A 57,671-nucleotide genomic window follows, 5' to 3' on the forward strand; every position below is an offset into this window, starting at 1 on the left:
GTTTCGGATTCAGTGCTTGTTTCGGCTTCGCTTCCAGATCCAGTGCCTGATCCAGTGCCGGATCCCGCGTCTGGATCGGTACCCGTGTCTGTGCCCGACCCGCTGCCCGTTCCAGAGTCGGTACCGCTTCCGTTGTCAGTGCCCGTGTTTGGGTTCGTGGGTGCCGCCGCGATCACTTCGACAGTGATTCGCGAGGTTGCAGATCCGACCATTCCGTCGTTAACGGAAAAATCGAAACTGACCGATCCGATGAACCCTGCGGCAGGGTTGTAGGTCCAGCTGCCGTCCGGGTTTAAAACGACGCTTCCCGAAGATGGTCCGGTCACCATCACCGCAGTCAGCGAATCGCCATCCACATCGGATGCACCTACCAACACGCCATTGGCGGCATCTCGTTGAATGCTGTTTCCAGCTAGCGTCGAAACGGTCACGCTGGAACTGTTGATGGGCGTGTCGTTGACCGCTTGGATGCTGATGTCGACCGTTCCAAAGGTTTGCACGGGACTGCCCTGGTTGTCGTCCACGGTCAGCGTGATCGTGTCAGCATTGGATCCCCAAGTGTTGGCGGTCGAATGCACGTAACGCAGATTCGCAGGATCGTCCAAATAGGCGTTCAAGTCGTTTGCGGTCCCGGTCAGTGTGACGCTGGAACTGCTGTTTCCGCTGATCGTAACGCCAGCGACTGTTCCGGCGAACAGCTGACCACCGTCGGATGTTGACAAGGTCATGCTTGGTGCCCCGTCGCCCGCCGGATGGTCAGGATCGAAAAGTTCGACGTCGGATAGGTCGATGGGCGTCCAAACATCCTCGACCACTTGAAGGTCGCTCGGCAGAGTTCCTTGATTGATCGTTACATCGCCGTGTGCCACCACATTGATGAATGTGTCACGTGCGGCACTGGAGCCTCCATCGCCGTCGGTCAGTTCAAACCGAGCGGTTCGGGTGCCGGGTGTCGGGTCGCCCACGTCGGAATTTTCAAACGAAATCGCACGGACCAAAGCTGACACCGCATCGCTATTTGCGTTGGCGTTGAAGGTGACGGACAAATCGACGCCGTTGGATCCGCCGGTCGATGTGCCGATGACAGTACCTTGGTAGGTGACGATGCCGCCTGTGATGCCAATCTGTCCCGCCGCGGTCCCCTGATTGATGACGCTCAAGATGTCCTCGGTGAAATCGCCACCGATCAGCGATACGTTCAGCACGCCTCCGTCAAAGTTGGTTTGATCCGTGTCGGTGACCATCGCTGCAGTGCCCTGGTCAATGGCAACCGCGCCATCGCCTTCGCCATATGCCAGCGTGTCGTTGTCCAGTTCGTGAATCACCGGAGCATCGTTGCTGCCGGTGACAGTGATCGTGACGGTTTCTTGGCTGGTCAGTCCGTGGTTGTCTTGCACTTCGTAGACAAAGGTGACATCGCGAGTTTCACCCACCGCCAGGTCTTGGAAGTCGGCGTTCGGGTCGAACGTGTAGCTGCCGTCACCGTTGACGACCGCGGTTCCTTCGCTGGGGCCGGTCACTAGCGAATACGTGTGCGTGTCATTCGTGTCGACATCGGTCTGCGATAGCGTGCCGCTGATGATCGATCCGTCTTCGATCGCCGCGTCGCTTGCCGACTGCGCGACCGGTGCGTCGTTGGTCCCGGTGACCGTGATCGTGACGGTTTCTTGGCTGGTCAGCCCGTTGTTGTCTTCGACTTCGTAGACAAAGGTGACGTCGCGAGTCTCGCCGTCGGCCAGGTCTTGGAAGTCGGCGTTCGGATCGAAGGTGTAGCTGCCGTCACCGTTGACGACCGCGGTTCCTTCGCTGGGGCCGGTCACTAGCGAATACGTGTGCGTATCGTTGGTGTCGACATCGGTCTGCGATAGCGTACCGCTGATGATCGAACCGTCTTCGGATGCCGAATCTGTTGCCAACTGCGCGACCGGCGCGTCGTTGGTGCCGGTGACCGTGATCGTGACGGTTTCTTGGCTGGTCAGCCCGTTGTTGTCTTCGACTTCGTAGACAAAGGTGACGTTGCGAGTCTCGCCGTCGGCCAGGTCTTGGAAGTCGGTGTTCGGATCGAAGGTGTAGCTGCCGTCACCGTTGACGACCGCGGTGCCTTCGCTGGTGCCGGTCACCAGCGAATACGTGTGCGTGTCATTCGTGTCGACATCGGTCTGCGATAGCGTGCCGCTGATGATCGACCCGTCTTCAACTGCCGAATCGGTTGCCGACTGCGCGACCGGTGCGTCGTTGGTGCCGGTGACCGTGATCGTGACGGTTTCTTGGCTGGTCAGCCCGTTGTTGTCTTCGACTTCGTAGACAAAGGTGACGTCGCGAGTCTCGCCGTCTGCCAGGTCTTGGAAGTCGGCGTTCGGATCGAAGGTGTAGCTGCCGTCACCGTTGACGACCGCGGTTCCTTCGCTGGGGCTGGTCACTAGCGAATACGTGTGCGTGTCATTCGTGTCGACATCGGTCAGCGATAGCGTACCGCTGATGATCGAACCGTCTTCGGATGCCGAATCGGTTGCCGACTGCGCGACCGGTGCGTCATTGGTTCCCGTGACGGTGATGGTGACTGTCGCATCGTCAGCAAGGTTTCCTGTGCCGTCGTCGGTGGCTCGATAGACAAAGGTGACATCACGAGTTTCGCCATCGGCCAGATCTTGGAAATCGGTGCCGGGATGGAACGTGTAGGTGCCATCGGGATTCACGACGGCCGAGCCTTCGCTGGGAGCAGTGACCAGCGTGAACGTGTGCGAGTCGACGGCGTCGCTGTCGGAGACCGTTAGAGTGCCACCGACGGCGGCACCGTCTTCGATTGCTGCTTGGCTGTCATCATTGGCGATGGGCGTATCGTTGACGGGGTTGACGGTGACGTCAAAGGTGACATCCGTGAACTCGCCACGCGCATCTGTGGCCCGCACTGTGATTTGCTGGGTCCCGTGTTCGTTGGCCGCATAGTCCAGCGTCAGGCTTCCCGCTGCGTTATCAATCGACGCCGAATCCAGAATCGCTGGGTTCGTGTAACCGATCAGGCTATAGGTCAATTCACTGTCGGAGTGTTCCAGATCGCTGAACGCGCCATCCAGATCGATCACGGTGTCGGGCGCATCTTCGGCCACAATGACATCGGCGATCGTGCCGGTGGGGTTGGAATTCAAGAATACATCGACCGACCCACCCGGGCTGTTGTACTGGTCGTAGACGGTAAATCCGACGTTGTCGTTGACCAGTCGTACGGATGCCCAGGTTCCAGATAGGCTGGCGGAAGTGAATAGGTCATCTAGCAAGCCGCCCGCGGTCATGCCAGCGACGTCCAAGTGCAGCTCGCTGCCTGTTCCTATTTTCAAGTTCCCGCCCACCACGATCGTTTCGTAAGTGCTGGTGGAACTGGCTGTCAGTTCGACGACGCCATCGTTCAGAACGGACAGATCATTGGTGATCTTTCCCGTGCCCCGTAGAGTGGCATCATCGAAGATCACGCCGCCGGTTGCGTTGATCGTTTGGCCGTTCAGATCCAGTGTGCCGGCGATCACGTTGACGTCTTGGTTGGTCCCATCCAGGACAAGATCGTCGGCTAAGATGACCGTACCGGAAGACTTGTTGATGATCAGATTACCATTGGTAAGGTCGTCGCCGGAAATCGTTTGGTCGCCTGTTCCGATCAACGTGATCGTGGCGTCACCACCGACGCTGGCGTCATTTGAAATCACGTCGCCGGCTACGCGGATGTCGCCGACGTTGATGTTGGCGACGCGGTTGATGGTCAAGTCGCCACCCACGTTCAAGACACCGGCGATGTTTTTGTTGTTGCTGGAGTCAATGATGACGTCCGCAAAGTTGATTGCACTGGCACTGATCGTGCCTGAGTTGTCGCCGAACGTGATCGTGTTTGTCACATTGGTCACGGTTCCCGCGGTATGCACCAGGCTTGCACCGATGGTCAGATCGGTAGCGAAGGTGAATGTTCCGGACGCTTTGTTGATCGTCAGTTGTTCGACTTTCGATCCGGCAACACCTGCAGAGATCGTTTGGTCGCCGGTGCCGTCGGCAACGATAACCGTCGTTCCGGTATAGGTTGCATCATTGAAGACCATGTCGCCTGCGACAAGGATTTGTCCGCCATTGAGCGTGCCGGCGTTTTGGAAGGTGAGGTCGCCATCGACGTTTAGGTCGCCGACAATTCCGCGAGTTCCAGAAACCGTGCTATTCAGAATGACATCGCCAAATGTCGCTGATCCCGCGTCGATCGTCGTGTTGTGCCCTTGGAACTCAACGGTGTGACCGTTGGTGTCAAAATCGCCAGACGTATGGGTAAAGCTTCCGCCTAGTTCAAGGTCATCGATTAACTGAACGGTACCGCTAGCCTTGTTGATGACTAGGTTGCCAAGTTCGCCGGTGCCACCACCGGTGGAAATCTCTTGGTTGCCGTTTCCGTCCAGGACAAGTTGGCTGGTGCCGGACCACGTGTCATCGGCGGTCAAGACGTTGCCCGCCAAATGGATGTCCGCACCGTTGATCGTTCCGACGTTGGTCACGGCCAATTTGCCATCGATGTCCAACCCACCGACGATCGTAATCGTGCTTCCGTTGCTGATCGCAAAATCGATAAAGTTCAGCGCCGCGGCGTCGATGGTTTGCGCGCCGCTGCCGATCAAACTGACTTCGTACCCGGCAAAGTCAACCGCGCCTTGGGTGTGAGTGAAATCGCCGGCCACCGCGAGATCGCTTTGCGCGGTCAGCGTTCCGGTCGAACTGAGTTCGATGGAATTCAACGCATCGGAAATCGAAATCAATCGGTCGCTGGATCCGTCTACGATCAAAGTCGATCCGCTGGTGCTGAATGATCCGCCTGTTTGTTCGAAATCGCCGCTCGATCGAACTGTGCTGCCGTCGATCGTCAGCGTTCCACCGGAGAGGTTCATCGCGGAATCGAATTCAATGTCGAATCCGGCGGTGTCGAAAGACCCGTCGGCAATGAATACGTCGCCGGTGCTCTGCAATGCTCTCGCTTGCGTGATTGTGCCGGTGTATCCCGCATCGACATGGATTTCGCTGATCGAACCTGCAAACGCGGCGTCGAAGGTCGAATCCTTGATGCTGGTTGCGTTGAAGACAACGATATCATCGGCACCGGGGACCAAGTCGTGATCCCAGTTGTCTGCGTCCGTCCAAGCGTTGGTCACGCCTCCGCCATCCCACACAAAGGTGGTTTGCCCCGGTGTGACGGTGATCGCGACGGTGGTGGAATCGGTCAGGCTTCCGTCATCGACCAGGACAGCCAGACTTGCGTCCCCGCTATAGCCGATTTGGGAGTGGTAGCTTAGACCGTCGATCGCTGCATTGATGTCGGCGACGGATCCACTGAACTGCAATGTTCCATCACTGCCATCGCCGTCGATCAGCAATAGTCCGGAGTCTTGCGTCAGCACGATCGTAGCGTGATTGGCCGTCAGGGTGACGGTCAATTCATCGCCATCGACATCACTGGTGTCGATCAGTCCGGAACCGCCTTGGTTGAACAGGATCGTGCCGTTCTCGGCCACGGTTGCTGTATCAGGGGCGGTCACCTCCGGCGCGTCGTTGACGTCCGTCGTGGTGATCGAAACGATTTCAATGTCGGTGCTGAATGCGCTCGATCCACCGTGAACGCTGGTATCGACTTTCATGCCAGCGGTTCCGCTGGTTTGGTCCCAGGCGCGGAATTCGAACGTGCGGTCGGTCGTGTTACCGTTCTGACCATCGGGGGCGAATCGAACCAAGTCGGTTGACCGCAATAGCAGGGCTTCGGTTTCGGAAACGGTTCCCACGCTTGACCAATTCGTGCCGCCATCGGTTGAATATTGCCACATTCCCCGCCCGTCGTTTCGCGTGGTGATCGCGATGCCTTCGGCCGATCCGTTGTCAATGTCGGAGATCGGGGATCCGCCATCGCTGGCAAGAATTTGAGCGACTGTCTGGCCGGCGTTGTCGACATCGTCCTCGCTGATCGTTGGCATTCGCAGATCGCCAGAGTCGTCCAATTCCGGAGCATCGTTGACTTGCGTGATCGCAACCTGCGTGCTTCCGGAGGCAAGTTGCACTCCGCCGTCACCCTGCGCGTCCACATTGCCGTCGCTTAGCGTCCAGTCGATTTTGACGGATTCGGGTGGTGCATCGCTGTTGTTCGCGTAGGTGATCTGTTTGACGATGTTGTTGACGTCCGCGGTCGTTGGGATTTCGACATTGGCGTCTGTGAAAGTCAGCGTCAGTTCGCCCTCGGTCCCCGTCGTATCGAAGGTCGCGATGATCTGGCCGTTTTTGATCAGGTCGCTTCCCGACAATGAAATGCCGTTCCCGTCGGCAAAGGAGAAGACGTCCTCGTTGCTGAGCGTGATTTCCCGGCCCAGGGTTAGGATCGCTCCGGAATAGTTTCCCGAACCACCGCCTGCAGCATCCAGTTCAGCGTCGGCGACCGTGATCCGCTCACCGAGTTGGACGGCAGGTCCGTCTTCGACAAATGTCGTTAAATTCTTGACCAGTTGAATGTTGTCGAAATACACGTCGTGCGTGTAATGGGAAGCTGGGTCGTGCAGCAAGCGGATCGCAATTCGATCGCCAAGCATGGCGGTGTGCGACCCGTCGGATGTGAAGGTGATGGACCCCGATTCGGAAAAGTCGGTCTCGGTCGCTGTTCCCGACACGCTGGACAAGATCGTTTCGGAGTTGTCACCGGCGATGGCCAGCAACTGAACGATATATTCGCCGACCACCGCACCGCCGCGAGCGACGTTGAAGGACAAGCTGTAAAGCGTGTCGGGTTCCAAAGGAGCGTTCAGTCCGGTGGCGTCCGTCGTCGCTCCGATCGCAGAACCTTGGTAGACGCGAATGGCCTGGTCGCCATACGGGGTCGTGAATTCTCCCGAATCTTCGTCGACGTGCTCGACATAGGAGCCGTGGTTGCTGCTGATCCACCCTGCTGGATCAGCTGTGTTCGATCCAGAAATATCGACCGTCTCAAAACTGTCCGTGAACAGGATGGTGGATGTGTTCGATAAAACTGGCGCGTCGTTGACGGCACTGACTGTGACAAGTTGAGTTTCGACCGTGCTGGTACCGCCGTCACCGTCGGTGATGGTGAATTCGATCGTTCGGGCTGCTTCCGAAGGGGCTTGCGAAACGCTCGAGAAAGCGACGCGTCGTCCGACGCTTTGGACATCGGCCGCGTCGGCGTTTGCATTGAAAGTGATGACCAGGTCGTCACCAAGGCCCGTACCGCCGCTGAACGAACCGATCGTGATCCCGTCGATGATCAGATTGCTTCCGGAAACCGTCAGTTGCCCGGATCCGGTGCCTTCGTGTCGTACGGTCAAACGGTCCGTACTTTCACCACCGGACGCATTTCGGACGTTGATCGTTCCACTAGCAAAGTCGACGCTGTCCGCATCGGACACGGTCAACCCGCCATCGATGATCTCTGCAGACGTCGCATCTTCGGTGTAGGAAGTGGTTCCATCGGTGGTCGCCAACACGGGCGCGTCGTTGGCGGATGTAACGGATATCGTGCTGACTGCCACCGGCGAAGCGTTTCCGAAATCGCTGTCCGACGGAATCACGTCGATCGTGCGATTCCCGGCGGTGGGATTCTGGCTGTTGTTCTCGTAGGTGATCGTGCGCAGGAGTGCCTGCAGGTCCGATTGGGGAATCGGCGCGGTGGTGACTTCCACAATGGTGAATCCAGAACCATCGAAATCGATTTCAAACGTGGTGGATCCAACGGCGGTGGTGACGTTGTCCGCGACTCCGTATTGGAATGTGACACCGTTGATGCGAATCAGTTCAGCCGAACCGTCCGAAAAATTGTTCAGGTTGACGCCCAACATCTCGTAGGTGGCGTTGTCAACATCGCTGATCGTTGCATCGGCGTCGACGATCGACACCTGTCCGTCGCCCTCGGCGAATGACGTCGTATAGTCGATGCCCGCATCGTTCGATCCGTTCAGGTCAGCGATCGGTAGGTCGTTGACCGCCGTGATGTTGATCTCACGCGTGTAGGTGGTCGAATCGCTATCGCCGTCGTTGACGATGAAACTTACTGTTCGGGTGTCCGTTGACGGATCGTCGCTGATGTTGGCATACCGAACACTTCGCAGTGCTGATTGGTAATTCGCGACGCTATCGCTTCCGCTTAGCGTCAAGGTTCCCGTGCTCTGGTCCCAACTGCCCGTAATGTTTCCGTAGCTCGAAAAAGTAAGCACCTCTTCACCGATTGCGTAGTTGCCGGTGATGGCGACGACGGCTGAATCGAGGAGATGGTCGTCGACATCGGCAAGAACCAGGCTGTTGTCGATGTACAGCGATGGACCGTTTTCGGTGTATTCCACCGCAGCCAAATCTGCGCGGTCGGATCGGACTGCGACGTTGTCGATATATCCACGGACTCCGGAATGGTCCGCTGATGTATCGGTAAAACGGAGCGTCGTCGAAGTCGAATCAGCGACGAAGCTAAACGTATAGGATTCAAGGTCAGTTCCGGCCACACCGCTCTGGATGGCTTCGGTCAATAGCGTCGCATTCCCATCGACATCCACTTGCAACGATTGGCTCTCCGATCCGCTTCGGTCGCCATAGTGGAAGACTAGGAAGTATTCCTTTCCGATCTCGGTGGCAAATGTTTGCGACAACACACCGGGGTCACCGCCGATTTGTCCGAAACGAACTTCGTTGTCCGCCCAATCGACATCGCCCGTTGCTGTCCAACCGGCAAGGTCCGAGTTGAAATACGCGTTGGTAAGCTCGTTTTGCCCAAGAATATGCGGCGCGTCGTTGGTGCCGGTGATGATCAATTCAACGGTGGCCGTGTCCGAATTTCCGTTGACGTCCGTGACGGTGTAAGAGAACGAGTCGATGGCGGATTCGCCCTCGGCTAGATTCTCGAAAGCTCGGCCGGGGTCATACGAGAACGAACCGTCGGCCTGCAGGGTGACGGTGGCTCCCGAGGCCAGCGTGTGGGTGCTGCCGATCGAACTGAAATTTCCGTCAATTTCGGTAACCGATATCGAGCCACCGTCCATGTCGATGTCGTTTGCAAGCACACCGCCGCTTGCTGGTACGGTGTAAATTGCGTCTTCGGTCAATGTGATGCCGTTCCATGTCGGCGTCTGATCATCAGACCCCAATTCGCCATGGTTCCCGGCGGTCGAATAGTCGGTGACGGATGGATCGGCGCTGTCGAATTTGTAGTATCCGACCAAGCCGGTTTCGTCACCAGATAAATTCGCGGTCAGGTTGGCTTGGATCTCGGCCTGCGTGCGAGCAACGTTCCATACGCGTACGTCGTCCATTCCGCCCAGAAAGTACTGATCGTCTGGGCTGTTGAGACGTCCGCCGATCAGCAGATCGTTCATGGTGTCGTGGGCGTCGCCAATCGTACCGCTGCCAGCGTACGTTTCGACTAGTTCACCATTGATGTAACTGTTGACGGTGCCGTTGTCGTACGAAACGGCGACGTGAGACCACTGGGTCGTCGATACGGTGACGCCTGTGTCGTGCCATGCCCAGCCTGGGTCGGTATTCGTAAACGCCCACCACAGGTTGCCATTATCGCCAATGCCAATTTCGTACTCGCCCTCTTTGTTCAAGATCATGCGAGTAAGAATCGAGTCGTCCGGGTTGATCCAGGCTTCCATGGTCATCGTCGTGGACATGGTCAGGCTGCCCGCATTTTCGATGGTGATGACGTCATTCCCATCAAAGACAAAGTGACCGTTGTTGTCGGCGGCGTAGACGGGACCGTCGATCGCGAAGTGAGCGGAGAACTCAGACGTCTCGTCGGTGTTTTGGTTGGTCGCCGTGGCTGTGACGAAGTCGTTTGCTGAAACAAATGCCGTCAGAGTTGTGCTGAAGGTTGCGTTTCCCGAACTGTCGGTGGTGACCTCGATGGACCCCAGGAAGGTGCGGCCCTGGCCATATCCGTTGGCATATTCCGCTGAATCGAAGAACTCCAACGTGAACGTTGTATTGGCGGTGCTGTTAAACGTTCCATCGATTGCAATTTGCGACCCATCACTGACCGCCGACGAAATCACCGGGAAGTTTTGCAGCGCATTGCCGCCAGTATCCGCATCACCGGCGTCGTTGACGCTGTAGTAGGGGGCTGTTCCAACATTGACATCTTCGCCCGAACCCTGCAAATCGATGCCGACGATTCCGCTGGCCGCAGCACCCTGCCGAGACAGGATGGTGCCGTTGCCGTAGATGGAGTTCTCGGTGATCTCAATGGCGTAGGCGCCATCGTTGACCAAAATTCCAGCACCGTAGTTGTCGGCGATGATGTTGTGGATCAGCGAGATATTGTGGGTGCCGCTTCGCAGTGCGATGGCATCGTACTGCACGTGAGACCCGGTGATGGGGCCGACGGCGTTGCCGATGACTGTGTTGTCACTGATCGTGATCCCGCTGGAGGATCCCGACAGGATGATTGCTTGGGTAGAGGTGCCGGTGAAGTAGTTGCCATCGATGGTGCCGCCTGTCGACGCGTTCATCGCGATCGCGTCACCGTTGCTGTAGTTGTATCCGCTGTTGATGAACTGGTTGCCGGAGACCGTCCAATTGTCGGACGCATTGCTGGCGTGGAATCCCGTCGCTTTGGAATACGCAAAGATATTGTTGGACAGCGTACCATTGTCCGCGCCCACTGATTCGACATGGTTGAAGTTGTTCAGTGCGGCACCGGGATCTAGAATTCCGGTGGGAGCCACCCCGAAGACGTTCGAGTTGATCACGGTGTCCAGGACAGCATCTTCGATGCGGATGGCGGCATCGGAAGTGAATCCGTACATCGAGAATCCTTGCACCGTCACCGTATCGGCACCCACGACAATCCCACTGAAACCGGCTGCGCCCACGATCGCGATCTCAGGGCGCTGGACGTCGCTGATGGCTTGGCCGTTCGTGCCTGTCTCGGTCATCTGACCAAGTGTGCCCGGGTTGACGTTCGCGCCAAAGACGGTCTGCGATGTTCCATCAAGGATGACGGATTCGGTGATCGTCGGCAGCGCAGCGGTCAGCGAAATCTGCCAGTACGCGTCGGTTCCTGCCGTTCCGGTGTACCCCGAATCGGTGTCCAGAATCGCAAAGTTGATGGTGTCCTGGCCGAGCGTGTTGTTGGCCGCCGTGATCGCTTCACGAAGCGAGATCTCGCCATCGGTACCGCCGCCAACGGCGTACAATTGTTCGATCGTGTAGCTTGCACCCAGTCCGGTGTCGTCGACATCGGAGGTGGTGGTGACGTTCAATACGGTGCTTTGCACGTCTAGCACGGTGACCGTGATTGTCTGGTCGTCGGTGTAGTCTCCATCGCTGACCTGAACTGTGACCTCATACACGTTGTCCAGATCGCTGTCGTCTGCATTTTCGTAGTCAGGTGGGCTGACGAACGTTAAATTGCCTGAGGCGTCGATCACGAAATCGTTTTGGTCGGTGCCACCGACGATTGAATAGGTCATCGTGTCGCCAGGCAAGTCGCCATCGCTGACGGTGACCTGAGTCACGAAGGACTCGGTTTCATTCACGCTGAGGCTAGCGGTTGTTCCAGCACCATCGCTGGTGATTGCCACCGCTTGGTCGTTGACGGGCGTGATTGTGATGCTGAATGAGCCAGTTGTTGCGCTGCCGGCCCCGTCATCGACGCTGAATGAGAAACTTTCCGAAAAGTCTTCACTGCCGTAGTGCTCGTAATAGACCCGGCCGGCGTTGATGTCAGCTTGTGTGAACGAGGCGGCAACCATGCCGTCCATCATGAGTTGCCCGTAACGAGGGTTTCCCGTTACCGTGTAAAGCAATTCAGCGGGGTTGTTGTCGACATCCGTGGTTTCCAGCATTGTGGAGGTGATGACGTTGAATGATGATCCTTCAAGAAACGTATCGCCGGTATTGGTCGAAACGACCTGCTCGTCGTTGATGTCGGTCACGTTGATCGTGACGGTGTCATCTGTAGTGCTATAGGCGGTCGATCCACCCCTCGAAGTCACGTCGGCGCCGGAGCCTGCGGTGCCCGTGGTCTGGTCCCAGGCGTAGTAATCCAACGTCATGGTGCCGCCGGAGATTCCATCGGGAGTGAACCGGAACAAATCCGTCGCTCGCAGCAACGTCGCGTTGGTCTCAGACAGTGAATCGAATGTCTGCCATGAACTGCCGCCGTTGACGCTGTATTGGAGCGTTCCTGAGCTTCCGGTTTGCCCATACACCGCGATTCCTTCGACAGCTCCGGCATCCACATCGCTGACGCTGGAATTCAGCATGGCGGAGACGTTTGCCGTGAATGCGTTGGAATTTTCGGTCGTGTTGTACGTCGGTGACCAGGGTGTCATCACCGGCGCGTCGTTGACCTGGACCGGTTGGATGCCGCCGGAAATGGTGTTGCTCGTGCCACCATCGCCATCGGTGACGTATTCCTCGATCGTGCGAATCGACGTCGATGGACTCTCCGAAGTGTTTTCGTAGGTCAGGTTGTCCTGGACCGCGTTGACGACTGCCAGTGTGGCGTTGCTGTTGAACGTCACTACCAGTTCCGTACCAGCCGACACAGGGCCGGTGTACGTTCCCACAACGACTCCGCCATAGGTGACATCTGTTCCGCTGATGCCGACTTGGCCCGCGGCGGTTCCCTGGTTGCGGATGTCGAGAACATCTTCGGCCAAACCATTGGACGTCAGTTGCAGGTGCAGTTGTCCGCCGTCGAAGTCCGTGCCATCGGCGTCGGCGATGGCGGCCGCGGCGCCAATCAGGTAGGGGCCGCTGTTTTCGGTGTACGGCAACGTCCCGCCAGGTGAATTGATCACAGGGGCGGCGTTAACATTGTCGACTGCAATCGTCATCACTTCGCTGTACGAATTGCCAGCCGCGTCGGTGACTTCGACATCTACATTGTGCGAGGTTGCTGTTTCGTAGTCCAACAGCGATCCATCCGTGACGGTGATTTCGCCAGTTGTCGCGTCAATTTCAAATCTTCCGCCGGCGTCATCGGTCAGCGTGAACGTGAAGTTGGACAGCACTTCGCTGGCGTCCCACTCGATCACGGAATATCTTGATTTCCCTTCGCCAATATTGCTCCAACTGCCATCGGTGCTCTCGAGGTAAGCGAAGTCTTCCGCATCGCCAGAATTTCTGGGGGAATCTGGGACCCAATTCTCATAGGCTAATGCCGAGCCAGTGCTGCCGCCGGTCCAGAGCAATTCCTCGTCACCGGTCGAAGACTGCCAATAGAATTCGCCTTCGGTGGTTTGATCCGTCGCGCCTACCCAGACATCGTCGCCTTCCTCGACAGCCATTTGCTGGACAAGGTCATTTTCGTATTGGGAACCGATGCTGACTAGGTTGCCGGCAATGCCATTGAGCAGACTGCCCTGAGCGTTTGAATTGGCAGTTGCCCAGGTGCTGGTGCCTGCGCTGGTGCGATAAAACTTGTCCGTCGCTGCATCGTAGGTCAACGTCGAGTCGTTGTTTAGGATCGTCGATATCGCTGCTGGGATTTCGATGACTTGCACATCGCCGATCACTGGACCCGAATTGTTGGTGGCAAAATCGGTGCTGACGGCATCCATTGACATCATTTGCAGGGTCGTTGAAGTCGATTCAGCAACAAATGTAAATGTCCGATGACCCCATAGCATGTTGGTTTCCGACCAACCGTCCGGTTCGGTCACCGAAAAGTCTGTCGATATGCCGCCTGCACTGACGCGTAAATCCTTCGTGTTATCATCGCTGCCCCAGTTTCCGGAGAATGCGAATGTGACTTGATATTCACGACCGATCTCTGTCGTTAACGTCTGCTCGATCGCTCCGGGACCGACACCGTTCAGGTCAACCCCCAGCCCTCCCAGCGGCGTCCGTTCGTAGCTGTCACCGAGCAAGTCGACGCTGTTCTGCACCACCTGCCAAGGACCTATCGATGCCGGCGATTCGTAGACCTGGAAAGTCGCTGGAATGCCAGCCTCCAGGAACTGTCCATCGTTGACCACATCGTTGATGACATCAGGATCGGTTGGCACGACGTAACCAACGGTGGTTCCGTCCGCCGCGTTCTCGATGATGTGTAAGTCTTCGACGGGCGTGCTGGCGATGAAGCCTGCCCCCGGAGCATGCCCGACGCTAAGGTTGTTGCCGCTAACGACATCAACGACTTCGCTGGAACCATTGAAGCCATCCATTTGCCAGTTGGCGACCAAGTTGCTAGGCAAGTTGCCGCTGTCGAATTTCGCTTGATAGTTCAATTCGATTTCGGATGCGCTGCGGACATCGTTCCAAACTCGAACATCGTGCAACGTGCCGCTGAATACGTTCGCAGAGTATACGTCTCCGCCGTCATCTGCATCTTGCCCAAGCAGCAGCTGCGTCGTCGATGCGTTGTGAAGCTGATGACTGGTCTCAACTCCGGTGAGCGATTCCGCAAACTGACCGTCAATGTAGAAATGGACATCGCCGTTGGTGTTGTCCCACGAAACCGCAATGTGATGCTGCTGGCCGTCAAGCAGTTCGGTGTAAGTTCCTGCGGTTAGGTTGGGCGCTCCATTATTAATCGCGATATGCAGCGAGCCATCGGGATTGATGGCTACTCCGAATTCGGTCTCGATTCCTCCCTCTTGATAGTCAATGATGGGGATGTAGCCGCTGGGAACAGAATCAATTTGGAAAGTCGCTTCCAAGGTTAGCTGCGTCAAACCGCCCAGGACGGGGCGTCCGTCGGTGAGGAACAGGTAACCGTCGTTTCCGCCGTCGGTATTCAGTTCGATGCCGCTGGACAGATCGGTCGGCGCGTTGTTGGATTCGACCAGATCGTTCAATGAAACGGTAAAGACTTTGTCGTATGTCTTCAGTTCCTTGTCGGTGACGCGAACGGTCAGTGAGTGGGATGCCGCGCTCTCGTAATCCAGCAACGATCCATCGGCGACGGTGATCTGGCCGGTATCCGCGTCGGTCACAAAGGCACCGTCGACGGTTTGCGATTGGATCGTGTAGGTCAATGCCTGATTTGCGTCCAGCACAGCATCCGCGTCCCATTCGACGATCGAAGCAAAGCTATTTCCCGTATTTCCGTCGAGCCAAGCTCCCGTGGAATCTTGAGCAAGGTAATCCTCATCCGAAACAGCGGCGTTGGGCTCGCCGGTATCCCAATTCTGATAGTTGCCATCAATGGCATATCCAGCCCCTGTTCCCCTCCAAAACTGATCCGCATCGTCACCGGCAGTCTGCCATCGCCATTCGCCTTCCACGGTAGCGTCGCTTCCGCCCATCCAAATGATCCCGGCACCTGCTGCGTCGGCGGCATCACGGATCGCAATGTTTTCCGTTGCTGATCGCACCACTGTCAGTTGCCCCGCAACTCCACTGAGAGTATTCGCAATCGCATTGGACTCGGCAGTCGTCCAATTGGTGGTTGAAGTTTGAACCTGATAGAACTTGCCGGACTCTGCGTTGTACGAGAGAGTCGGATCAGCGGCCAACAGGGACGCAATCTGAGCCTCGCGTTCGGCATCGGCGCCCGCAACTTGGCCCACGACCGTTCCGTCGACTGCGTTCTCATCGAGTGCGAAAGTTAGTGACGCCTCGCTGCTGATGTATCCGGTACCCGTCAAATGGGCGGCCGTCAAGTTGTTGCCGCTGACCGATTCGGTAACGACACCGTCCGCAGACAAGTTGTCAAATCGCCAGTTGGCTACCATTCCCTGTTCGTCGAACGGCAAATCGCTTGCATAGCTGCTGGAGATTTCCGATGCTGTTCGCAGATCGTCAAAGACTCGGAAGCTCTGTAGCGTTCCTGAGAAATTCTGATCCGGGTCATAGCCACCACCTTGCGTATCTTGGTCTTGGCCAAATACTAGCGTTCCACCGGATTGGATGGTTACGTCCGTAGCAACGTTGGTTCCACTATCGCGTTGGACGCCGTCGACAAAGACCTGCCAGGCACCGCCGCTGCTGTTCCACGTCATGGATAGCGTATGGAATTGCCCGTCAGCAAGAGTTCGATAGTCGAATGTGTTGGCAAGACCTAACTCGTCATTGACAATGAAGCTCAATGAGCCATCGCCATTGAAGGCCAGATTCACGTCGTTTCCATAGTTCGATGAACCCGCCGCGTAGGAGACTAGGTTCAATTCCGATGCTGTGTCGGTGTAGGCAAAACGAGTTTCGATCGTTAATTCTGTCAGTCCACCGAAAACCGCCCCACCATCATCAGCAATTAGGTAAGCATCATTCCCGCCATCGTTATTGAGGTTCAATCCGCCATCGTTGGTTGCCGTGGCGGATAGATCGTTGGGAGCATTGGATCCATTGGCGTGAAGCTCTGTCATGTCCGAGTCGTTGACCGCGTAGTTATACACTCGCACGTCGTCGATCAATCCAGTGAACTCGCCACCAACCGATCCAATGTCGTACGCACCAAGCTTGACGGATGTCACGCCAGTCAAGTCATCGAAGAATACGTTGGACGACGCGTCGCCATTGCTGTAGCTGATGTCGCCGCCGGTTTGTGCGACGCCGTCGATATAAAGCGTATTGCCACTCGCGTCGGTGGTCACCGCGACGTGATGCCATTGATCGTCATTGATCGTGGCGGTGGAGGTCATCCGCAACTGCGGGGAACCGCCGGTGCTGATCGCCCAAAACACGTTGCCGTTTTCAACCCACAGCGTCGCGAACTCGCTGGGGTCGCCGCTGCTGATGTCGAAGATGGTTGCGAGGCCAGTTGTCGAAAGCTTGACCCAGGTAGCGACCGTTCCTTGGGAAAGTGCCGCGAAGGTACCTGCGTTTGCCGACAAGTCCACGTAGTCACCGGATCCGTCCAGCGTTAGCTTGCCGTCCCCCACTTGGTTCGTGCCAGACGTCGTGTCGATAACGGCATGGCCTTGCAACGTGCCGTCGAGACCATTGGCGCTGCTGTCCGTCGCGTCCGTTCCAGAATCAAACTTGTAGTGCGCAAGTGGTTCGGTCGACGCGACGTACTCGTAAGCACCGATATCTGCGGATGCATCGCGCGTGGCACCGCGTTGGTCTACAGTCGGTGACGTGCCGCCGGCGGCATTGTACGCGATGCTTGTTTCGCCAATGGCGTGGACGGAATGGCCGGAGGCGGCGTCAACGCTCAGCGCGGCCAATGACGGATCACTGCCGAGGATGTCCGTGCCAACGGTTCCGGTGACACCCGTGTTGTCCTCGATAATGTTGTAGCCGCCGCTGACAATGGTTCCTTGAACGTCACTGCCACCCAGGTCGGATGTGTTGTCGGCGAAGATCGAATTCTCCGCGTTGACCGTCGCTTGGTAAATGTAGACACCGCCACCATAGCCACTTGCACTGACCGTTGAATTGTCAGCGATGGTTGAATGCACGATGTTCAGGGTGCTGTATGTATGTTCGACGAAGATACCACCGCCATTGGATTCCGCTTGGTTGCCGCTGATGGTCGAGTTGATGATCGTTGTCGTGCCAGCATAAACATAGATCGCACCACCGGACGCACCGCTGGTGTTTCCAATCAAGGTTGTGTGATTCAGCGTGGTCGTACCACTAGAATAGATGGCGCCTCCGCCATTGTTGCCGACCGAGTTGTTGCTGAAGACGACATCGGTCGCGGAGAAGTCGCCTTCGTTGTACACGGCGGCACCTCCTGTGTTGCCAGACGATGCGCCCGTCAACGTGATGTCTCCGAGCGACAGATTTCCTGCATTGGCGACATGGAACATTCGATCGCCGAGCGATGATGCATCAAGGATGGTCGTGCCAAGGCTATCACCGATGATCGTGATTTGACCTGTGATGTCCAGGTCACCCGTGGCAGATGCATTTTCAGACTTGCCCGCAATGTCCAGACCGTAGGTTCCCGCGCCCAAGAAGATCGTGTCAGCGCCGATCGTATTGTTGGCCGCAATGATGGCTTCGCGAAGCGATATCCCAGTTCCACCTGGTGATCCGGTCAGGGAGGCGATGTCGGAGGTGTTGCCATCGTTCTCGTCTTCCGTGGTGGTGACGAAGATGGTCGCCAGCGTGTCGTGCCACGATGCTTGGGCCGCATATCCAAACGCCACATCCGTCGACACATCACCGACGGTGTATTCCAGAATCCAGTCACCGCCCAGATCCGCATGCCCGGTCAAGTCGTCACTAGCCGCGACGTCTGCATCCGTCAAAATGGCGATCGATTCAACCAGTTGCTCGCCGGATTCGTTGCTTGCCAAATCGCATCCATAAAATAGGATGTCGGCATCGATATCCAACGAGCCGCCCCAAGACGCAATTTGCCCAGCATGTGCGCTGAGGGTGTCCGACGACAGTCGTGTGTTGCCTAGTTGCACCGATCCATCATCACCATGGGTGACGATGTGCAGCGCATCAATGTCGGTCCGGCCCGCTAATTCGTCAGTGATCTGTTGGACGCCATCGCGGGTCGGATCCAGGAAAATGATCTCGATGTTTCTCGTGTCGTCGCTCAACGAGGCGATGTTTTCCAATAGTTGATCGATGTTCTCGACGCCGCTGTCAATGAAGATCAGTTCGTGACTGGTGGCCAGGGAAAATCCATCCGCACCGTCCCAAAGCTGGCCATCAGCATCATCCAGGCTTGCCCGATCGTTTGCGTCGGAAGCATCGGAACCGGTTTCGTTGGATCCCGAGTCCGTACCACCGGACGCATCTGGGTCCGAATCGAAATCCCCGTCGGTCCATGCGTTCAGGTCGACATCCGGGGCGGCACCATCTGCGGGGGCTTCGCTGCTTTCCACCATCGGGACGGCGCTGTACAGCAGACGAGCCTCGAGGGCAAGCACGTCCAGCTCTTTCAGGTCTTCGGACGATTCGGCGCGCAAAGGTTGATCGATAGCCGAGTTGGCAGCGGCCGAGGGTTGTCCTGAACGAAGACACGACTCAGCACGCACAATCATCTTCCTAAGCATTTCCGCGCGTTTCGACGACATCCGCTTCGATTCCAGAGGGGAAATAGAGTAGCCCACGTAACTATCGGAGATTGCGGATCATGCGGCCACGGATACAGGCAGGGAAATCTAGTGAACGTAAATCTATTAGAGGAAAGAGGTGGTTTAGGCGGGTTGTGGATAGTTGCGCCGACACTGCCAATTCATCCGGTTGTTCCTGTTCCACGAATGAAATCGCTTTTCGTGCCTCGAACGGTCGATTTTGGAACACATGTACCCTCATCACACCGCCCACGATCGAACCAACGGAAGGGGGAACCCGACTGTTCGGCTGGTGCTTTCCTTTCTGCTGTTGGGCAGTTTGATTGTGGGGGTCGCGCACGCGCAGACAGCCCCGGTGAGGGACTTTCAGGCAAATCAACGCCCGGCGCCATCTGCAGCCTCGTTGTGGATCGACAAGATGGTTCCGCCGGTTCCCGATGTGGTGCGGGATGGTCGCCCGGCGACACGTTCCGGGCAAGCTCAGCGGCCTGTTCGATCGGTTGAATCTGACGTAGATGCGAATCGTTCTGCGGTGCCAGACAGCTCCCATTTGCAACGCCTTGGCCAAGTCGACATGACGAACTTGCTAAAGCTATGGGATGCATCGGTGGGTGCGAAACATGTGCCGGGGACACTACCGGGCGCTGTTCTGTCAGCTGAGGCTGAACCGGCTGCTCACGATCCCGTCGTCGGTGCGACCAAAGTCCATTCGTCCCCCCTCAATGCGCCTCAAATCGACGCCCCCGCATCCAGCAACATCACCGAAGCAACCGATGCGCAGACGGTGGAGCCATTTCCCGCGGACCTTGTGGCGACCCCGGAAACCGATTCGCTGCCGCCGCTGAGCAGCCTGGATCAGGCTGCGCAGCTAAAAACACAATGGTGGACGCCATTGGTCAGTGATCCACTTCGCGACCCAAACACCGCACTGGCGATCGATTTGGATCAGCTGTTCGTGTTAACGGTCATGTATTCCGGACGCGTGCTAGCTGTTGAACAAACAAAATGGATCAATCAAGCGCGGACCGCGCAAGCCGTTTCCGAGTTTGACCCGACCGTTTTCGGAAGTTCGCGGTACGATAGCACAAGCGATCCGGCCGAAAGCACGTTGACGACCGGTGGACCCGCTAGGTTGGAAGACGACATCGTCGCTGGCGATGCAGGGGTGCGTGGGCAAAACAGCCGCGGTGTGAAATACAACGTTGGTCAGAGTCTGGGGCATAAAAACAGCAACTCAAACTTCTTCATTCCTAACAATCAGGGTTACACGCGGCTATTCGCCAACATGACCCATCCGTTGCTGCGTGGTCGCAAGATTGACGTCAATCGCAGCCTTGTGCTGACCGCCCAGTTCCAGACCAAGGGCGCTCAGGCATCGTATCATGAATCCATTCAACAGCAATTGATTCAGGTTTCCGACGCATATTGGCAACTGTATACCGAACGAGCCACGTTCTTGCAGCGCAGTCGCCATCTGCAACGCGCCACAGAAATTGCGAACCTGTTGCACGCCCGCGCAGATCACGATTCGTCTCGTACCCAAGTTTTGCGAACACGTGCGGCGGTCGCGGATCGAACGGCGGATATTTCGCAATCGGATGCCAGAATTCGCAACTTGGAATCCAACCTTCGATCACTGGTCAACGCACCCGAGCTGACTTCGAATCGCGATAGCGAATTTTTGCCGGTTCAGCCCGCTGTCGTGTTGCCTGTCCATTTTGATGCCCAGATCGAAGTTGCCGCGGCTCTTGGTCAACGGCCGGAGTTGCAGCGACTGAACAGCGAAATGGATGTTGCCAGGACCCGGTTGCGACTTGCCAACGATCAAAAGAAGGCCACACTGAACTTTGTCAGCGAAGCCTATTTGGCGGGACGGCAAGGCGATTCGGACGTTCTAGGTGCATTGACAGATCAGTTCACCGTGGGCCGACCGGGGTACGGTGCCGGGCTGGTCTATGAACGTCCGATGGGAAACCGAAACGCAAACGCATCCGCGCGCCAGGCGTATTTCCAAATCAGCCAGCTCCAGCACCTGACGACGGAAACGACCGAGAAGATCTACACGGAGGTCGAATCTGCGGTGCGTGACGTGGCGGCTTCGTCAAAAGCGATTGATCTTCGACGAATCGCTCGTGAAGCTGCGGCCGCCGAGGCTGATTATCTGCTGGACCGTTGGCGCTCGCTGGGGAATGATCCGAATCTGGGGCAGATCCAGCTGAACGATCTGCTGCAGGCGCAAGATCGTCTTCTGCAGGAAGAACAGAACCTGCTACAAGCGCTGGTCCAATACAACCGCGCGGTGTTGGAAGTCCAACGTGCTACCGGGGCACTGGTTTCGTTCGCTTCTTTGAAGTAATCCAGCTGGCTTGATCGGTTGAGGCCCGCCGATCTTGTCGCGGGCCAATGCTTCAGCGCCCATCGAAGGTGTTCGCTTCGTTGGTCTGCGTGGACGCACCCCTCCAGCACGCAATCAGCCGTTTGGGGCATTGCAGCTACAGCCGCAGCGGTCGTTCGGATTCTGCGGGCTGGGCAGTCTCTGAAAGATCTGCGGGGGATTTCTTTTCGCCGCACGTTGTACTTTTGCATCCTATGTTTGATCAGTGAATATTGGCAAAGTTCCGACAGGGATTCGATGATGACCTCCAGCACCCTCCAGCAACGACTGATCGTGATCATGATCGCGTTTGCGCTGGCAGGGAATGCGTCAGTGGTTGCTCAAAGCGTGACGTATAACGAGAGCTATACGATTCAAGGGTTCAGCCAACCGGTTCGACTGTCTTCGGTCGCAGGCGCGACTTCTGGAATCATACGCCAACGATTGGTTCGTGAAGGGGATGTTGTTCTTCAGGGCGAAGCCTTGATTCAACTGGACCCCACCATCCATCAGGCTCGGCTAGAACTCGCTCGCATCGCCAAGGACGCCAAGGGCGAGTGGCAGATCGCGAAGGCTGAATTGGCATCGAAAACGAGTCGATTTGAGCGAATTGAATCGCTTGTCGCTCGCAACCATGCGACCAGCGTGGAACTGCTGCAAGCGAACGAAGATCTGACGATCGCGCGTGCTAGCCTGCGACGGGCCGAAGACCGCTTGGCACAACAATTGGCTGACTACAACCGCTTGTTGGCCGAATCCGAACAACTGTGTATCAAAGCACCTTTCGACGGCGTTGTGGTTGAATTCACCAAACAGGTTGGCGAGTTTGTGGGGCCGGGTGAGTCCACGGTGTGCACGATTGCAGACCTGTCCGAACTGTCGGTCGAATTTTTGGTTCCCCGCCTGTATCGTTCGAATTTGAAGATCGGGAGCGAGATCGAGGTCGTTTTCACCATCATTAACCGTGTGGTGGTTGGAAAAATTGACTATATCTCTCCGTTCCCGAACGGCGAAACGAATACCTACAAAGTGAAGGCCCGGGTCGACAATTCGGACGGATCCTTGAGCGCCGGCGAGCGCTGTCTACTGCGAGAAATCGAAACCAAAAGTTCCAAGATGGAACCATCCCAGGCGGCTCACGACGCCGTGCGGAGAACCTAGTGGACAACCAATCAAACGTTGGATTCGGCGACGCACATCCGTCCTCGTCAGCCACGGCTCCGATCGGTTCCAAGGACGCGTCCGGGCATTCCGATCCAGCGAATTCGCCGAGTGCGATCCCGCCGCAGTTCAAGACCTTGTTCGCTCGCCAAGGCGCCGGCAATCTGGTCCATTGGCGAGTCGCCGCTGCAGGGAATCTGGTGCGTGTCGGTGGTGCCGGGGCAATCGCCAACGATGTCCGCGATCGTTCGCATGACCTGGCGCTGCGTGCGTTGCAAGCCCAGACACAAAAGTGCACCGTGCTTTCATCGCCTGAAAGCTGGTTGATCGTTGCACAACCGCTGTCGAATCACACCACGGATTGTCTGACGGTCGGATTCCCCTGCGAGCTTTCCGAACTGTCGGGGGCAGCAACCGAGTCGCGGCTGGCAGCTGTTCAAAAGTTGGGCAATTCGCTGCTGTTCGACACATTGGTTGCGGATCGCAGAGAAGAAGCAGAGTCGGGCGATTCGATGCCTGCGGATTTGTTGTCGGCAGGGATGGATCTGCCAAGCGGTGCATCCACCAACCAGCCAAGCGAAGACGGTGGGCCAACGTGGACAACGCTTCGCAAACAGGTGACCGGAAAAGTACTCGCCGATCTGTCGCGGCGCAGATCCGATGCAAAGTTCTACGCTTTGGCGGTTGCTGGGCTTGCTGGGATCGGCATGATTCCATGGCCTTACACCGTGACCTGCAAAACCGTTTGTGAACCGTCGGTACGTCGCTACGTGGCGGCTCCCTTCGATGCTCGCCTGCAGCGGGCGCATGCCGTCGCGGGACAGACGGTTGCTGCGGGGGATCTATTGGTCACGTTGGATGGCGGTGACCTGCGAAGCGAATTGGCGGGGCTGCGGTCCAAGTCGTCTCAGGCCGAACAGCGATTGCTGGCGGCTCTTTCGGCTGGCGACCATTCGAAGGCAGAATTCGAGCGGTTGGAAACGGAGCAAATCAAACAGCAGATCGAACTGCTGCAGCGCCGGCAACGGCAGCTTGAAATTCGGTCTCCGATCGACGGGGTGATCATCACCGGCGACTTGGAACGAGGCGAAGGGATGCCGCTGTCCATCGGTGATCAACTTTTCGAAGTCGCCAGTTTGGAACGGTTGGTTGCTGAAATTGCGATTCCGGAATCCGAAATCAACCATATTGCCGAGGGTATGCAGGTCCGCATTGCGGTCGATGCAGCGCCCGATCACGACGGTCAATCTGAGATCGCGATGATTCACTTGCGAAACGAGCTGCGTGGCAACGAAAGCGTGTTCATTGCCGAGGCGGAACTTCGCAATCAAGACGGCAAGTTGCGTCCGGGCATGAACGGCACCACTCAAATCGCCGCTGGCCGCCGCGCGGCCGCTTGGATCTTGTTCCATCGACCGGTCGACGCCGTTCGAAATTGGATCGGTTGGTAATCGCGATGTCGTTTTCCAAACCCGGTGAATTCCATACACAATCAGCACCGCAGGACGCGACGTCCGGCGATGATGATGCGCCGCAGGAACTGCCAGCCCATTTTCCACTTCGCGATGATCTGCAATTTCACCATCGCAACGACGGTTCGGGACGAGTCGTATTAGAAGATCCAGCGGCGGGAAAGTTTTTCCGTATCGGCCCCAATGAATATGCCTTCATCCGGTTTTTGTTGGAAACGCAGTCCGCGGCGAAGGCTCTTCATCGATGCCAGGATGCGGCGCCTGATAATTGCTTGACGACGGATCATGCAACTCAACTATGCAAATGGTTAGCCGGTAACGGACTGACCCAATCGGCCCCCCAACCACAAGCTCCGTCGGGGATCGCAGGTTCGCCAGTGTTGCGCGCTGTGTCGGCGGTCTTTTTCTGGAAGTTGCCACTGGTTGACCCCGACCGATACCTGGCGAAACTGGTCGGCACGGCCGGATGGCTGTTTAGCGCCCGAGCGATGGTCGTTGGTCTGCTTGTCTTTGCTGCCGCGTTGGTCGCGATGACGGGACACTGGGACCCGTTTTTTGACAGCTATACGAATCTATTTTCGGCGTCACGTTGGATCTGGTTGGGCATCGCTTGGTGCGTTTTGAAAGCGGTCCACGAAACGGCTCACGGCGCCACCTGCAAACGGTACGGCGGCGATGTGCACGAAGCTGGGTTGGCAATGATCCTGCTGATGCCGATCGCTTATGTGGACGTCACATCCAGTTGGCGTTTCGATTCCCGCTGGAAACGGTTTCATGTGACGATGGCCGGAATCGCTGCAGAGTTGTTCTTGGCCGGTGTCGCGTTGTTTGTTTGGTACTGGTCGACGTCACTGCCGGTCCAGCAAATTGCTGCCGAAGTTGTGTTGCTGGCGTCAGTCAGCTCGCTGCTGTTCAACCTGAATCCGCTGCTGAAGTTTGACGGCTACTTTGCCTTGGCGGATGCCACCGGCGTCGACAACCTGTACACGTATGGCCAAAAGTATGCACGCTACTTCGGTGGCCGCTATCTGCTTGGTCTGAACGCCACAGCACCGCAGCTTCCGTCTCGTCACGCCGTTTGGATCAAATGGTACGGATGTTCGGCGGCTGCCTACCGCGTCGTCACCGTCAGCGGTCTGTTGGCGGGGGCGGCAATGCTGTTCGAAGGTGCCGGAATTGTCGTGGCGATTGGGGGGCTTGGTTCCTTTGTCGTGATGCCGTTGATCGGTCTGTGGAAACACCTGGCAAATTTGTACCAGAACGGCACGCTCAATCCGGTACGACTGATCACGCGGGTCACCTTGCTGGTATCCGCATGCTCGATCGGCCTGTGGGTGACGCCTGCGGATTGGTCGTGGACAGCGCCCGCCATTGTCCAATACGACCCGCCTGCGGTGGTTCGAACGCGATCGGCTGGTTTTGTCGACCATGTCCATATTCAAAACGGCGACTCTGTCCAACGCGGGGATGCGTTGGTGACCCTTCGCAATGACGAACTGACATTGCGGCTGATGGACCTGCAAAAACAGGTCGCCCAGGTGGAGAACGAAATTTTGGCGGCTCAATGGCGAGGAAATTCTTCGGAAATGGGCGACGCCGTGACGCGGCGTGACGGACTGGCAAAACAGGTGATTGAACAACAAGAACAAGTTTCCAGTCTGACGCTGCGGGCGACGACCGACGGCAAAGTCGTTTCACGCATTCTGGCCGTGATCGAAGGAACTTACGTCGAAGAGGGCGAAGAGATCGCCGTGATCGGACGCGAAGATTCGAAGCGGTTGAAGGTGTCGATCAGCCAACAGGACGCACGACAGGCCAACCTTTGGCGCGATCAACCGCTCCGCATCGTGGTCGCCGGGCATCCGTCTTGGAACGCCCGCATTGAACGTTTGGAAACGCGAGCCGCATTGACTCCGCCGGACCCTTCCCTGCTGGCGATGAACGGCGGATCGCTGACGTCGGTGCATGCCGCCGATGGCGAATTTGAACTCTGCGAACCCCGTGTGAATGCTTACCTGCCGTTGGATCCGCAGCGCAGCCGAGCTCTGCGAACCGGTCAGCGAGCCTCTGTGGTTATCCATTCCAACCACCAGACTTTGGGGCAGCGTTTGACGGCGGCGATCGGCAACGCGATGTTCCAACTGAAATTCTGATTTCGCACGCCGCGGCGCCGAAGCGTGCCGCGGAATCAGAACGAATCGGCATCCGACCGGATCCTGTCGGTGATCGGTCGGACTTGATCGGTGGCAGTTGCCAAAATTGGCAAGATGCATGATGGATGGTGGACCGGCTTTCGCCGCCATCGACATGACGGCGACCACTAGGCCACTGTCGATGCTAGTTTTGCCGCGGCAAGTTCATCGGTGGTGGTGCCTGTTCGACGCCTTGAACGGGCGGCGGTGCCTGTTCGACGCCCTGCCCATCCAGCGAAACCCCGACGTCGTGCATCAGGTGATGCAAGGTGGCTTCGATCATTTCTGTCTTAGCGACGATCCCTAGAGTGCCGATTTGACGATGATGGTGCCGTGACCAACCGCGAACGTCATCTTCGATGTGGTGAAACAGTTGGTCCATTCCCGACAACTGAGACCTCATGGCCTGCATGTCACGGTTGTGTTCCGCTTCGTGGATGAACTTTGCCACGCCCAACAGTTGGTAACCCTCGGCGTAGGTTTCTTGAAAACCGTGGTTGTGAGAATAGTTGTAGTGCAGATCCAGCAGCAGTTCGTTCACCAACGTTTCCAGCCGTCCGGATAGATCTTCGTACTGGCTGAATCCGCCAAATGGCAGCAACGCAGGCCTGGCAACGACATGCGTGGCGGATTGTTGTGGCTGGTAATAGTACTGGTTGTTTTCCACGTAGTACTGGCCGGCGTTGTAACCGCGGATCGTGGATGGCACCACGTGCGACCATCCGTTGTGCACGACGTCATGATGTTCGCGGCGGACGACATGCCCGTGGCTGTCACGGATGACATGATCGTGATGATCGATGTGCGGGGCAACGATGGTCGGCCGGCTGATTCTGCGAGCATTATCGCGGATCACGTCGTGGTGTTGGATGCCCTGAACATGGCCATGGGAATCGCGAATGACGTGGTCGTGGTGTTCAACCTGCGGCTGTGTTCGGACCGAACGGCCGGTCGTGATGCGACCATTTCCGATTCGAATCTGAAATTGCGCCAAGGCTGTATCTGCAACGGGCCCAAAGCACAGCGACAGCAGACCGATGGTCGCCGGAAGATGGAATTTCATGGAAAAGCTCGCTTGAAAAGGGTGGATAGCTACCGGCGATGCCAAAACACCGGCCTCGGATGTCGTGACGGAGTCTCACTGTAAACCAAGGCATCCATACGGACCCCATCGATCTGCAGCAGACTCCGTGAAATCCCGATTCACGACACCAAGTTCACCGGATGAAGGCTTTCGACAGATTGTAAGGCAAGCTGTTTCAACTTGCGCTGACTATCTGGAAATCCGGTGGTCGACCTATCAACCTCTTTTGCTGTCACTTCGCAGCAGGCACTTTACAGTGCTTTCAGAACTTCGGCTGCGTTGGCACGGCCGCCGTGGGTGGCGCTGATCTTGGCGTAGGTGATCTTTCCCGATGCATCCAGGACGATCGTCGATGGATAGGCGGTCTCACGTGGTGCATCCCAACGCAGCCCGTATGCATTGGTGAACTGAAATCCAGGGTCCAACAGGAAGGTCAACGGCTTGGGCAATTTCGTGCCCTTCAAAAAATCGTCCGCATGCGATCCCAGTTGTGAAGCTGGCCCCGGGTAGACCATGAGGACTCGTGCATTTTTCGCAGCGAATTTGTCAGCCAACTTGATGAAGTCACCTACCTGGGCAGAGCATGCGGGACACTGGTAGCCCGGGAAACCTCGCAGCACGACCAAGACCACGGGCCCATCGGCGTTCACTTCGCTAAGTTTCACGTTGCCCGAAAGTTCTCCACCGACCGATGGCAACTGAAAATCTTTGGCGGTTTGCCCTACTGCAAGCTGCTTCTTTGCGGCGTCGACAGGCGTGCCGGTGGTCGTTTGTGCAGAAACAGAGTGAGACACGGTCAGCGAGAGTGCGACGGCAGCAAGCGCAAGGTGCGGAATCATTTTCATCAATGGGCCTCGAAAGATGGGTGCAGAAGGGAGCAGTCTAAAAGTTCATGAAAACTGGGAATGGCCAGCATACGCTACCGAAGATCGCGGGCGGGTCGCTGGTTCCCTGAACGAAAGAAATTGCCAGCGGTCGTCGACATCCGCCACGAAATCTGTGTGCTGGACGCGGGAGAATGACGTTGCCAGCGGGGGCGGCGACTGAACTGGACGATCGGGCTGGCTGCCGGATGTGGTCGACCAGTCGCATCGGGCTTTGGCATAGTTGACTCTTGATCGCCCGCGTAGAATCCTTTCTGAACTTGGTTCGCATGGGCCGCGTGGGATTGGCAATCGATCTTGATTGCCGCGATTCACGGTGTTGCTATGCGGGCGATCGCCGTACGAACTATCCAAAACTGTCTACCGACCAGTCCATGTTAAGCATCGAAACACTGATTCTGATCACCGGTATTCTGTTGTTATTGGGGATTGCGTCGAACAAGTTTTCGGCTCGCATGGGCGTGCCCGTTCTGTTCGTCTTTTTGGTCGTCGGGATGCTAGCCGGATCCGAGGGGTTGGGCGGCATCGAGTTCGAAAACTACTCGATGGCCCATGGGATCGGGACAGTCGCCCTCTGTTTGATTCTGTTCGATGGCGGAATCCGGACGCCGTTCCAGTCGATCCGGTCCGCTTGGAAGCCGGCGGGAGTGCTTGCGACCGTCGGGGTTTTCATCACCGCATTGATTACGGGGTTAGCGGCGGCGTGGATTCTTGGGTTGACGGTGCTGCAGGGGTTATTGCTGGGCAGCATTGTCGGTTCGACCGATGCATCGGTGGTGTTTTCGGTGCTGCGCGGCGGTGGCGTCAATATCCGACCCAAGTTGGCCAATACGCTAGAGGTGGAAAGCGGATCGAACGACCCGATGGCGATCTTTTTGACGATCGGCTTGATCCAGGTCCTCACCGGCGAGGTGCCACTGGGCATTGGGTTGGTGACGTTGTTTTTGAATCAGATCATTTTGGGCACCATCGTCGGTCTGTTCGTGGGCTGGGCCGGATCGTTGATCCTGCGATACATCCGCTTGGATGCGGCCGGTTTGTACCCTGTGATGGCAACCGCGTTGGGTCTGTTTTCGTTCGGATTTGCGGCCCAGTTGGGCGGCAGCGGATTTTTGGCGGTGTACCTCACTGGCATCGTGATCGGCAACCAACGTCCGGTTTTTCACCGCGGCATCCTGTTGTTTCATGACGTGATCGCTTGGATCTGCCAAATCTTGATGTTCACCGCGTTGGGGATTTTGTCATTCCCAAGTCGGTTGGTCGAAGTCGCTGTGCCGGCGATCCTGATTTCGATCGTGTTGATCTTTGTCGCGCGACCGATCGCGGTTTTTCTATGTGCGGCGCCATTCAAGTTTGCATTTCGCGAATTGACGTTCCTGTCCTGGGTGGGGCTCAAGGGCGCCGTCCCCATTACGCTGGCCACCTTTCCGATGTTGGCCGATTTGGAGGGGGCGTCGGTGATGTTCGATACGGTCTTCTTTGTGGTCTTGGTGTCGGCGTTGGTACAGGGGTGGACTCTGCCGGCTGTTGCTCGATACCTGAAATTGGAAGTTCCAACCAGGTTGCCGCCGCCGGTGACGCTGGAAATTAGTTCGCTAAGAAACGTAGACGGCGACATCGTCGATTATTTTGTGGACGAAGAATGCCAGGCCGCTGGCTGCATGCTGAAACAACTGGCATTGCCCGACGGTGTCGTGATCGCACTGATCGTCCGCGACGAGCAGATCATTCCGCCGCAAGGCGGGTCGATGCTGCTAAGCGGTGACCATGCGATCGTGGTGCTGCGTCCCCAGGTACGCGCTTTGGTGGATCGGGTGTTTGCGCATCGCAAGAGTCCGCCGAAAGAACTGCCCGCGGAGTTCGAGTTCCCGCTGCGGGGGTCTATCAAGGTCCATGACTTGGAACAGTTCTATGGAGTCAAGCTGGATGCGGAAATGGGCGCGACGCTTGATCAGACTTTGCGAGATCGGATTGCCAAAGAAGACCTGAAGGTTGGTTCGGCAGTCCGCTACGAACAGATCATGTTGACCGTCCGCGGTTTGTCGTCCGACGGAACGATCGAATACGTGGGCATGACAATCTTGCCCGTTGCCGCGGCCAAAGTCACCACGGATGCGAACGACAAGTCGGACGAAGGGCCGGGCAAGTCCGAATCACCCGATTCGTGATCACTGGGGTCCCCGACGGAATCAGTCGCTTGCTGCTACGCCAACAGTTCTGGGATGACTTGACCACCGAACTGCGATAGCTGTTTGTGGCGTCCGGCGTGGTAGTACGTCAGTTTGTTGTCGTCCAAACCCAACAGGTGCAATAGAGTCACGTGCACATCACGGATGTGGTGAACGCATTGGACTGCTTCGGCGCCCACTTCGTCGGTGGCACCGATCGTGTGTCCAGCACGGGTTCCACCGCCAGCGAACCACATCGTCATCGCCTTGGCATTGTGGTCGCGACCGTATGATTGACCGCCGCCGCGGATTCCGTTGTCGGGAGTCCGTCCGAATTCGCCACACCACACGACAAGCGTATCCTTCAGCATGTCGCGCTGTTTCAAGTCTTTTAGCAACGCAGCGATCGGTTGATCCACACTTCGAATCAACGATCCATGGGCTCTCTGGATATAGTCGTGGCTGTCCCAGTTGCCTGCGTAGGCCTGAACAAAGCGGACGCCTTTTTCCGCTAGTCGCCGGGCGAGTAAACACTTGCGACCGAACGAATCGGTGGGGCCGTCGCCGATCCCGTACGCGTCGAGCGTGGTCTGTGTTTCGCCTTCGATGTCGATCACCCCCGGCACCTCGGACTGCATCGCATACGCCAGTTCGTAGCTTTCCATTCGGGCGATCAGATCACTGCGTCCGGGGCGAGTGGAAAGGTGTTGGCGGTTCAGTTCCGCCATCAGATCTAGATTTTCACGCTGCCGTTTGCGAGAGATGCCCGCCGGTGGATTCAAGTCTAGGATCGGGCTCCCCTCGGGACGAAGCGGTGTGCCCTGGTACTTTGCCGGCAGGAATCCGTTGGCCCAATTGGCCGCGCCGCCTTGCGGGTAGCTGTTACGCGGCAGAACGACAAACCCGGGCAGATTCTGGTTCGACGATCCGAGGCCGTAGGTCACCCAGGATCCCACCGCCGGGTCGCCACCGAACTGGTTGCCGGTGTTCAATTGGTAACAAGCGGTTGGATGGTTCACCGATTCGACTTGGGCTCCGCGATAGAAGCAGATCTCGTCCACCATTTCTTTCAGGTGCACCCAAGGTGTCGAGATGTCTGCACCGCAGTCGCCCGCCTTGATGAAATCGAACGGGCTTTTGACGAAGTAGCGTTTGCCCGACGACATCGCGCTTTCCATTTCGCCGTTTCGCGTGAACGCCGTCAAGTGTTGCCGAGTCAGTTCGGGTTTCGGATCGAACGTATCGATGTGGGACGGCCCGCCTTCCATCATCAGAAAGATGCAACGTTTCGCCCGCGCGGCGTGATGCTGGATCTGTTGTTCACCCTGCACCATCGACGTCAACGCAACGGATCCCAATCCAGCGCCGATCCCGAACAATGCGTCGCGGCGAGTGGGACGGACAAGTCGGTTTTGATTTCTGGTCATAGCGTTGGGTGATCGGTAAGAATGATCGGTGTATCAGGCGAGGGCGTCGTCAGGCTTCGGCGGCAGAGCAATCCGGACAATATGCCGGGCGGATGCAATGGCGTGTTCGATGGGCTGCGTCCGCTAGATGCGGTTTCAATCCAAATAGCAATACTCGTTCGTGTTCAGCAGGACTCGCAGCACATGCGCCAGCCCTCGAGTTCGTGCGTCCACATCGGTAGGCCCCAGGTCCGGCTGGTACTGTTCATAGGCGGGAAGGAATTCGATAAAGCTGTAAGGCTGTCCGGTTTTTTCGGCCATCACGGTTCGTTCGATTTGGCTCGGCGGTGTTGTCATGGGATAGGTGATCGATTGTTCGTCGCTGGTCGCTTGCTGCCAGTGCTGTGCACAGAGATCCGTTTCTTTGTCGCTTGGATCGCGAGACAGGGCTGATTGGAACGCCCTGCGAATGATCGCGTGGTCGTCGGTCGATTCTTCGTCCAACAGGCGTGTCGCAAACGCGATTGCCCGATCCAGCACCTCTTGGGAATTGATCAACGTCAAAGCTTGCGGGGCGATGATGGACGTTTCTCGCATCTCGCAAGATTTGTCAGGTCCGGGCTGATTGAAGGCTTCTAAAAAGGGATCGCGGATCCCCCGTATTCGTTCCGCGTAAAGTGTTCGTCGGTTGCGCTGCGATGGCAGGGGATCGGGTTCATAAACCGACGCGGTGCCGCCCATGATCTGTCGGGGTTGGAAGGCGACTTCCAAGTTGATGTCGGGACGGCATGGGATTCCACCCACTATCGGGTTCAATTCACCGCTAATTGCGAGCATCGAATCACGCAGTTCTTCGGCTGAAAGACGGCGCGGTCGAAACGTCGCATAAAGTTGGCCACTCGGGTCGATCGTTTGAAGCGAATCAGGATCTGGGTGGCGACTGTCGCGGCGGAAGGCTTCGGAAGTCATGATCAGACGATTCAGCTTCTTGACCGACCAATCGTTGTCGATGAACCATTGTGCCAAATAGTCCAGCAGTTCGGGGTGAGTGGGCAAGGCACCGGTGCCGCCAAAATTGTTGGGGTTCCCCGCGATCCCCTTCCCAAAGTGCCAAGCCCAAACGCGGTTCACCATCACGCGAGCCGTCAACGGATTCGTAGGGTCGGCGATCCAATCGGCCAAAGCGAGTCGTCGATTGCCGCGACCTGCGGTGCGTTCGGTGTCGGGGAATTCGATTGGGCGCATCTGCCCCAGCGATTCGGCTGCGCTCAATGCCCCCGGTGATACCGCGTCGCCGACCGCATAGACATCGCCACCGCTATGGATGACGTCCTGCTCGACATCCCCTTTTCGCCATCGATCCGCGGGGACCTCGATACGCGAGCTGACGTTCTTTCGCTGGATGGTCGCGCCTGTATAGACAGCGAACGCGATCGGCTTTGTGCGGTCCAATTCGATCCGATGACGATTGATGTTTTTGGACATCCGTGCCGCTGATGCCTCGTCACCGGGATCCAACCCATTGTCGCCAACCTTTGCATCGCTGGTTTCCGTTTTCTTGTCACGTTTGATCTTGGCGTCCAGCGATTTCGACTGACGCTGATAGGCCGCGATCTTGGCGTTGACCCATTGATCGCTGTGGTCAAACCCCGACGTGTTCTCGTCGGGCAAAAAGGGGGCATCACGTTCGGAGAACTGAGTGGTCGAAAAAACCGACATCATGCGGTAATAGTCCCGCGTCGGCAGCGGATCAAACTTGTGGTCGTGGCATTTGCAACACAGCATCGAATGCGCCAAAAACGCTTGCCCGACCGTGTCGGTGACGTCGTCGAGCCACTGACCACGGGTTTCCTTGAAGACACTCATACCGGTCTGTTCCCAGGGCCCCATCCGCAGGAATCCGGTCGCGATCAGGTTTTCGACATTTGTTTCGTCCATTTCGTCGCCGGCAATCTGCTGACGCACAAACTCGTCGTACGGTTTGTCTTGATTGAACGAACGGACAACGTAGTCGCGGTATCGCCATGCGTTGGGACGGCTGTAGTCGTTGGCGAAACCGGCCGAATCGGCATAGCGGGCGACATCCAACCAACGCCAACCGAAATGTTCGCCATAGTGGGGCGACGCCATCAATCGCTCGATCGCGTCTTCGATCGCTGCGCTGGCATCGCGTTGGTATGCGGCGGTGAACGAGGCCACTTGTTCCGCCGACGGGGGCAGTCCGGTCAATCCGAAATGAAGACGCCGGATCATCGTGGTAGCGCCGGCCGTAGAAGCGGCGGGCAGCCCCGCATCGCGCAGTCGCTGGTTGATGAACCAATCGACGGGGTGCTGACCGGCCGGCACGTCATGGTTTTCAAGGGCGCGGTAGGCCCACAGTTTGGCGGTATCGTAGCGGCGGTTTTGCCAGTCATCGGAAAGCGCCTGCGAGACCAACACCTGCTGGCCATCGGCATACTGCTGCTGAATCTGTTTGACGCGTTGGTCGCTTGGCCAAACCGCGCCGGCATCGATCCAATCTCGGATCCACCACTGCTGTTGCTCGTTCAACTGATCCGCTTCCTTCGGCGGCATCTCGTATCCGGGCTCGGTTCGCGTGGTCGTCAGGTACAGCAGACTGTGCTGGCCGTCGCCGGGGACCGCGACGGATTCTTCGAACGAATCGCCTCCCGCCAACAGGCCTTCCCGCGATCGTAAATCCAATCCGCCTTGGATATCGTCGGGGTCGGCGCCGTGGCACGCTAAGCATTTCTGGGCCAACAAAGGCTTGATATGAATCGCAAACAACTTCTCGCCCGCAAGCACATCCACGTCGTCGTTGGCGCGAACCAGCGATGTGGCGAAAGCCAAGATCGATAGAAAGAACACTCGTTTCATGGAAGCACTCGTTGCGTTCAACAAACCGTCGGTCGGCCGGCGGTCGGGGAGTCAGTCCCCTTCATGGTATCTGCCCCGACAGGGTGATGTTGCCGCTAGCTGATCGGCGGAAAGCGGGATGCGATGAAGCGCCGGAATTGGAAACGATTTCACTCGGCAAGTGCTCTGATCCGACGCGGCGGATCACCGACGGTGACCGCGGACGCTGTGCAGCTGCCATTTTGGGGGCGACAACCTTCCATACGGCTTGTTCTCCCGTCTTTTTGCTGTGGATTTGTCCATCCGGCAATGTCTATCCTGTCGCCTGCAGCATCACTTTCAACCTCCACTCCGAACTTTCAACTCCTGACCATGCAGATCGCACTAGCCTTCTCCGGTGGCGGAGTACGAGCGACGGTATTCCACTTGGGCGTGTTGGCCCGTTTAGCCCGTCAAGATCTGCTCGGCAACGTCAAGGTCATCTCCAGCGTATCGGGCGGCAGTTTGGCGGCGGGGCTGGTTTTCGCGGCGACGGGAAATCGCTGGCCCAGCAGTGCTGAATACCTGCACGACGTGGTGCCGCAGATTCATTCGTTGCTGACCACTCGGAACGTGCAGTGGGCCTACGCGATCAAGTCGCTGATGTTTCCTTGGCGACTGGTATCAGGCCGAGCTGGTGTGTTGGGCGGCGAGCTGGAAAGGCAGTGGAACATTACGGGGAATCTGGCTGATTTGCCGGTGTCCCCTCAGTGGATCATCAACGCGACCTGTTACCAGACCGGTAAGAACTGGCGATTTCAGCGAGACTTGATGGGCGACTACCAAACCAAATACATCACGAATCCCGATTTTCGGTTGTCACACGCGTTGGCCGCATCAGCGGCGGTCCCCGGTCTGATCGGGCCGTTGATCGTCAAGTCACGCCGCTATCAGTGGTGCGAATACCGCAACGATGACTGGTGTTCGATCCAACCCAAGTACAAGAGTCTGCACCTGTGGGATGGCGGCGTGTATGACAACTTGGGGGTCGAATCACTTTTCAAGCCTGGCGATGGATTGCGCGAGGGGACCGATTTTCTGATCGTTTGCGATGCGTCGCGTCCGCTTGGCAGCGAAGAGCGAAAAATGAAATGGCGTCCTGGCTTCTTGGAGGCGTCACGCCGTTTGGTCGACGTCGCAACCGACCAAGTCCGCAGTTTGCGAGCACGGATGCTGATGGACTATTTCAAACAGAACCCGGGAACGGGAGCCTACCTGCGTCTCGGGCTGCGTACCAAGCGGGTTTACGCTCGCAGCGCCGCAGGTGGCGAACCCAACCTGACGGATGATGAAGTCAAGCGTGCCTCGGAAATCGAAACCACGCTTCGGCGACTGACACACAGCGAGTTCAGTCTGTTGTTCCGCCACGGTTTCGAAGTTGCCGATGCGACGCTTTCAACTCACTGCAACGAAGTCATCGAGCGCCAACCACGCAATCACGTCTGGTTCAAAGCTGCCTAAAGGGTCTGCAAAAACGCACCCCTTCTGCTTTCCTATCCTCGCCAACAATCTGAATTCGGTTCTCGTCGTCCACCGTTCGTAGTACCGGCTTCAGCCGGCTGGGTGCTTGGCTGTCTTGCGTCTGATTCCGCCTGCACAGAGCGTCCAAGTTAGCCTCGCAGAGGCGAACGCTTTTTGCCGTGGGGCTTGCCCCACGGTTAGCGATGGCCGACAAGATCATTGGGGGTTGCCAAGTTCCGGTGGCCCAAGGCCACCGGCATGATGCTTTCGCCTCTCCGAGGCGGTCGAGAGCTGATTCCGCGTAAAGGCGGTACTACGAACGGTGGCCGTGCCGCGTCCCAGTTTGGGTCTAGGGTTCAGGCTATCGCCCAATCGGCTAGCCCGATCATGGAGCTGTTACGCTACACTCTCGCCCCATTTCGCTCGATGGGCCTGGTGACACTCTAGTAGCGATAGCGAGCTTCGAAGCCTTGCTGTTTTAACCAGGCTCTAGTTTGGTCGGCGCTATCTTGGTTGCCGAAGCGAAGGTTTCGCCACGTGGGGGCTCGGTATCGAATTTCGCTGTGGTGTTGGTGCTTTTGGACCTCGACCTCAACACCCAGGCGGCGCAGGTAGTCAACGAATTGTTGCTGCTGTCTCGAGCGGTCACTTTGGATTGATTTCCAATCGGGCATCCGAAATTCGATGACTTCGTTTCCTCGCGTGAACGCTTCGTCAATCTCGACGTGCGATATTTCAAAACCTAGCGTGGTCAGCCACTGGCCCCATCGCTGACTCTGCCGGGGGCTTTCGCCCTGGATCGAACACCAATTCGTGCAGCGATAAGAAACGTTGTTCTGGTCCTGCTTGGTCTCGCATCCAAATTTGGCCAGCCTTGCGATTTGCTTTTCCGCTTGGGCGGCATCGTCGAAGTGTGACGTTTTCCACAAAGGCAATCGGAACGCTAAGTATTCGTTGCCTGAGGCCAGTGCGTTTGGATCATTGCCAGTCACGGGCAGGCTGATGAAAATCCCCACGGCGGCGACAGCTGCAGCGGCAAAGACGGTTCGTTTCGGAAGCATCATTTTGCGATTGCGATGAACATTGGTGGACTGGGAATCGTTGACTGGCCGCAGCTCATCGACCAGTGCAGTCGTTTCGAGAACGGATCGACCACACTGGGAAGATAGCTTGCGAATGATCGGGGGGAGCGATGAAAACGGCGTGGATTCCAGATCGCCGCAGGGCTGCCGCACGGTCGCTGCGGTATTGCAGAGAATGTCGCATGGCGTCGACGGATGTTGCCCGGTGATGGTGGGATGGGGCTTTCCGCGAGCGCATAAAAAAACCGTCGGCCACGGCAGATCGTGGTCGACGGTTCGCTTGATTGGAGTGGTCAGCGATTGCGGACTAGCTTTCGTCGGAAGGAACGTATTCGCTTTCGACGTACTCGCTGTCCGATTCACGTTCGCGGGCGATTCGGCCGGCTTCGGAAACCACGACTTGGGCGGTACGAAGTTCGATGTTCGAGAACCAGCGAACGTTGCCGGTGTACTTGCTTTCCACGCGATTCTTGGCAGCCAGTTCTTGCCAGGACATGTTGTCCATGATGTGCCAAGCAGCGGCTTGAGCCGTGTTCTGTGTGACTTGTCCATAGCCGAGTGATTCGCAAAGGACTCGGACGCTCGGGTCCGTGGTGAACTCGCTTAGCGGGACCATCTTGTAGGCCATGCGTGGGTTGGGATCAGGTTTGCCGTGTTCGAGGCAGACCGTTTGAACGGCAACCTTCATCATCCGTTCAGCTGGGACTCGCATGAAGCCGCCACCGCCGCCCATGCCGCCGCCACCCATACCGCCACCGCCGCCCATGCCGCCGCCGCCCATGCCACCGCCGCCGGCTTGACCGCCACCGCCACCGCCGCCGCCCATGCCGCCACCGCCCATTCCGCCGCCGCCCATACCGCCACCGCCCATTCCCATGCCTTGAGCAAGGATTGGCACGCTAGCGAATGCTTCGGGCAACTTCAGATTCAGCGGCTTGTCCGTCATGTTGCGGATCAGCACGTTGGCTTTGGTCGCGTCCTGAGGGATGATTTTTACATCGATTTGGCCCGCATCCATGGCGGCGAACAATTCAGCCGTCACGGCATCGACGTCTCCCCTTACTTTTTCGGCCGAAGCCGACATCGGCAAAGCCAACAAGGAAAGGACTGATGCGGTGGCCGCGATACCGGCGAACCGACGAGACAAGTTGGGCAAAGTGATCACGGAGACGTTCCTTTGAGTTGATTTCGCCTCGTCAGCCAAACTGGGAGAAAAGGGCATCATGGCTGACGCAAATGGTAGGGTTTCGAAAAACGGATGAGGCGACTGCGCGATTGCGGTCTGCTTGTACCGGCGGGATTGGTCGACCCCCCCCGGGTTAGCCGGAGGCCTCTGGATCAGAGGACGCCTGCCGAAAACACGAAATTTCCGTTCTCGCGTTATCATAGTCCCGCTAGCTGGCCGTACCAAGCAGAAACCGCTCGCCGGACCGAATCGGTCGCCTTCTGGGCCGGTAGACCCACCGGAATCGGAAAAATCCGCAGAAAACGGCGCCTCTATAGCACCAATCCCCAAACTTGGCCCTCGTCCGTCGCGTCAAAGCAAATTCGTTGCAGCTGCTGGACCAGCGTTTTCTTCTCGGAATCGATGGCCGTTTCGACAGACATGACGTTGCGTTCGACAAGGCTCTGCATGGTCGCGGCGATCAAATAGCTCTCGGCCGACGACAGTTCCCCGCGAGCCTGGGATTGGCGAAGATCCAGAATTGCGGTCGACGGGCAAAGCACTTCGGCCTCGGGATCGCTGAACCAAAACGCCATCTCGGCCAGCACCTGGCCGGATCGATCGACCAGTCGAAACTCTTCGATGTCCAAGTGCGACAAGCCGGCCGCCAGACGCCGAGTCGTCGGAATGATCGATTGGGACTGCGTCGATGCCGTCCGGCGAAATTGCAATGCTTCGCGGCTGACCGGCGGTCGATAGCACTGCAGGCTAGCCACCAAACGGGTCAGCGCATGAATCGGCTCGAATCCCATTTGTTTCAGTGTCGTGACCGAGACTTGGTCGTGATTGAGCACGCCAATTCCGTGTCCAAACGGTTCCAGCCCCGCGTACCCTCCCACGTCGTCGCGAATCAGACCCGCCAGCAACGATCGACAACCCGCCGACCGGACGTGATCCATTGCGGCCGCCACCAAAGCCGGAGCGACTTCAGCCGCCTGTGCCGGACGGGCACACAGCGCCGCCAGCGTCGCAAACGACGAATCCTGTGCCAGCGCTGGATCGCCACCGGCGCCAGCGAGGGCAGGACGGACTTCGCCATTTTCATGATCGATGTCCTCCGCCGCGGTACCGGGAATCACGTGACACCAACCCAGCAGTGACTGTTTCCCCTGGCATTCGGGTTGTGTCTCGGCTTCCGCGACCAGCAACCAATGCGGATCGAAAAAGGTTCGCGATACGATCGCCTGCTCCAACCGCGCTAGATTGACTCGCGGGACCGGCCCCACCGAAGCCCAATGTTCCAACCACACGTCGACCATCGCCGGCAGATCGCTGTTTCGAAAAGAGCGAATCTTGATCACGGGAGTATCCCAAACGGTGGAAATGTAGACCGATCATGGATGGCGACGCTGATCGCGAACGGCAACGAGAGCCTTTCGAATAAAAATGATGCCACATTCCGCGGTCGGACAGAAGCCACCTGAACGCGAAAACCCGATCGCACTGGCAATCCGCTGCGATTCTGGAATCCTGCCAGGCCGGCGGGGGGAAGAACCGCTGGTCCAGTTTCCTGGATAGCGGTGGCCGCTGTCCGCGGTGGGGTGTCTGCCAACGTCGTTGAATGGAACGTCGTCAGCGCTGAACGGCTTGGCGATGAATGTGTTGGCGATGAATGTGTTGGCGGCGGTTTTGCGTTCATGCGGTTCAGGCAAAAAAAAACGGCGAGGCAACCTCGAAAGGTTGTCTCACCGTTTGTTTTCAAAAACCACGAGAGAAACTCGTCACCGTGTCCACGCAATCCCACTCGACGTTGACACAGATCCGAACCGCTCAGCTTTGTCAGAGCCTCGTCGCAACAAGGCTCCTAGCACCGGATCAACCACACTGCTGATCCTTGCCGGTAATGAAAGGGATCGACCGATTTTGCCGCCAGCTCGGATCGTAACTGTCGAAACGGTCAACCGAGTTGGTTCGCGTGACTCGTGGCGCGGTTAAGTCGACTTTGACGGTTGGTGGTTTTCGGTTCACCGAATCGCCGTGACCGTCCGGACAGTGCCTAGACCCGCAACCCACGCAGTTTGAACGCGCCAGCCGTCGCTAACCACGCCATCAGGGGGTTGGACCTGGAACGACGACCCAGGCTGCCCAGTACTTCAGGAGCCCGTGGACCATGTCGCCGCTGGATGCCGTTTAGGGCGGCGAAACCGGGACTAACCGGCCGGTTTGTTTTTAGGAAACGGGCACGGCAAACCGCTGGTCCGTCGCGGCTTACCGCTTCAGCGATGCGGGGAACCGAAAGAATCGGTCGTCGAAAATATTGTCGCTGGTGTACCAGGTCGAACCGTCCGGGCGTCGGTACATCTTTTGGGTCTCGTCTTTCGACAGTGGGCGGGCCCCCACACGACCGAAGACAGCGATCTGATTGCCACTTTCGTCGACTGCGCGATCGCGGTCCATGCCGCGGCTGATCGCAAGCGCGTGCCCATTCTTGGGCAGCTGATAAGACGCGACCAAGAACGGTATCGGGCGTGGACTGAAACCGTCGTTGCCCGGCACTTCCGGACTGGTCAGTTGGATCACCCGCAATCCGTTCTTTCCGTCAGCAACGTAGGCGAACTGAGATACGTTGGTGATCCCCAATTGGACGTCGTGCGCGTCGTTGATGCACCCATCGGCGTCGTACATCTGGTCGACCCGAGCCGCCAATGGGTTCTCGATATCTAGAATCGCTAGACCGTGTTTGCCGGCGGCAACGTAGGCATAGGTGCGAGCCACGTAGATGCCGTGGGCGTCGTCCAGTTCGACTTCGTGAACGACATGCGGATGCGCCAGGTCGTGGGTGTCGATCACCTTCACGCCGTGGTGATCGGTGACAAACCCGTACCGGAATTGGACGGCCACCTGATGCGGGTGGTCCAGTTCGTCGTGTCCGATGACGTGAGTCACCTTGGGGTTGGTTGGATCGTCTAGATCTACCACCACCAAGCCACTGGCACAGCAAACGTAGGCATAGGTGCCAACGATCGAAACAGATTCCGCACCATTTAGGATTCCATCCGGATTGAAGGTCAGTGCCCGTTCCAGAAAATTGTTCAGTGGGTTGCCGTCCAACAGCGTTCCGGCACCGACCAGAATCAGGCCTTCTTCGCGATCCGATACGTACAGGTATCCGTACAGCGGGTGAACGGCAGATTCTTCGTTGGTGGGGTCCTGCAGTCGCGTCGGGTCCGGCGCGATGGTGGTTGGTGCGGCGACTCCCGTAGCGAACTTGGTGCGAACATAAAGTCGTTGGCCAAGCGGCGAAACGGGCGCGGTCGTGATCCGTTCGCTGAAACCTTTGTGATCGATGAACGCGATATCAAAGACTCGCAGCCCGCCTTTGCCACAGGCGGCGTACATGTATTCACCGCGGTGCTGCAGATCCAGGATCTCGGGTTTGCGGAATCTCAGCGACAGGGCTTCGATGATGTCACGGCCGGGATGTTCGTGCGAATGTTCGAGTTCACGATCGTGATGGATGTGCTCTTCGAAGTTTTCGGGATAGGCGATCTTGTGCAACGAACTGCCGATCACCGCTTGCGGTTCCGTCGTTTCGGTCACGACGACCGCTTCGAATCCATGTTCACCGGCGGCGACGTAACAGTACTTGCCGATGAAGTTGGTGAAGCCGGTGCCCTGCATCATCAACTGAGCCATGATCGCATTGTTGTCGTTGCGTCCGGACAGGTGACAATCAGTGCACGACTTGGTTTCGTAAACTCCGGACAATCCGTGGTCCGATTCGTTTTCCCAACCGGCACCGCCGCGAACGGTGTGCGGCACGTTGGTGCTAAACGCGATGCCCGACATGCCGTCGCCGGAAATCGTCTGTTGCTGGGTGTAGATGGCTTCCCGGTTGGCGTTGTAACTGGTCACGTGGATCGCGCAACTGCTTCGCGCCGGACCGATCCGGTTTCCGGTCACGTTGCCATCGCGGGCCAGCATGAAGATGTCGTCACGCAGGGTTTGGAAGTTGTAACTGGTTCGGTTTCGTGTCATGTCGCCCGTGTTGTGCAGTTCGGGTGACTTGATGTTCGCTCGCTGCGGCAGGTGACAACCGAAACAGCTTGGGTTCCAAGAACTGTGGCAGGTGATGCATGACATGTTGTCATTGCGGTGGGCGCAATTTGCCAGATCCTGGGGGCTGGTTCCGCCCCATTCCACTTGGCCGGCCTCGTTCAACCGAACCGATTTCGCCGCATGGGAACGTGGGTTGTATGAATCACTGTTGGGGCGAACCGTATCGGCGGTCTGCACGACTTCCCAATACAGATCCGGTTCGACGGTCGAACGTTGGATCAATCGTGGCTGTTTCCCAGGCTCTCGCAAGACTTCGAACCGCGGTGTGTTGAAGGTCGTTCGCAGCGCCAACAGGTTGGTCCCACCGGGACGTCCGTCGGCGGCCGGCGGTGCGGCTGGGCCGCTGGTTGGCAATCGCGGTGCCTGGCCGGCTTGGATTTGCGCTTCGATTTTTTCGACCAACGATTGTTCGGCGGTACCGTGACAGTCGATGCATTGGATTTCGATCGCGGCACGGACTTCGCCGTATAGTTTTCCGTTGCCATGGCTGTCCTGGTAATAGTGACAGTCGGTGCAGTGCATGCCCTTTTCCATGTGGATGTCCATCAGATGGACGGGCGCATCGGGGCGACATTTTCCGTTCTGCTTCTCCGCTGGGCTGGTCGGTGCAACCGATTGCCGAAGGTGCACGTTTTCGACGTGATCAAGCTGTTCGTTACGCCAATCCAACAGGGTGCCGTCACGATTCTTTTTGAACACCGCTCGGTATACCCAGCCGTGTCCGTGGAAGTCGGCGAATTGAGTGTGTTCCAGGTGCGGGTTCAGATCTGTGACGTTGGCCAAAAATTCGGGATCCGACCAATGTCCCCTTGCGGCCGCCTCGTTGGGATTCGATTCGGTCGCGCGAATGTAGTCCTCGGCCGTCAAATGTTTTTGTTCCTCGGGGTACATCAGTTCGCCGTCGGTTTCGTTGTCCCACCACATGTATCCCAGATAGCTGTTCAGCACGTTCGTTCCGGGGTGGATGTGACACACCATGCATTGGCTGGTGGGCATCCGTAGTTCGAACTTGTGCTGGATCGGGTGCCCGGGTTGGTCCTTGCGGATCATCGGATCGATGAACTGAACCCATTCGTCTCTTTCCGCCGCTGCGGTGCCACCGTTGCCGTATTTGGCTAGGAACCCGCTGGACGTTTCGCTGCGGTCGTTGGCATACAGAACGTGGCAACTGCTGCATCCGCTGCTGCGATAGTCACCGGGGTGGTCGTTGGTCCCAAGAAAGTTCAGTGTCGGGTCTAACAGACGTGTTTTGGCCAGACCGATGAACACCGGATCGGTACGATTCTCCGTACCCAAACCGCGGACAGACAATCTTTCGCGTGGGCGGCCGGGTTCTTCCAAGACTTCGGGGATGCCCACTTCGGCTTTGAAACGGCCACCGCGTTCGAAGATCCGCAGCACGTTTCCGGGCTGGGACACTTGATAGGGGATCAGCGGCTGCAGAAACGGCAGCACGCCTTTTTCCCGCGTCTCTTCGACCGTCGGCGGTGGGACCGTTTGCATGATCTGCGGTGCCCCGTTCATCGAATAGGATTCACCGTACCGAGCGTACTTTTCATCGGTGCCGCCGTTGTTGTACAGGGCTGCGCCCCACAGCATGCATCCGTGTGTCATCATGCTCTTACGCATCTGCAGCACCTCGTTGGCATGGCACTGACCGCAGGCGATGTGCGCAACCCGCAGGTCACCGGGGTTCATGAACCGGATGAAATCGGGTGATTCATGGTTCAGCAGTGTGTAGCTGCGGACCGGGTTCGCGCTGTCTTTCCACGCGGCCGGAAACTTGGGCCAAACATGTCCACCTTGGATGTCGAATTTGGATGCGTCGCCGCCGTGGCAATCGGTGCATCCAATGTTGACGCTGTTGATCGGGTGCATGTGCCCGACGTCGGTGTGGCAGTGGATGCAGCCTTCGCTTTTGATAAACGCATCACCGGGCGTCTGCCGCATTTGATCGACGTGCCGAAGGTCTTCGGGAATCGGGTACGACGGGTTGTCGGCGACTCCCAACCGGCGGGCTAAATCCCAAGGATCATCGCCGCGGCGGCCCACATCGGGTTCTTTGGCGCCGGCAGGTCCTGGCGCCGCTCCGTCATCGGACACCAGTCGTCCGTGGTAGGTTGGCGGCAGCGGGATTCGATTGGGGGGAACCACCGCACCGGGCAACAACCCGTTGGGCGTCGGATACGGACCCAGCGGTCCGCCTGTCGCTGTCGGCATGGGGCGATCGCCCGGTGGGAAGGCGGCCGTTTGTTCAGACGCTGCGTTGTTTGCGCCCGTGCGTGCGGCGACGGCGGTGGCATCCGAATCGGTGCCCGTTGGGGCCGCGTCGTTGGCATCGCCACCGCCAAATAGAGCTCGCAGTTTTGCGATTCGTTGGACCGGCGATTGAGCGCGGGCGTCGCTGGTGAAGAACAGTGGCAGAACTAGAAACAGAGCAACGATGGTCAGGACAAATCGTTTCATGAATCCGTTCTTTTGCGGCGGGGCTGGCTTCGCTAGTACTCCAACACCAGTTCCAGGAAACCGGCGACGTGGTTTCGCGTATCGCCTTCGAGCGTGCGGAAGAGATCTTCGAACCCTTCCCCCGAAATCAATGTTGCCAAACCACCCAAAACCAACACGTTGTTGTTCAACAGCGGACGCCATTCCAGGCCCGTGCTGATGTCCGTTCCGATGAACTTGTCCACATCATTGACAAACAAGTAAGTCTCCAAGACCTCGGTTTCGTCGAACCACAGCAAATTGAGGTTGTTGATCGTCTTTACTCGGGGGGTAATGTCCGCGTCGAGACCAAGATTGAATAAATGCAGTCCCGGGTTCACGAAATTCGTTTGTCCCTGGAACTTCGTGTTCCGCATATTGGCCCCCAAAGCCTCGCGATTCGTCAACTCGACGCCAAACAGGCGTACCGCTTGACGCCCCCAAAAGCTGAACTCTTGACCAGCAAAGTTGGGTTCCGGAAAAATCGCATCAAATCCGGTCGCGGTGTCGTCGTTGGGGTCGGAATCGCCCGAGTTGTAAAAGTACGAAGTCCGAAACCGCACCCAATCCCGGTCGTAGGAAATCTCCGACGCGAACATGTACGCGCTGATATCCACCTCTTTGCCCGCGATCGGATTCAGGTCGTCTTTGCCGAACACGTAATAGAACGCGTTGCTGAAGTTGTACCGTTCGCAGTGACCATTGTTGGCGCAACCAAAGTAGTACGACTTGACGTCGTGTGGGATCGCAACACCGACCGGATCTGGACGCACCAGAAAGTTGTTGCGATCAAATTCTTCCGTCGCTTGGTCGTGGTTGGCGTGGAACGATACGTTCGCGACATTCCCGGGGTACAAGAAGTCTTGGCGATAGTAGTTGGCGATCCAAGTGTTCTGATGACGGTCGTCATCCAGTCGGTTCAGCAGACTGTTGGTGTCCTTTTCGGTCTGGTCAAACCAGATCAGGTTGAACTGATCACGATTGCTGTGCCGGGTCCCGAACAGGCGAACGCCGCGGTTGATGTCGTTGAAGATGAAGCCGCGAAAATCGCTGACGAACAATTGGCTGCCGGCACGTACGGAAGCAAAGTCGTAGTACGGGCTGATGTCAGCCAGTTTCAACTCAAAGAACCACTCCTGCAGCGCGACGTCATTGCGATTGCGGTTCAGCCCGTCACGAACGTCGGGGCTGACGACGCCCAGTTCTTCGGCGCGAAAGTTGTTGGTGTTGAAAACCAAATCGGCTTTCACACGCCAATCCACCGGCTTGGAGAACGTGTTGCCATGGAACAGGTCAATCGCGATCGCCGTGTTTTGGATCACCGATACCGAGTCGGGATCGCCGAAGAACTCGGCCTGCCCGGGGTTCCGAGTCGATTCGAATGGAGTCGTGGGGGTCGGCAATTGGCGGGCTTCGATCAGCGTTTCGCTGATGCCGGTAATATTTAAAAACGTATGTTGTCCGATGATCGGAAAGTCACCCTTCCACACGTTTTGATTGAACGGATCCCACCAAGTTCCTTTGACGCCGGGGTAGTCATCCATCACCGGATGCTGTCTCCCGTATCGATCCGAATCCTGTTGCCCCAGACGCCAACGGTCTTCGACGGGGATGAAGTGGCTGCTGGATTGTTGCTCGGTCGGCGCTATGCCCGAGGGACCGGTGAATCCGTAGGGGAAGTCACGACGGTGTTTCAGTAGCGGCCATGTGTGGTCTTCGCCAGCCGCGATCGGCGGCATCCGGTCGGCTGGCTGACCCGCATCTCTTAACACATCGGGACGTACCGTTTCGCCGTCCCAGGTGACGTCGGATGGTCGGATGTCTGACAACAATTCGCCGAACGACTTTGTCGATGGGCGGTTCTCGGGCGCCGGTGCGGTCGTCGGTGTCTTGTTGGTGACCGGTGTTTCAGCAGGGACCGGGACTGTGTCTTGGATCTGGGCGGGGGACGACAAATGCATCCGGATGCCCGTGGATTCGCCACCGGTTTGGATCGTGTGCGATGAGTTCCCCGTGGTGGTTGAATGATCGTTGGATGCGGAATTCAGCGATGGTCCCTGGATCAACCATTCTCGCAGCTCGGAACCGCGATGGGTTTCGGCTTCGGATCTCGGTGATTGGGCAACGACGCTGCGACACGGCGCCATGTGCAGCCACATCATCCCCAACGCGGCTGCGACAAGCGGCAGCATCTTTCGTTGAAAGGGATGAAATCGCATGTGAATCGGGCTACCCGAACTGGTCATCGATGGATGCCTTGTCGGCGACCGCTGTTGCTCGGTCGCCATCAAGACCTACTTGCAGGAATGCCATCTGCGAAGTGCAGTTGGCGTCCTTCCCCCTACTTAGGATGTCAAGATATATCGACCGGGGGTGCCTTGCGGCTGGCATTGAATATTCCGGTTATTCCAGTTTTGTCGGTTAAGCTGACAGCTTTCCGCGACGCGGTCGTTAAACGGGGTAAGCGAACTAAGATGGGTGGGCCCCCGCGGTCGGGGTTTGCCTGCACAATCGGAGCTATCCCACAGTGGCACGGACTGCCCGACCGATAGAAAGGGTAGTCCTGGTGATTTTGATCGCTCCTGTTTCGAATCCGCATGGTTTCATTTTCTGCGGTTCGATTTGGCGAGTTTCGATTCGGGTGGTTCGCCAGCCTGACCCGATCGGATCCGCTGGTCCGCCGATATTGGCGACGGCGTCGTTAGGCGATGCCGCCGGATGAATCGTTCCTTTTAACAAACTATTCGAGTCATTCGATGTCCATTGGCCGCCGCAACCTAAGCCGAAAACCACGCAACCATCGACGTGGACTTCGCATCGAGTCGCTGGAAAAGCGACAGATGATGGCCGGTGATCTCGGATCGCTTCACAACGCCGCGATGCCCAGTGACGTCAACGGTGACGGCGATGTCACGCCGATCGACGCCTTGAACGTCATCAACTATCTGAGCCGCTTGTCGTCGCCGGAGGGTGAGTTCGGCGCGCCCGCATCGGCGGACGACGGGATCAAGATGGTGGACGTTGACAACAGTGGCAACGTGACGGCGCTGGACGCGTTGCTGGTCGTCAATGACCTGTTGATCGAAGGGGAAGACCCGCCGCTGAAACCGAGCGAGTTGAACGTCAATTCGTTTTTTGATGCCTTTCCAAAGGCAGCGGAGGTCGACTCGGTCTTCGCGGCCAACTTCAACAATGCCTTTGAAGTGGGTGGTTCTGAAAACGAATTGCAGGCTGCCGACGTCGATACACTGCTGTCGCGTGCATCGGCCGCCACTCGCAGCAACGATGGGATCATCGCCGTGGTGGACCGCAACGGCACGATCTTGGGTGTCCGTGTGGAAGAGGGCGTCTACGCGTCGCTGCCGAAAGGTTCCAAGGAACTTTCGTTTGCCATCGACGGTGCCGTAGCCAAGGCACGAACGGCGGCGTTCTTTAGCAGCGGTCAAGCACCGTTGACCAGCCGCACCATCCGTTCGCTGAGCCAATCGACGATGACACAGCGCGAGGTCCAGTCGTCGCCGGTTGCCGAACAAGGGGAATACCAGGGACCGGGGTTTGTAGCGCCGATCGGGGTGGGGGGGAAGTTTCCGCCGGAGGTCAATTTCACGCCTCAGGTCGACCTGTTTGCGATCGAACACCAAAGCCGAGATAGCCAACTGCACGCCGGTACGAACCAGATCAAGGGCGATGCCGACGATTTCACTTTGCGAACTCGTTTCAACGGTGACCCAACCTACATTCCCGAAAGTGCCGAAGACTTCTTCCAAACTTGGCCAGAATCGTATGGCGTTCAGACCGAAACCGACTTCGCTGCCCAGTCACGCGGTGTGGCCACCTTGCCCGGCGGCATCCCGCTGTTCAAAACCGTCGTCGACTCCTTCGGAAACGCCGTCACATCGCCAGTCAGCGATTCGATCAATCTGGTCGGCGGCATCGGAGTGTTCTTCCCCGGTGAAGATGGGTTTGCATCGTACGAACAGGGGTTCGTTCGCGGTATCAACCAAAGCGAAAAGACGCGGACCAATGCGGACAAGGTGTTGGAGGCCGAGTTTGCGGCCTTCATCGCAGCGGCTGGTCAGCGCATCGTCGTTGGCGATAGCAATTTCAGCCGAGACCTGCGTGAGTTCAATCAAAATCTGCCTGAACTGGAACGGTTCGTGCTGCCAAACGGACGCATCGATCTGGTCGGCATCACGCTGGAAATCTACGGACCCAATCCAACGCGCGAACATCGCATTCCCGGGATCGATCGCTTGATCGAGATTGGCCGTGCCAACTTTGGCGGCAACGGATTCGTGTCCGGGGAACTGCAGGTTGTCAGCCCCGGCGGCGACCTTTTGTTGGACGGTCGACCCGTGCCGGAGGGGTGGCTGATCGCGCCGCATGATTCGCAGGTTGATCTGGGGCTGACGTCCGAGATTGTTGACCAGATTATCAATCAAGGAATTCGCGAAGCCGAGATCACTCGCGCGGCAATTCGGTTGGACATCGACAATCAGTTCCGGCCCGGCGCACGCACGGCGATGGTGATGGCGGTCACCGATTCGACCGGCGAATTGCTGGGGCTGTATCGGATGCCCGATGCGACCGTGTTTTCCATCGACGTCGCGATCGCGAAAGCTAGAAACGTTGTCTATTACGCCGACGCGACCGCGGGCGTTCTGCAGGATGCCGACCGCATCGATTTCAATGGCGACGGTGTCTTTGGAACCATCAGCACATCTTTGTCGAACAATGCCGGCGACACGCTGCCGGTCGGCACCGCAGTCACCAATCGAACGTTTCGGTTTTTGGCCGAACCGCGTTACCCCACCGGCCAAGAGTTGCCAGCGAATTCGGCCGATGGCTTGAACAAGGTTGATCCGCTGTGTGAACAGAAACCGGAGATTTGTCGTTTGATCGCGCCGCAAAGCATCTTACGCCTGCCCGGCATCAATCCGATCACGGCCGAAAACTTAGGCGACGGAATTCCGTTGGACATCAGCGTCTATCGCGATCCCAATTCGCCGGCCGTGTTGGCGTACGATGCGTTCAACATCGGACGCAACTTCCGTGACCTTGGGGACGCCGAGGTGAAGATCCACGGGACCGAAATCCTGCAACCGCTGGCCAACCAGAACGGGATCGTGTTCTTTCCGGGCAGCACGCCGGTGTACCTGGACAACGACGCAGAGAAGTTGGTCGGCGGCTTTGGCGTCAGCGGTGACGGAGTCGATCAAGACGACGTGGTGACATCCGCCGGACAAGTCGGGTACGCCGCACCGGCTTCCATCCGTGCCGATCAGTTTCCGGTCGCCGGCGTCCGATTGCCATTCCAAAAATTCAATCGTGACCCACGCGGCTAGGCAACCGCCATTGACGGGGCGGCGGCATTCACTCGTCCTGCCCATTTGCTCGTCCTGCCCATTTGATAGTCCGGCCCATTTGCTAGTGCGGCCCGATCACTAGTCCGGTCCGATCACTAGTCCGGCCCGATCACTGGCGTTGCCCATTGATTGGCCAATTCCAAGCGTTAGCCAAGCACGATCACGAGCACTACCGCGGCCGTCAACAGGACGGCGCCCGCCAAGCGAGTGAACAGGACGCCACGACTCAGGTGCGCTTCGTTGCCTCCGAACCGGTGGGCAACCCACCATGCCAACGTCACGCCCCACAATCCACGCAGGGCAAACACGACGTTGACTCGCGCGGCGTCGCCAAAGATGGCCAGTGTCAGGATGATGCAAACTGCTTGCGCGGCGACCAGGCAAACACCGGGTACCAGAAACTTGGCAATCTTCGGATCCCGCACGCGATCCCACTGGACCCACGGAACCAGTGCCATCGACAACAGTCCGACGCACCAAAACAGGATCGGCAGTAGCCGTCCGAATCCCCAGTCGGGGGAAAACGTCTGGACCGACACGTCGAAGGTCGCGTAGGACATCGCGGCGGAAACCGCCAAAGCGATTGTGATCAAGACACGTTTGGGATCGCCCCGACCGGTCCACTGAATCAATCCGATGCCGGCGGTCGCCATCACCGCGGCGTACCAGACCGAATTGGGAAGCGGCGTGTGCCCGATCGTGGTGACCAGCATCGCGACCAACAGAACCTTCACGCCGAACACGGGCGTCGCGATCGAAACGTCGCCTCGGCTGATCGCCAAAAAGGTGAAGGTCAATCCCGACAGGTACAGGATCGCGACCATGACCGGCTGCCACATCCGATTCACGTCGATCGGCTCGCCACCGAACCACCACAGCACCGAGAAGACGATGGCTGTTGCCTGATTCGAAAAGAACAAGGTCGTGATTGTGCTTGCGCCCGCATCACCGGCGCGTTTGACCAAGATCAATCCGCAGACGAAAAGGATACTGGCAAGCAAGGGGAGCAGAAGGTGCATCCGATCAGGATACCGGCCTTGGATTTTGCGACTACCGGGCTGGACATTCCCGTTTGGCACGATCCCCGTGGTTTCTGATCGCTATCGGAATCAGTCAAAGTCCAGTGATTCCAGCGACTGTTCCAGTGACGGTGGTGACTGGGGAACCACCATCGAGTCACCGATGGAGTCTGTGGCAGCGGATTGTTGTTCTTCTTCGGTCAGCCGTCGCACCTGAATACGGCCTGCGACGAATCGCGTCACGATCACGCTGTGGCCAGCTTCGATCGGCATTCCGATGCTGCAAGCGTCCAACTTTTCGCCATCGATCAAAATCATTCCGCTGGGCAGTAAGTCGCTTTTGGCGATTCCCGTTCGTCCCACCAATTTGTCCAGCGGAATGCCCGAACGCGTCGTCCGCGCCGTCGGTGGGCTGGCCAATTCCCCGGGGCGGCGATTCAGCATGCGGCGGCCGATGGGCGTGTGAGGCCAGATGCGAACCAGTCCAAACATCAGGATCGGTGAACTGATCAAAACGATGATCGACATCGTGACGCCGGCTGCCATGCTGTGCGAGAACGCGATCACCAACATCGAAATCAGCGCGGCCACCGCGGCGAAGCCCATCAACCCGCCGGTGGGCAGCAGAAACTCGCCTACCAACAGCAGGTAAAACAAAAGCAGCAGTAACACGGAGTACAACAACGGCATCACGACTCCACAATCTCGACGACCACTTTGGTTGCTTGCACCGACAATACCCGTACCGGAGCCCCCACTGGGGCCGAAGTGCCGTCGCTGATCACCGGCACAATCTCATCTCCGAAACGTGCCTTGCCCGCCGGACGAAGCGGCGTGGTGGCGTGCCCGTGTTGGCCAAGCAAGTAAGAAAAGTCGCCCAGCTTTTCGGCTTCGGAAATGGCCAATTCGTCGGGAGCTTCCATCACCAGCCCGTTCAAAATAGGAACGTGGGGAAGTAGGAAACGCATCGCAACGAATCCGCCCGCCATTCCCGCCGCGCCCCCCAGCGCCAACCAGACACCGCGGGAAAACAGGTTCAACTGATAAACGCTTTGCGGGACAACAAAAGTCTGGCTCATCAACACGACGCCCAACACCGTCAGCGCCAGACCGCCGATCCCGAACACACCGAATCCGGGTACCACGAACAGTTCAATGGCGATGCACGTGAGCCCCAACACCAGCGCGACCAGTTCTAACCACTCCGCGGTGCCCGACAAAAATTTGATCCAAAAGAACAAACCAAAACATACCAGCGCGATGAACCCCGGAACGCTTAACCCCGGCGCGTTTGCTTCGGCTGATAACGCCGCAAATCCGACGAACAGCAACAAGAACGACAGAGTCTGGTTCCGCCCCAAACGTTCCACCAATCGAACCAATCCGCGATCGGCAACCGGCGGCGGCGTGGCGGCCAGCCCGGCTTTCCGCGATGCCGCTTCCAACGATTCGCTTTCACCATCCGCCAAGCCTAGGGACACCGCTTCGGCGGCGGTCAGGCCGTCGGCCAGTTCGACGCGTGGGCCCTGTTGCCACTTGGCACGTTCGGCTTCGGGATCCTCCACGCCGGACACCAGATCGTCTTCGGTCGCATAACGAATCCGTCCGGTGCGGACATGTTCATATCGATAGACCACCAATTCCGGATCCAGCAACCCGCGGATCAACGCCGCCGGACGGTTGGTAGCCGATGCGACCTGTTCAATCAGTTCGTCATAGCGGAGCACAGCATCGGGGCTGATCGTTTCCGCCCCGGGCCCACCCAGTCTTGAGTCCGGTTTCATCAACAGCGGTTTGCAGGCGATCGCGATCAAAGCGGAATCTCCGCGAGCCTCGCCACGCACGTATCCAACAACCGACCGCAGTGGTTGCGGTGGCGTCGCAAACCAACTGGCTAGCGTCGCGCTGTCGTCGAGGTTTCCCCCGATCGAATCGATGCTGATCATCCAGGTGTTGATGTCTTGTTTGCCAAGCGTCGAATCCAAATTGCTTTGCCAACGACGCGTGCGGCTGGTCGCGATCGATCCGGTGACTTCCAACAGGACACCGACGGCTTCGCCCGAGGCCTGATTCACGTCGGATGATTCCAACTTGGCCAGATCCAAACGTTCAGCCGCCTGGTCGGCCGATTGCACGACGCTGGCCGCGATCCGTGCATCGCGAAGCTGTTTCGAACTCAGACGCAGCGGGACACCGGCGGTCGAATAGATGTCTTCGCTGACCAGTTCACCGGATTGCCGCAGCTGCTGTAGTTCGCTGCCTGCCGCAAAGGATTGTTGACCGCCGGCTTTGGAAACTCGCGCCAGTTCGATGCTTGGATCGACCAGCGATTGAACCACCGCGGCCGGGAACAGACCTCGCTGGGCAGCGATCTTCTCGTACACGATCGTGATCGTCGTCAAGTCGGCTCGTTCCCCTTGGGAAGCATTGACCAGTTCCGCGCCGGGGCTGACCAATAACAAGTCGGATGCCAGGATCGGCAGCACGGTGTGACCGGCGACAACGCCATCGACCCACGCGACCACTCGAACTTGTCGCAATTCGGTGCTGGTCAGCGCTCTGGCCACTCGCAACGCATCTTCGAAAACCGTTTCGTCACTCTCGGCTGCGTCCTCGGTTCCCCCGTCGTCGCCGCGGAAACGCAGCACGACGGTGGTCCGTTGTCCCGACGCGGTCGAATCCGCGATCGCTTTCAATCGGTCCACCAGCGCAGCGGCGGATTGGCTGGTGATCGGAATCGAAACATCGACCAGTTGTCCAACCTTGACCGGGTTGGCGGCCGCGTTGGGCGTCGCGTCCGCGGCCTGGGCCGCTGGGTTCCCGGAATTTGGCGATGAATCGCCCTTGGGTTTGTCGTCGCCGGCCGTCTGAGCCGATGCCATGGATGCCACCAAGATCATGGCCAGGAAACAACACCCCGCCATCGGCCCGAGGAACCGTCGGCTAAGTGCCCGCTGGCACGTCAAAAACGTGTACATGATTTCCCTGCTCATTGCTTGGTTCAGCATATGGGTCAGCACGTTGTCCGATGGGAACACCAATGACTCTCTTTTCGTCGACTTCATGCGTCCGAACTTTATCTGGGTGGCTAGGCCGTATTGCTTGTCTATGCTCAGTATAGCGCTCGCATCTGAAAACGGCGTTGGCGGCGATCACAATGACGCCCCCCGGAAGGGTTCGCCACCGCTGGGGACTGAAAATACGAGGAATTGCCCGTTTTGGCGGTTCATCGTCGCGGATCCAATGGATCCGATCGATGAAGCATTCGCCTCGGCCAGAAAGTAGAGTAAAACGGTGGCCCCACGATCACCTGCCGAGCGACGATGACTGGCAATGCTTCCACCGATCTGCCTTCCGACGACGAATTGCCCTCGTCTGTCGATAGCCAGCGTTTGGACGCACTGCATCAATTGGCCATCGATCTACAGAATTCGGGCGAACCGGACTTCCTGAATGCGGCCCTGAAGACGGTCCCGGCTCACCAGCGGCCGGACTATCGAACCGCTCTTTGCCTTCGTTTTTCGAAGGACGAACCGACCTATTTTGGATCGATTGAAGACCTGACGCAAAGTCTGATCGCCACCCAAGACGTGGGGGATAGCAACGACTCGTTGGGATTCGAAGCGACGATCGATCATCCCAAGGGGTTCGCGGCGGGGGCCAAACTGCCCGATCTGCCGCCCACCAATCGAGCCAATCGTGATGGGGCATCGGGGGCGTCGGACCTGCCATCGCACGTGGGGAAGTTCCTGATCAAAGCCGAACTGGGGCGCGGTGCATTCGGCGTTGTCTATCTGGGGTTCGACGAAGAACTGCAGCGGAATGTGGCCATCAAAGTCTCTTTGGTCGCGGACAAAAAGATTCAGGAAAAATTGCGAATCGAAGCGTCCAAGGTGGCGCAGATCGAAAGCGACGGCATTGTCCCGGTCTATCACATCGGGACCACCCAGGCCGGCGTGTTCTATATCGTCCAGAAATACATCGAAGGATCGACGCTGCGAGACATCGTTCGGCAGGGGCCATTGTCACCGGCGCGGGCCACGGGGCTGATGCGCGACATCGCGTTGGGGCTTGAACCGGCGCACCTGCAAGACATCCTGCACCGTGACTTGAAACCCGACAATATTCTGATGGAACAGAGTGGTCGGGCCTGGATCGCAGACTTTGGGCTCGCGATTTCCGAGTCGGAACAGAACTCGGGACGACGCGAACTGGCCGGTACCCTGCCCTACATGTCGCCGGAACAGATCAACGGCCGAATCGATTTCCTGGATCCACGCTCGGATCTGTGGGCGTTGGGCGTGATCTATTACGAACTGTTGACCGGCAAGCTGCCGTTCGCCGGTAAGTCCCGGACGGTTTTGACCGAACAGATCTGCCAACTGGATCCGCGTCCGCTGCAGCAACGGGCTCCCGGTCACCTGACCGAAGAAATGAATGCGATCTTCGAACGATGCTGTGCCAAGAAGCCATCGGATCGATACGCAACCGTCCGTGAATTTGCGATCAGTTTGGATATCCTGCTGGCCTCTGGTCTTAGCGACCACAATATCCGCGGCGAATCAATGGAGCCGCGGTTTGGCGACAGCACGATTCATTTCGGCACCGCCAGTGGCCGATTCGGATCAAGCCTGCTGCATAGCCGCACGCCGACCACACAACAGAATTCGTCCCAAGCCGATACCGTCGGTGCTTCGGCCGCCACTGGATCGGCGGCGACCGGATCGGTTGCCGCTAGTTCGCTTGGCAGCGGATCGATCGCGGGCGACGGCCACCTGTCCCACCGATCGCAACAATCCAGTCCCACATCGTGGTGGTTTTCTGCGGCGAAGGTTGCTGCGTTGGTCGTCGCTGCGACAGCCTTGTCGATCGGCTATCAACGAATCACGGCGACGCCAAAGGATGACGGGGGTGTGGCGAACTCGGACGCCCCAGCGGATTCCGGCGCCGGTCAGTCGATTGTCGGTGGCGGTGACAATGTTGTCGCATCGGCAAACGGTGCAGCGGCCCAATCGGGTTCGTTGCTAGATTCGAGCGTCGGGCCGGTATCGATGGGACCCGCCATCGTTCCAGGATCGGATGCCGACCATGCCGCACCGGCCCCATCGTTGGCTGCGGACGCTTCGCTGGGCACCGCGCCGGTCGATCCTGAATCGGGCTCGAAGACATCACCGACACCGTCGCCAACCAAGCCGGCCTACGATGCGGATGGGTCAGCACAAAAACCGTATCTGGTGGACGCCAGCGGCAATGGGTCTCACCTGACGATCGCTGACGCCATCGCCACCGGTGGACCAGGGGCCATCATTGAATTGATGCCAGGTCTGTATCCCGAATCCATCCGCATCACCAAGTCTTGCACCATCCGTGGCGTGCTTCGGTCTTCGCCGGATGCCGATCTGGAATGTGAGATCGAAAATGATGATGCCGCACCGATCACCATCGATTGTCCCACCGGCAAAGTTTCCATCGAAAACATTTTCATCGACGGCAAAGGACGCAATCGTGATTCGAAGTTCAATGCGGTCGACGTCTTGGGGGGCACGCTTCTAATCGCGGACTGTGATTTGGAAACTAGCAGCCAGAACTGCGTGAAAGTTCATCGCGATGCCAACTTCGGCGCCCGCGATTGTCACTTCGTCGACGCCAACGAATTTTCCATTTCGACCAAGGATCACGGCGTGGTTCAGGTCACCGGGTGTGTGTTCGATTCGTCGGGAGTCCAGTTGGTCGGCGGTACCGGGACCATCTCTGATTGCAAGTTTTACGGAAAAAGCGGCGTCCACGTGGCTCAAAATACACGCGACGTGCAACTGGTCCGCAGCTCGTTTTCAGGGAATACCCGATCGGCGATCTCTGCGACCGGCGGTGGCAAACTAGTGGCTCGCGAATGCGAAATTTCGAACTGCGAAATCGGGGTCCATACCGCTCTCAGCGTCGCGGAGGCAAAACCGACGGGCGCGGACGCTGGGACCGACCAATCGAAGGCCAAGAACGAGGCTCCGAAGTCCACTGTGGGGGCGGGACCAAAGCAGTCCGATGGGCCGGTCGTCGATCTGTTTGGCATCACCATCGATGTCGGAGTGATCGGAGTGCTGGCTGATGGCAACTGCCAAATTCGAATGTCTGAAAATTGCACCATCCGCGGGACAACCACCGCCATTGGTGTGGGAGCCGGTTCGGTCACCGCAGTCGACACCACCATCGTTGGTAGTCGCGATCAAGCGATTCAAATGACAGCCTCTCAGTCCGTTGTTCGCTTGGCTGAAGTCAATCTAATCCGCTCGGGGGACACCGCGGTTCAGGTCTTGGCGGGCAGAGGCGAATTCAAGAACGTCCGAATCGAAGATTGCCGGTACGCGTTCCAGGTCAGTCGGATCGACACGACGGCCGACATTTCGATC

Annotated in this window: 22 protein-coding genes (2 of these 22 cut by a window edge); 9 read left to right on the top strand and 13 right to left on the bottom strand. The window is 57.8% G+C overall.

Annotation, left to right across the window (positions count from 1 at the left end; translation table 11 throughout):
* On the bottom strand, window positions 1-18,935 hold the 5' portion of the coding sequence (locus K227x_RS13100) for a tandem-95 repeat protein (protein WP_145170045.1). It extends 589 nt beyond the left edge of the window; only the first 18,935 of its 19,524 coding nucleotides appear in the window; the start codon lies at window positions 18,933-18,935; its stop codon lies beyond the left edge, outside the window.
* 574 nt (window positions 18,936-19,509) lie between these two features.
* Between K227x_RS13100 and K227x_RS13105 the strand changes: the two genes are divergently transcribed.
* The 4 genes from K227x_RS13105 (at window position 19,510) to K227x_RS13120 (ending at window position 26,095) form a co-directional block, all read left to right on the top strand.
* A complete protein-coding gene (locus K227x_RS13105) occupies window positions 19,510-21,291 on the top strand; it encodes a TolC family protein (RefSeq protein WP_218933980.1) in 1,782 nt (593 codons plus the stop codon).
* A 276-nt stretch (window positions 21,292-21,567) separates the two neighbouring features.
* Window positions 21,568-22,470, top strand: a complete 903-nt coding sequence (locus tag K227x_RS13110) for an efflux RND transporter periplasmic adaptor subunit (protein WP_145170049.1) — start codon at window positions 21,568-21,570, stop codon at window positions 22,468-22,470.
* Window positions 22,470-23,921 carry an efflux RND transporter periplasmic adaptor subunit gene (locus K227x_RS13115; RefSeq protein WP_145170051.1) on the top strand — a complete coding sequence of 484 codons (1,452 nt, stop codon included), beginning with the start codon at window positions 22,470-22,472 and terminating at the stop codon, window positions 23,919-23,921. Before K227x_RS13110 ends, K227x_RS13115 begins: the two co-directional genes overlap by 1 nt.
* Before the next feature lie 5 nt (window positions 23,922-23,926).
* Window positions 23,927-26,095, top strand: coding sequence for an efflux RND transporter periplasmic adaptor subunit (locus K227x_RS13120; RefSeq protein ID WP_145170053.1), 2,169 nt, complete (start codon window positions 23,927-23,929; stop codon window positions 26,093-26,095).
* A gap of 184 nt (window positions 26,096-26,279) precedes the next feature.
* On the opposite strand, the gene K227x_RS13125 is transcribed toward K227x_RS13120, so the two are convergent.
* Both K227x_RS13125 and K227x_RS13130 read right to left on the bottom strand, forming a co-directional pair.
* A complete protein-coding gene (locus K227x_RS13125; RefSeq protein ID WP_145170055.1) occupies window positions 26,280-27,197 on the bottom strand; it encodes a hypothetical protein in 918 nt (305 codons plus the stop codon).
* Between the two features lie 272 nt (window positions 27,198-27,469).
* Entirely contained in the window at window positions 27,470-28,063 is a 594-nt protein-coding gene (locus K227x_RS13130; protein ID WP_218933981.1) for a peroxiredoxin family protein, read from the bottom strand.
* A 413-nt stretch (window positions 28,064-28,476) separates the two neighbouring features.
* On the opposite strand from K227x_RS13130, the gene K227x_RS13135 reads away from it, so the two are divergent.
* Complete coding sequence (locus K227x_RS13135; protein ID WP_145170057.1) at window positions 28,477-30,270, top strand: potassium/proton antiporter; 1,794 nt, start codon at window positions 28,477-28,479, stop codon at window positions 30,268-30,270.
* A 35-nt stretch (window positions 30,271-30,305) separates the two neighbouring features.
* Here K227x_RS13135 and K227x_RS13140 read toward each other — a convergent pair whose 3' ends face one another.
* Together K227x_RS13140 and K227x_RS13145 are read right to left on the bottom strand one after the other, a co-directional pair.
* On the bottom strand, window positions 30,306-31,697 hold the full coding sequence (locus tag K227x_RS13140) for a DUF1501 domain-containing protein (protein WP_145170059.1): 1,392 nt from the start codon (window positions 31,695-31,697) through the stop codon (window positions 30,306-30,308).
* Between the two features lie 135 nt (window positions 31,698-31,832).
* Window positions 31,833-34,553 (bottom strand): PSD1 and planctomycete cytochrome C domain-containing protein, encoded by a 2,721-nt coding sequence (locus K227x_RS13145; protein ID WP_145170061.1) that lies wholly within the window; start codon window positions 34,551-34,553, stop codon window positions 31,833-31,835.
* Between the two features lie 351 nt (window positions 34,554-34,904).
* Between K227x_RS13145 and K227x_RS13150 the strand changes: the two genes are divergently transcribed.
* A complete protein-coding gene (locus K227x_RS13150) occupies window positions 34,905-36,032 on the top strand; it encodes a patatin-like phospholipase family protein (protein ID WP_145170063.1) in 1,128 nt (375 codons plus the stop codon).
* A 443-nt stretch (window positions 36,033-36,475) separates the two neighbouring features.
* On the opposite strand, the gene K227x_RS13155 is transcribed toward K227x_RS13150, so the two are convergent.
* The 3 genes from K227x_RS13155 to K227x_RS13170 form a co-directional block, all read right to left on the bottom strand.
* Entirely contained in the window at window positions 36,476-37,096 is a 621-nt protein-coding gene (locus tag K227x_RS13155) for a hypothetical protein (RefSeq protein WP_145170065.1), read from the bottom strand.
* 325 nt (window positions 37,097-37,421) lie between these two features.
* On the bottom strand, window positions 37,422-38,279 hold the full coding sequence (locus K227x_RS31410; RefSeq protein ID WP_261343441.1) for a hypothetical protein: 858 nt from the start codon (window positions 38,277-38,279) through the stop codon (window positions 37,422-37,424).
* Window positions 38,280-38,611: 332 nt separating this feature from the next.
* Window positions 38,612-39,640, bottom strand: coding sequence for a hypothetical protein (locus K227x_RS13170; protein WP_145170067.1), 1,029 nt, complete (start codon window positions 39,638-39,640; stop codon window positions 38,612-38,614).
* A gap of 85 nt (window positions 39,641-39,725) precedes the next feature.
* Here K227x_RS13170 and K227x_RS31415 point away from each other — a divergent pair, with 85 nt between their 5' ends.
* The gene (locus K227x_RS31415; protein ID WP_261343442.1) at window positions 39,726-39,857 is read left to right on the top strand and encodes a hypothetical protein; all 132 of its coding nucleotides are present in this window, start codon (window positions 39,726-39,728) and stop codon (window positions 39,855-39,857) included.
* 690 nt (window positions 39,858-40,547) lie between these two features.
* Here K227x_RS31415 and K227x_RS13175 read toward each other — a convergent pair.
* Together K227x_RS13175 and K227x_RS13180 are read right to left on the bottom strand one after the other, a co-directional pair.
* Window positions 40,548-44,864: an LVIVD repeat-containing protein gene (locus K227x_RS13175; protein ID WP_246146775.1), complete on the bottom strand. Its 4,317-nt coding sequence runs from the start codon at window positions 44,862-44,864 to the stop codon at window positions 40,548-40,550.
* A gap of 32 nt (window positions 44,865-44,896) precedes the next feature.
* Window positions 44,897-47,170, bottom strand: a complete 2,274-nt coding sequence (locus tag K227x_RS13180) for a hypothetical protein (RefSeq protein ID WP_218933984.1) — start codon at window positions 47,168-47,170, stop codon at window positions 44,897-44,899.
* Window positions 47,171-47,638: 468 nt separating this feature from the next.
* Here K227x_RS13180 and K227x_RS13185 point away from each other — a divergent pair, with 468 nt between their 5' ends.
* Window positions 47,639-50,227 carry a heme-binding protein gene (locus tag K227x_RS13185; RefSeq protein WP_145170069.1) on the top strand — a complete coding sequence of 863 codons (2,589 nt, stop codon included), beginning with the start codon at window positions 47,639-47,641 and terminating at the stop codon, window positions 50,225-50,227.
* A gap of 167 nt (window positions 50,228-50,394) precedes the next feature.
* On the opposite strand, the gene K227x_RS13190 is transcribed toward K227x_RS13185, so the two are convergent.
* The 3 genes from K227x_RS13190 to K227x_RS13200 all read right to left on the bottom strand — a co-directional run bounded on the left by K227x_RS13190 (window position 50,395) and on the right by K227x_RS13200 (window position 54,332).
* Window positions 50,395-51,267, bottom strand: a complete 873-nt coding sequence (locus K227x_RS13190; RefSeq protein ID WP_145170071.1) for an EamA family transporter — start codon at window positions 51,265-51,267, stop codon at window positions 50,395-50,397.
* A gap of 90 nt (window positions 51,268-51,357) precedes the next feature.
* Window positions 51,358-51,957: an NfeD family protein gene (locus K227x_RS13195; protein WP_145170073.1), complete on the bottom strand. Its 600-nt coding sequence runs from the start codon at window positions 51,955-51,957 to the stop codon at window positions 51,358-51,360.
* A complete protein-coding gene (locus K227x_RS13200; protein ID WP_145170075.1) occupies window positions 51,957-54,332 on the bottom strand; it encodes an NfeD family protein in 2,376 nt (791 codons plus the stop codon). The genes K227x_RS13195 and K227x_RS13200 overlap by 1 nt, the downstream gene beginning before the upstream one ends.
* 258 nt (window positions 54,333-54,590) lie before the next feature.
* Here K227x_RS13200 and K227x_RS13205 point away from each other — a divergent pair, with 258 nt between their 5' ends.
* Window positions 54,591-57,671, top strand: partial view of a serine/threonine-protein kinase gene (locus K227x_RS13205; protein WP_145170077.1) — the 5' portion only. The gene runs 351 nt beyond the window's last position; 3,081 of the gene's 3,432 nt are visible here — the first part of the coding sequence; it begins with the start codon at window positions 54,591-54,593; its stop codon lies off the right edge, out of view.

It is taken from the genome of Rubripirellula lacrimiformis (assembly GCF_007741535.1).
In the GTDB taxonomy this organism is placed as follows: domain Bacteria; phylum Planctomycetota; class Planctomycetia; order Pirellulales; family Pirellulaceae; genus Rubripirellula; species Rubripirellula lacrimiformis.

Coding starts and splice junctions, on each gene's coding strand:
- K227x_RS13120 (WP_145170053.1), top strand. CDS start 23,927: ATGTCGTTTTCCAAACCCGGTGAATTCCATACACAATCAGCACCGCAG.
- K227x_RS13105 (WP_218933980.1), top strand. CDS start 19,510: ATGACGAACTTGCTAAAGCTATGGGATGCATCGGTGGGTGCGAAACAT.
- K227x_RS13155 (WP_145170065.1), bottom strand. CDS start 37,096: ATGATGCTTCCGAAACGAACCGTCTTTGCCGCTGCAGCTGTCGCCGCC.
- K227x_RS13190 (WP_145170071.1), bottom strand. CDS start 51,267: ATGCACCTTCTGCTCCCCTTGCTTGCCAGTATCCTTTTCGTCTGCGGA.
- K227x_RS13130 (WP_218933981.1), bottom strand. CDS start 28,063: ATGAAAATGATTCCGCACCTTGCGCTTGCTGCCGTCGCACTCTCGCTG.
- K227x_RS13175 (WP_246146775.1), bottom strand. CDS start 44,864: ATGAAACGATTTGTCCTGACCATCGTTGCTCTGTTTCTAGTTCTGCCA.
- K227x_RS13185 (WP_145170069.1), top strand. CDS start 47,639: ATGTCCATTGGCCGCCGCAACCTAAGCCGAAAACCACGCAACCATCGA.
- K227x_RS13110 (WP_145170049.1), top strand. CDS start 21,568: ATGATGACCTCCAGCACCCTCCAGCAACGACTGATCGTGATCATGATC.
- K227x_RS31415 (WP_261343442.1), top strand. CDS start 39,726: ATGATGCCACATTCCGCGGTCGGACAGAAGCCACCTGAACGCGAAAAC.
- K227x_RS13150 (WP_145170063.1), top strand. CDS start 34,905: ATGCAGATCGCACTAGCCTTCTCCGGTGGCGGAGTACGAGCGACGGTA.
- K227x_RS13135 (WP_145170057.1), top strand. CDS start 28,477: ATGTTAAGCATCGAAACACTGATTCTGATCACCGGTATTCTGTTGTTA.
- K227x_RS13145 (WP_145170061.1), bottom strand. CDS start 34,553: ATGAAACGAGTGTTCTTTCTATCGATCTTGGCTTTCGCCACATCGCTG.
- K227x_RS13195 (WP_145170073.1), bottom strand. CDS start 51,957: ATGCCGTTGTTGTACTCCGTGTTACTGCTGCTTTTGTTTTACCTGCTG.
- K227x_RS13180 (WP_218933984.1), bottom strand. CDS start 47,170: ATGGCGACCGAGCAACAGCGGTCGCCGACAAGGCATCCATCGATGACC.
- K227x_RS13140 (WP_145170059.1), bottom strand. CDS start 31,697: ATGACCAGAAATCAAAACCGACTTGTCCGTCCCACTCGCCGCGACGCA.
- K227x_RS13200 (WP_145170075.1), bottom strand. CDS start 54,332: ATGAAGTCGACGAAAAGAGAGTCATTGGTGTTCCCATCGGACAACGTG.
- K227x_RS13125 (WP_145170055.1), bottom strand. CDS start 27,197: ATGAAATTCCATCTTCCGGCGACCATCGGTCTGCTGTCGCTGTGCTTT.